The sequence below is a fragment of the Streptomyces sp. B6B3 genome, assembly GCF_039871525.1.
Taxonomy (GTDB): Bacteria; Actinomycetota; Actinomycetes; order Streptomycetales; family Streptomycetaceae; genus Streptomyces.
The window spans coordinates 1-45,870 of sequence record NZ_JBDPLU010000036.1; the positions used below are offsets into that span (position 1 = coordinate 1).

40 protein-coding genes are annotated in these 45,870 nt (G+C 72.7%); 18 read left to right on the forward strand and 22 right to left on the reverse strand.

Annotation, left to right across the window (positions count from 1 at the left end; all coding sequences use genetic code 11):
* The first annotated feature begins 198 nt into the window (after nt 1-198).
* From ABGB06_RS37395 to ABGB06_RS37410, 4 genes are read left to right on the forward strand one after another with little or no spacing between them, the layout of a single operon-like run.
* A complete protein-coding gene (locus ABGB06_RS37395; RefSeq protein WP_347599423.1) occupies nt 199-330 on the forward strand; it encodes a lasso RiPP family leader peptide-containing protein in 132 nt (43 codons plus the stop codon).
* A gap of 5 nt (nt 331-335) precedes the next feature.
* Nucleotides 336-2,195 carry an asparagine synthase-related protein gene (locus ABGB06_RS37400; RefSeq protein WP_347599426.1) on the forward strand — a complete coding sequence of 620 codons (1,860 nt, stop codon included), beginning with the start codon at nt 336-338 and terminating at the stop codon, nt 2,193-2,195.
* Nucleotides 2,192-2,458, forward strand: a complete 267-nt coding sequence (locus tag ABGB06_RS37405) for a lasso peptide biosynthesis PqqD family chaperone (RefSeq protein ID WP_347599429.1) — start codon at nt 2,192-2,194, stop codon at nt 2,456-2,458. Before ABGB06_RS37400 ends, ABGB06_RS37405 begins: the two co-directional genes overlap by 4 nt.
* Nucleotides 2,455-2,907 carry a lasso peptide biosynthesis B2 protein gene (locus tag ABGB06_RS37410; protein WP_347599432.1) on the forward strand — a complete coding sequence of 151 codons (453 nt, stop codon included), beginning with the start codon at nt 2,455-2,457 and terminating at the stop codon, nt 2,905-2,907. The genes ABGB06_RS37405 and ABGB06_RS37410 overlap by 4 nt, the downstream gene beginning before the upstream one ends.
* Before the next feature lie 27 nt (nt 2,908-2,934).
* On the opposite strand, the gene ABGB06_RS37415 is transcribed toward ABGB06_RS37410, so the two are convergent.
* Complete coding sequence (locus ABGB06_RS37415; RefSeq protein ID WP_347599435.1) at nt 2,935-4,206, reverse strand: hypothetical protein; 1,272 nt, start codon at nt 4,204-4,206, stop codon at nt 2,935-2,937.
* Nucleotides 4,207-4,393: 187 nt separating this feature from the next.
* Here ABGB06_RS37415 and ABGB06_RS37420 point away from each other — a divergent pair, with 187 nt between their 5' ends.
* On the forward strand, nt 4,394-5,311 hold the full coding sequence (locus tag ABGB06_RS37420; protein ID WP_347599438.1) for an aminoglycoside phosphotransferase family protein: 918 nt from the start codon (nt 4,394-4,396) through the stop codon (nt 5,309-5,311).
* A 51-nt stretch (nt 5,312-5,362) separates the two neighbouring features.
* On the opposite strand, the gene ABGB06_RS37425 is transcribed toward ABGB06_RS37420, so the two are convergent.
* Nucleotides 5,363-6,262: an aminoglycoside phosphotransferase family protein gene (locus ABGB06_RS37425; RefSeq protein WP_347599441.1), complete on the reverse strand. Its 900-nt coding sequence runs from the start codon at nt 6,260-6,262 to the stop codon at nt 5,363-5,365.
* A 208-nt stretch (nt 6,263-6,470) separates the two neighbouring features.
* Entirely contained in the window at nt 6,471-7,934 is a 1,464-nt protein-coding gene (locus tag ABGB06_RS37430; RefSeq protein ID WP_347599444.1) for a family 43 glycosylhydrolase, read from the reverse strand.
* Nucleotides 7,935-8,198: 264 nt separating this feature from the next.
* Here ABGB06_RS37430 and ABGB06_RS37435 point away from each other — a divergent pair, with 264 nt between their 5' ends.
* Nucleotides 8,199-8,510, forward strand: a complete 312-nt coding sequence (locus ABGB06_RS37435; protein WP_347599446.1) for a hypothetical protein — start codon at nt 8,199-8,201, stop codon at nt 8,508-8,510.
* Nucleotides 8,511-8,551: 41 nt separating this feature from the next.
* On the opposite strand, the gene ABGB06_RS37440 is transcribed toward ABGB06_RS37435, so the two are convergent.
* From ABGB06_RS37440 to ABGB06_RS37470, 7 genes are all read right to left on the reverse strand, one after another.
* Nucleotides 8,552-9,541 (reverse strand): NAD(P)-dependent alcohol dehydrogenase, encoded by a 990-nt coding sequence (locus tag ABGB06_RS37440; protein WP_347599449.1) that lies wholly within the window; start codon nt 9,539-9,541, stop codon nt 8,552-8,554.
* Nucleotides 9,542-9,748: 207 nt separating this feature from the next.
* Entirely contained in the window at nt 9,749-10,450 is a 702-nt protein-coding gene (locus ABGB06_RS37445) for a TetR/AcrR family transcriptional regulator C-terminal domain-containing protein (protein WP_347599452.1), read from the reverse strand.
* A 97-nt stretch (nt 10,451-10,547) separates the two neighbouring features.
* Nucleotides 10,548-11,273: an MFS transporter gene (locus ABGB06_RS37450; protein ID WP_347599455.1), complete on the reverse strand. Its 726-nt coding sequence runs from the start codon at nt 11,271-11,273 to the stop codon at nt 10,548-10,550.
* Nucleotides 11,274-11,376: 103 nt separating this feature from the next.
* The gene (locus tag ABGB06_RS37455) at nt 11,377-12,999 is read right to left on the reverse strand and encodes a VWA domain-containing protein (protein ID WP_347599458.1); all 1,623 of its coding nucleotides are present in this window, start codon (nt 12,997-12,999) and stop codon (nt 11,377-11,379) included.
* Nucleotides 13,000-13,003: 4 nt separating this feature from the next.
* Nucleotides 13,004-14,221: an AAA family ATPase gene (locus ABGB06_RS37460; RefSeq protein ID WP_347599461.1), complete on the reverse strand. Its 1,218-nt coding sequence runs from the start codon at nt 14,219-14,221 to the stop codon at nt 13,004-13,006.
* 63 nt (nt 14,222-14,284) lie between these two features.
* Nucleotides 14,285-15,097, reverse strand: a complete 813-nt coding sequence (locus ABGB06_RS37465; protein ID WP_347599464.1) for an SAM-dependent methyltransferase — start codon at nt 15,095-15,097, stop codon at nt 14,285-14,287.
* Between the two features lie 143 nt (nt 15,098-15,240).
* Nucleotides 15,241-16,227 carry a methyltransferase gene (locus ABGB06_RS37470; RefSeq protein ID WP_347599467.1) on the reverse strand — a complete coding sequence of 329 codons (987 nt, stop codon included), beginning with the start codon at nt 16,225-16,227 and terminating at the stop codon, nt 15,241-15,243.
* Between the two features lie 926 nt (nt 16,228-17,153).
* Here ABGB06_RS37470 and ABGB06_RS37475 point away from each other — a divergent pair.
* Nucleotides 17,154-17,561 carry a VOC family protein gene (locus ABGB06_RS37475; protein ID WP_347599470.1) on the forward strand — a complete coding sequence of 136 codons (408 nt, stop codon included), beginning with the start codon at nt 17,154-17,156 and terminating at the stop codon, nt 17,559-17,561.
* A gap of 60 nt (nt 17,562-17,621) precedes the next feature.
* Here ABGB06_RS37475 and ABGB06_RS37480 read toward each other — a convergent pair whose 3' ends face one another.
* Nucleotides 17,622-18,833 (reverse strand): MFS transporter, encoded by a 1,212-nt coding sequence (locus tag ABGB06_RS37480; RefSeq protein ID WP_347599533.1) that lies wholly within the window; start codon nt 18,831-18,833, stop codon nt 17,622-17,624.
* Between the two features lie 181 nt (nt 18,834-19,014).
* Nucleotides 19,015-19,740 carry a FadR/GntR family transcriptional regulator gene (locus tag ABGB06_RS37485; RefSeq protein ID WP_347599473.1) on the reverse strand — a complete coding sequence of 242 codons (726 nt, stop codon included), beginning with the start codon at nt 19,738-19,740 and terminating at the stop codon, nt 19,015-19,017.
* A gap of 167 nt (nt 19,741-19,907) precedes the next feature.
* On the opposite strand from ABGB06_RS37485, the gene ABGB06_RS37490 reads away from it, so the two are divergent.
* From ABGB06_RS37490 to ABGB06_RS37500, 3 genes are read left to right on the forward strand one after another with little or no spacing between them, the layout of a single operon-like run.
* Nucleotides 19,908-21,263 (forward strand): SLC13 family permease, encoded by a 1,356-nt coding sequence (locus ABGB06_RS37490; RefSeq protein WP_347599476.1) that lies wholly within the window; start codon nt 19,908-19,910, stop codon nt 21,261-21,263.
* Between the two features lie 14 nt (nt 21,264-21,277).
* Nucleotides 21,278-22,759, forward strand: coding sequence for an acyl-CoA synthetase (locus ABGB06_RS37495; RefSeq protein ID WP_347599479.1), 1,482 nt, complete (start codon nt 21,278-21,280; stop codon nt 22,757-22,759).
* On the forward strand, nt 22,752-24,107 hold the full coding sequence (locus ABGB06_RS37500) for a carboxyl transferase domain-containing protein (protein ID WP_347599482.1): 1,356 nt from the start codon (nt 22,752-22,754) through the stop codon (nt 24,105-24,107). The genes ABGB06_RS37495 and ABGB06_RS37500 overlap by 8 nt, the downstream gene beginning before the upstream one ends.
* Before the next feature lie 45 nt (nt 24,108-24,152).
* Here ABGB06_RS37500 and ABGB06_RS37505 read toward each other — a convergent pair whose 3' ends face one another.
* From ABGB06_RS37505 to ABGB06_RS37520, 4 genes are all read right to left on the reverse strand, one after another.
* Complete coding sequence (locus ABGB06_RS37505) at nt 24,153-25,355, reverse strand: DUF4185 domain-containing protein (protein WP_347599485.1); 1,203 nt, start codon at nt 25,353-25,355, stop codon at nt 24,153-24,155.
* A 178-nt stretch (nt 25,356-25,533) separates the two neighbouring features.
* Nucleotides 25,534-26,532, reverse strand: coding sequence for a winged helix-turn-helix domain-containing protein (locus ABGB06_RS37510; protein WP_347599488.1), 999 nt, complete (start codon nt 26,530-26,532; stop codon nt 25,534-25,536).
* 286 nt (nt 26,533-26,818) lie between these two features.
* Complete coding sequence (locus tag ABGB06_RS37515) at nt 26,819-28,042, reverse strand: phospholipase D-like domain-containing protein (protein ID WP_347599491.1); 1,224 nt, start codon at nt 28,040-28,042, stop codon at nt 26,819-26,821.
* 243 nt (nt 28,043-28,285) lie between these two features.
* Nucleotides 28,286-28,708 (reverse strand): helix-turn-helix domain-containing protein, encoded by a 423-nt coding sequence (locus ABGB06_RS37520; RefSeq protein ID WP_347599494.1) that lies wholly within the window; start codon nt 28,706-28,708, stop codon nt 28,286-28,288.
* Nucleotides 28,709-28,795: 87 nt separating this feature from the next.
* Between ABGB06_RS37520 and ABGB06_RS37525 the strand changes: the two genes are divergently transcribed.
* The 3 genes from ABGB06_RS37525 (at nt 28,796) to ABGB06_RS37535 (ending at nt 33,409) form a co-directional block, all read left to right on the forward strand.
* The gene (locus ABGB06_RS37525; protein WP_347599497.1) at nt 28,796-29,632 is read left to right on the forward strand and encodes an NAD(P)H-binding protein; all 837 of its coding nucleotides are present in this window, start codon (nt 28,796-28,798) and stop codon (nt 29,630-29,632) included.
* 109 nt (nt 29,633-29,741) lie between these two features.
* Entirely contained in the window at nt 29,742-31,523 is a 1,782-nt protein-coding gene (locus ABGB06_RS37530; RefSeq protein WP_347599500.1) for an ABC transporter ATP-binding protein, read from the forward strand.
* Entirely contained in the window at nt 31,520-33,409 is a 1,890-nt protein-coding gene (locus ABGB06_RS37535) for an ABC transporter ATP-binding protein (RefSeq protein ID WP_347599503.1), read from the forward strand. The genes ABGB06_RS37530 and ABGB06_RS37535 overlap by 4 nt, the downstream gene beginning before the upstream one ends.
* A 16-nt stretch (nt 33,410-33,425) precedes the next feature.
* Here the strand turns inward: ABGB06_RS37535 and ABGB06_RS37540 are convergent, their stop codons facing one another.
* Together ABGB06_RS37540 and ABGB06_RS37545 are read right to left on the reverse strand one after the other, a co-directional pair.
* Complete coding sequence (locus ABGB06_RS37540; protein WP_347599506.1) at nt 33,426-34,085, reverse strand: response regulator transcription factor; 660 nt, start codon at nt 34,083-34,085, stop codon at nt 33,426-33,428.
* Entirely contained in the window at nt 34,061-35,230 is a 1,170-nt protein-coding gene (locus ABGB06_RS37545) for a histidine kinase (RefSeq protein WP_347599508.1), read from the reverse strand. Before ABGB06_RS37545 ends, ABGB06_RS37540 begins: the two co-directional genes overlap by 25 nt.
* A 111-nt stretch (nt 35,231-35,341) precedes the next feature.
* On the opposite strand from ABGB06_RS37545, the gene ABGB06_RS37550 reads away from it, so the two are divergent.
* Together ABGB06_RS37550 and ABGB06_RS37555 are read left to right on the forward strand one after the other, a co-directional pair.
* Nucleotides 35,342-36,097: an ABC transporter ATP-binding protein gene (locus ABGB06_RS37550; RefSeq protein WP_347599511.1), complete on the forward strand. Its 756-nt coding sequence runs from the start codon at nt 35,342-35,344 to the stop codon at nt 36,095-36,097.
* Entirely contained in the window at nt 36,094-38,469 is a 2,376-nt protein-coding gene (locus ABGB06_RS37555; RefSeq protein ID WP_347599514.1) for an FtsX-like permease family protein, read from the forward strand. Before ABGB06_RS37550 ends, ABGB06_RS37555 begins: the two co-directional genes overlap by 4 nt.
* 34 nt (nt 38,470-38,503) lie before the next feature.
* On the opposite strand, the gene ABGB06_RS37560 is transcribed toward ABGB06_RS37555, so the two are convergent.
* Together ABGB06_RS37560 and ABGB06_RS37565 are read right to left on the reverse strand one after the other, a co-directional pair.
* Nucleotides 38,504-38,662 (reverse strand): hypothetical protein, encoded by a 159-nt coding sequence (locus ABGB06_RS37560; protein WP_347599517.1) that lies wholly within the window; start codon nt 38,660-38,662, stop codon nt 38,504-38,506.
* Nucleotides 38,663-38,906: 244 nt separating this feature from the next.
* Nucleotides 38,907-39,296 (reverse strand): hypothetical protein, encoded by a 390-nt coding sequence (locus tag ABGB06_RS37565; protein WP_347599520.1) that lies wholly within the window; start codon nt 39,294-39,296, stop codon nt 38,907-38,909.
* Nucleotides 39,297-39,583: 287 nt separating this feature from the next.
* Between ABGB06_RS37565 and ABGB06_RS37570 the strand changes: the two genes are divergently transcribed.
* Nucleotides 39,584-41,491, forward strand: coding sequence for a hypothetical protein (locus ABGB06_RS37570; RefSeq protein WP_347599523.1), 1,908 nt, complete (start codon nt 39,584-39,586; stop codon nt 41,489-41,491).
* 274 nt (nt 41,492-41,765) lie between these two features.
* Here the strand turns inward: ABGB06_RS37570 and ABGB06_RS37575 are convergent, their stop codons facing one another.
* A complete protein-coding gene (locus tag ABGB06_RS37575; RefSeq protein WP_347599536.1) occupies nt 41,766-43,442 on the reverse strand; it encodes a glycoside hydrolase family 6 protein in 1,677 nt (558 codons plus the stop codon).
* 980 nt (nt 43,443-44,422) lie between these two features.
* On the opposite strand from ABGB06_RS37575, the gene ABGB06_RS37580 reads away from it, so the two are divergent.
* Both ABGB06_RS37580 and ABGB06_RS37585 read left to right on the forward strand, forming a co-directional pair.
* On the forward strand, nt 44,423-44,695 hold the full coding sequence (locus ABGB06_RS37580; protein ID WP_347599525.1) for a hypothetical protein: 273 nt from the start codon (nt 44,423-44,425) through the stop codon (nt 44,693-44,695).
* A 27-nt stretch (nt 44,696-44,722) separates the two neighbouring features.
* Nucleotides 44,723-45,064, forward strand: a complete 342-nt coding sequence (locus ABGB06_RS37585) for a hypothetical protein (RefSeq protein ID WP_347599527.1) — start codon at nt 44,723-44,725, stop codon at nt 45,062-45,064.
* Nucleotides 45,065-45,221: 157 nt separating this feature from the next.
* On the opposite strand, the gene ABGB06_RS37590 is transcribed toward ABGB06_RS37585, so the two are convergent.
* Nucleotides 45,222-45,870: HAD-IA family hydrolase (locus tag ABGB06_RS37590; RefSeq protein ID WP_347599530.1), on the reverse strand; the 649-nt coding region annotated here is incomplete at its 5' end.

Here is a 45,870-nt window from a genome sequence, read left to right on the forward strand (position 1 = left end):
ACCGGCTGCTCGGCCAGCTCTACCACTGCCTGCAAACCCGGCAGCACTTCGACGAGCATCGCGCATTCACCTCCTTCTCAGCAGTTCCAGCCGTCGCGGCTTGACTTCTTAGGCACGTGAGATGTCTTTCAGGTGATGTTCCGCATGGAGGTGTCGCAGGCGAGCAGCTATCCGTTGAACTCTCGAAGAGGAGATGTCATGGAAGCGGAGAAGGACGTTCCGGAGTACCAGGAGCCGGCCGTGGTCGAGATGGGGCTGTTCGCCGAGGTCACTCGCGGCGGCACGTGGGGCCCCGAGGAGTGGGAGAACGAGATGCTCTTCTGGGGCTGATCCGGATGCCGGGCGAGCCTGGTCTCGACGCGGCGGCGTCGTTCGTCGTCCTGCCGGACCACGCCGCCGCACGGGCCGTGACGGACCGGGTGGGCGCCTCGGCCACCGTGATCGCGAGGTATCCGTCAGGACGGCCCTGGCTGATGGGCCGCCCGGAACCAGACGATGTGGTGGTCGCCGAGGCGGGGCGGACACGGCTCGCGGTCATCGGCCGTTCGGCGTGTGGAGTCGCGGAGCTGGCTCGTTGGGCCGCCGGGATCCGCGACGTCCGGGACGCGGACGGACTGGCACGACGGCTGGTGGGCAGCGCCCATCTCGTCGCCGCGGTTGGGACCCTGGTGCGGGTGCAGGGCACGGTGTCCGGCGTGCGGCGGGTGTTCTGGGCGACGGTGGCGGGCGTTCCGGTCGCCGCGAGCCGCGCGGACGTGCTGGCCGCCTGGTCCGGCGGCGAGGTGGACGTGACCCGGCTCGCCGCCGGGATGCTCTTCCCCTCCCTGCCCCATCCGGTCGGCGACACGTCGCTGTGGCGAGGCGTGACCGCGGTCCCCGGTGACCACTACCTCCTGATGGGCGACCGGGCCCGGACGGTGCCGTGGTGGCGGAGCCCCGAGCCGAGCACCTCCGTCGCGCGGGGCGCCCCGGCCCTGGCCCAGGCCCTGCACGAGGCGGTCCGGGCCCGGGTGGACGCCGCGGCAGACGGTCCGGTCGGCGCCGACCTCTCCGGCGGAATGGACTCCACCTCGCTGTGCTTCGTGGCCGCGAGGACCGGAGCGCGGCTGGTCACCTGCACGGCCACGACGGCGGACGTGGGCAACGACGACCTGCGCTGGGCCGAACAGGCGGCCACCCACCTGCCGGGATCCGAGGGACTTCTGGCCGGGCCAGCGGAGATCGGCGGCCAGTTCGACGGCTTCGAGAGGGCCGAGACCGGCCTGGACGAGCCGTTCCGGGAGGTCCGGGCTCGACAACTGATCACCCGCAAGACGCGGTTGGCCGCGGACCGCGGCGCACGGGTCTACCTGTCGGGGATGGGGGGAGACGAGGTGGCCCGGGTGCCCTCCGGGTACCTCCACGGGCTGGTCCGCCGTCGACCCCGGCAGGCGGTGAGCCATCTGCGGGCGAACCGAGCCCTCTTCCGGTGGACACCGCGGGAAGCCCTGGCCGCGTTGCTCCGCCGCGACACCTGGCGGGACTGGCTGCTCGGGGAGGCCGGCCGGCTGACGGAGACCCCGCCCGCCAGTCCGCTGCCGGGGCAGTGGGGGCACGGCTTCCGGATGCCGCCGTGGGTCACCGCGGAGGCGGCGACCACGGTGCGCGATCTCCTGCGCGGCGCGGCGTCCGACGGCGCTCCGCTCGCCGACGACCGTGGGCAGCACCGCGTCCTGGAGGTCACCCGCGGCACGGGCGCACGCGCGCGGCTCATCCGACAGTTCATCGCTCCGCACGCGGTCTCGATGGAGTACCCCTTCCTGGACGACCGCGTCATCGAGGCGTGTCTCGCCGTGCGGTTGGAGGAACGAGGTGACCCGTGGCGCTACAAACCACTGCTCGTCGAGGCCATGCGCGGCACCGTCCCCGACGCGCTCCTCACCCGGACCACCAAGGGACACGCGGCGACGGACGTGCACGCCGGGATCCGCCGCAACCGCGCGGCGATGCTGGCGCTGTGCGACGACTCGGCGCTCGCCGCGCTCGGCCTCGTCGACGCGGCCGCCCTGCGAACCGCCCTCCTCGGCCCGCTCCCGCCCCGGATCCCGGTCAACGCGCTCAGCGGGACGCTGGCGGCCGAGCTGTGGCTGCGCACCGCCGTCCCGTCCCGAACCCCAGCACACCCCCACACGGCCTCCCCGGGACGAACCCCGTGACGCTCCTCCTGCGCAACGACGTGTCCGTGGCACACACGGACCACGGCACCGTCCTCCTCGACGGCGCCACCGGCCGCTACTGGCAGCTCAACGCCACCGCCAGCGAGATCCTGCGACACCTCGTCGACGGCACCGACCACGACGCCCTGGCCACCCGACTCAGCGGCACCTACCGAATCCCGCGCGAGAAGGCCGCCGAGGACATCGCCGCCCTCATCACCCGACTGCGGACCGCCCGCCTGCTCGCGGAGGACCCCGCATGAGCCAGCCCATCCCCCTCGCCCGCGGCCCCCGCCTCCCGCTTCGCCGACGACTCGCCGCCCTGCTCGCCGTGACCGCGGCACGACTCCTCGCCGGGCGTCCCCCGCGCCGGATCACCGTGATCCTGCGGGCCCTGCGACGCGGATCCACCGCCGCCACCGCCGAACAGGCCGCCGCCGCCCGCGGCGACGTCACCGCGGTCAGCACGCTCTGCGCGGGCGAAGGCTGCCTACAACGCTCCCTGGCCACGGTCCTGTTGTGCCGACTCCACGGCACCTGGCCCGCCTGGTGCACCGGAGTCCGCACCGACCCCTTCACCGCCCACGCCTGGGTGGAAGTCGACGGCCACCCCGTCGGCGAGCCGACCGGCCCCGGCTACTACACCCCCGTCATCGTCGTCCCACCCCTGACGCCTCCGGCCTCCAGGCCCGTGCCAGGTCCGGGAACCTGACACGGGCCTTCCAGGGAACCGCCGCCCTCAGGCGGGGGTCAGGACGAGGCGGTAGGCGCCGAGGTGGTCCTCGTCGTTGACCAGGACGCTGGCGGTGCCGTTGCTGACCGGATAGGTCTGCGTGGAGATCCGGGTCGGTGCGTTGACGACGGTGGTGCGGCCGGAGCCGGGGGTGTACTCCAGGGTGCCGGTCACGGCGGAGCCGAAGTCGTTCAGCCCGGTGACCTGGATCGTGTTGTCGCCCGCCTCGCCGGCGAAGACGACGCTCACCACCCGCTGGTCCGCGTCGTAGGCGGCGACCGCGTCGTTGTACTGGGTCGGGGTGACGCTGACGATGTCGCCGGTCTGCTCGGCGTACCACTGGTACATCCAGTACGAGGCGGTCGGCTGGTTGTTGTGCAGCAGCCCGTTGAGCGTTCCGGCCTCGAACCAGAACGCGCGCTCGGCGTCGCGCACGCCCTCGCGCTCGAACTGGGCGATGTAGTGGTTGACGGTGCTGGGCACGTCGATCTCGTCGGTCGCCGCGTACTCGTTGATCGAGATCGGCAGCGGCCCGATGCCCAACTCCTGCTCCAGCGCGCGGTACGCGCGGATGTTGGAGTCCACGCCCTGCCAGCCGCGCAGTTCGTGCCAGGAGATGACCTCCGGCACCGTGCCCGAGGCCTGCGCCGCGGTGAGGAAGCCCCGCATCATGTCCGCGTTCCAGTAGGAGTAACTGGGACCCATGATCGGGGTGGTGGCGTCACCGGCACGGAGCCGCTGGTAGGTGCGGGCCCAGCCGTCGTTGAAGCTGCCCGCGGAACCGGACCAGGTCCAGTCCGGCTCGTTCCAGATCTCCCAGGCGGTGACGTTGGTGATGTCCGGGCGCGCCCGGAGGTCGGCGATCATCCGGTCGACCCGCCCCAACCAGTCATCCCAGCCGGCCCAGTTGTAGGGGAAACCGCTGAAGGTGTCGGCCATGTCGACCGTGATGTCCGCGCCCGCCTCAATGGCGTTGCCGGCGATGTCGAGGACGTCACCGACGTGCTCGGTCTCCCCGTTGGGGAAGTGGTCGTGGTTGGGCGGCGGCTGGCGCAGGGTGTTGAGCTTCAGCGGCAGCAGCAGGTCCACCGGCGGTCGGTCGGGCAGCGCCAGACCGTAGAGCGTGCCGCTCCCGACCTGACTCACGGGGCGGACGGGCCTGCTCACGTCGACCTGGAGCGTGCTGAGCGCTCTGGCCTGCGGTGCGAGTCCGAGGAACGTCGCGCCAGCGCCTGAGGCGGCGGCGAGGGTGAGGAACGAACGCCTCTGCATCGGCATGGAGACTCCTTGGCGAGGGTGACGGACAGCTCCCAGCCCGCTCGCAACGTAGCAGTGTGACCGGTCACATGGAAGGGTGGCGCCGACGGAAGCGCCGGACGAACCGGCGACGTCGACCACCTCGGCACCCAGCCCGGCGCGAACGGTCCGCGTCGTCGTTCGGCGATCCAGCTTCTAGGCTCCGGGTATGACGACATCGAAAATGCCGACCGACGCGGCGCTGGCCTGGGCCGTGGAGTCCGTCGGCGGCGACGGGACGGTCGTGGCGGTGAGGGGACTGCGGGAGGGCAGCAACCCGTGGCTGCTGCGGATCGACCACGACGGTGGGACGGTCGAGGCGGTGTTGAAGACCGCGCACACCGAGGATCCCGGCGGCCTCGCCACCGAGATCGCCGCACTGCGCCTGGCCGAGGAACGAGGCATACCCGCGCCGCGGATCATCGCGGTCGACGTCGAGGGCGACTCGGCCGGCACCCGGGCGATTCTGGAGACCGTCGTGCCCGGGCGCAGCACCATTCCCGTCGAACCCACCGCCGAGCGCCTGCACGCCCTGGGCGCCGCGGTCGCGGCCCTGTGCGCCGTCCCCGCCCAGCCGTCGCCAGCACTGCCGCTGCGCATCCGGCCGATCTCGGCCAGCGACTTCGCGCGGGCACGGCGGCGGGGAACCGACCACACCACGCCTCTTCTGGACGCCGCGGACCAGGAGATCAGGCGGCTACCCGTGCCGGGGGGCAGGACCGTGTTGGTACACGGCGACATCTGGCAGGGCAACCTGATGTGGGAGGGCGACGCGTTCTCCGGCATGCTCGACTGGGACATGGCGGGCGTCGGCCACCCCGGCGTCGACCTGTGCGCGCTGCGCCTGGACGCGGCGCTGACGTACGGCCGGGACGCGGCCGAGCCGGTGCTGGCCGGATGGGAGCGGGCGACGGGCGAACGAGCCGAGGACCTCGCCTACTGGGACGCGGTGGCCGCGCTGAACCAGCCCGGCGACATGGCCGTGTTCGCGCCGGTCATGCACGACCAGGGCAGGGACGACCTGACCGCCGGGACGCTCAACGAACGCCGCGACGCCTTCCTCCGCGCCGCGCTCGACCGACTCTGAGGACCGGCGGCGCTTCCCCACGGAGATGAGGCGCGCGCCGACCGGCGCCTCCTAACCGACGAGGGCCGCGGTGATCTGACGGGTGGTCTGCGCGGCGATCCGGGGGCTGACGGCGGCGTAGGAGGTGTAGGCGTTCAGCCCGGTGGCCAGGGCCCAACCACGGCCGCGGAGCCAGGCGGCGTCGTCCACCCCGAGCGCGGCACGGAAGGCGGCTCGGGGTCTGGCCGACATCAGGGTGAAGGCGATGGTCAGATCGCAGGCCGGATCGCCCATGCCGAGCCCACCGAAGTCGATGACCGCGCTGAGCCGGCCGCCGCTGGTCAGCAGGTTGCCGGTGTGGAAGTCGCCGTGGAACCAGACCGGGGGACGATCCCAACCGGAGGCACTCAGCGCCGCGTCCCACAGCCTGGTCATCGCCGAGGCGTCGAAGACGCCGCCGAGTTCCGCGATGGCGGCCCGCGTCGCCCGGTCCCTGTCGGCCAGCGGCCGGGCGGCGAGGTCGCCGCCCGGCTCGCCGGACGCGCTGTCCGCCGGTGCGAACCGCTGCAGCGCGGCCAGGAACCCGGCAAGTTCGACCGCCGCCTCGGAGGAGTCGGCCAGCGCCTCCACGGTCGCCACCTCGCCGTCCAACCAACGGGACACCGCCCAGGGCCACGGATAGCCGAAGTCCGGTTCGCCCACGCCCACCGGGACCGGAACGGCCAGGGGCAGGTGCGGGGCCAGCCGGGGCAACCACTCGAACTCCTTGCGCGCCTGCCCGATGGCCCCGGCATGGCGGGGCAGCCGAACGGACAGCTCCTCGCCCAGCCGGTGAATCACATGGTCGGACCCTGCCGGGTCGAACAACTTCAGGGGGAGCCCGGCCCACTGCGGGAACTGCGTGTCGACCAGGCGCCTGACCAGTGCGGCATCGATCACCGGGCGGGTGTCCGCGGTTCTCCCCGTCGCCAAGAGGTGCTCCATCGGTCGGCCCGCTCCGTGCGGCGGGCGATCGAGCCCATCACACTGCGTCGCGGGCTGGCCTGTCGACCGGATTTCACCGACGGCCGCCCAGCCCGTCCCTGGCCCCGCTCGGCGGCGGCTCCGCCGGCCGCGTGCCGGCCGCCCGGTGCGTCCACACGTCGACGGGCCGAGCCGCCGTCCTGCCCGGCGCCGGGTCTCAGTCGGTGTAGACCTCGGCCCGGTCCACGCTCACGAACGCTGCCCCGGAGTCGGCGTTGTGCTCCCCGGTGACCTGGATCCGCAGGGTGTGCTCGCCGGGCGGCAGTTGCGGGCTGAGGTACTGGAGGGTCTCGCCCGTCCGGATCGGACCGTGGAAGTCGACGCGTTGCTCGGGCCCGCCGTCGATGCTGATCGCGGCGATGCCGTTGCCGGTGTCCCGCACGGAGAGTAGCGCGATCCTGGTGCCGGTGAAGCTGAACGTCGCGGTGTTCCCGGCCTGGTCGCTCCAGTGGTCGTCTCCCCAGAAGCACTGGGCCGCGCAGCCCGTGCCCGAGTTCCAGGTGCCCGTGTACGTGACCGTGCCGTCGCCGCTGGACCGGCCGTCGTCGTTGATCCAGTAGTTGCCGGATCCCGGGTCGCCGGAGGGCAGGTCCTGCGTCGCTCCCAGCGCGAGCGGGGTGCCGAGGTTCGGGCTGCCGTCGGCGTTCCAGCCGATCTGCTGGGCGCGGGTCGTGCGGTCGGTGTAGGTGTACTCCGAGGTGGTCTTGGCGTGGTAGATGATCCAGTCCTCGGTCCCGTCGGGGGACTGGAAGAACGTGTGGTGGCCGGGGCCGTAGACGCCCGCGGCGTCGTTGCGCGAGAGGAGGGGGCCGTCGTGCTGGGTCCAGTTGCCCGGCACGAGCGGGTCGGCGTTGTCCGGCAGGGACATCATCCACACCTGGTAGTCGGGCTTGCCGGTGTCGCAGGCCGAGTACGTCATCCAGGTGCGGCCGTTGCGGTACAGGAAGGCGGGTCCCTCGCGGACCTCCGGGCAGCCCCCGGCGGCGTTGAGCGCCACCGCGTCGCCGGAGATCGTGTAGGGGTTGGACAGCGGCGCGATGTTCAGACCGTTGTGCTGGTAGGCGTTCAGGCCGCTGTACGCCAGGTAGAGCCGCCCGTTGTGCTGGAGGATGCCGGGGTCGATGGCGAAGTCGTCCGCGTGGTTCGGCGGGGCCAGCTTGGCCTTGAAGTGGTACGGCCCGGTCGGGTCGTCGCCCTCCGACTCCAGGACGTACAGCCGGTGGTGCTCGTCCACGCCGTCGTCCGCCGTGTAGTACATGTACCACCGGCCGTCGAAGCGGTAGAACTCGGGCGCCCAGATGTGCTGGTTCCGCGAGGGGTCGGAGTCCGTCCAGACGGTGACCGGGTCGGTGGCCAGCAGCGTGCTCAGGGAGGGCGAGCTCCACATCCTGATGCTGTCGCCCTGCGTGGTGGCGAGGTGGTACTCCCCGTTGGCGTAGGTCATGAACGGATCCGGGCCGGGATTCAGCGGATTGCGGAAGGTTCCGGCGGCGGTCGCGGACGCGGTGTCTCCCGCGGTTTCGGGCATCGTGTCTCCGGCGGTGGCCTGCGTACCCCAGACCAGACCGATGAGCAGCGCGCACAGCGCCGTGGCCAGCGGGATGGTGGATCGGGCGCGCATCAGCGGCTCCCTTGGTCTCTTCACGCCTCATGGACGCTGTGACGGGCGTCAGTTGCCGACTCCCCATGGCATCACGCCAGTTACAACGATGTACATACGCGGGACGAAAGTTGGCGCCGCAGGTGTGAGGCCGCCGATGCCCTGCGGCCCCCGTGTCAGGGATGGCAGACTCCTGAGGCGGGCCTGCCGGGAGTTGACGGAACGTCAGGCAGCACGGCACCGCTCGCCGGACAGCGGACCTACGAAAGGGTGCGGGCACAGCGAATGATCGCGCGGATATGGCGTGGATGGGCTCCGACGGCGACGGCCGACGACTACCAGCACCACTACGAGACCGAGGTCGCCGAGCACCTCCAGCGGGTTCCCGGCTTCCGCGGCGCCCGGCTGCTGCGTCACCAGGACGGCGGGGAGGTGATGTTCACCTCCCTCACGTTCTTCACCGCCATGGGCGACGTGCACGCGTTCGCCGGCGCGGACGCCGAGGTGGCCGTCGTCGAGGAGGCGGCCCGCCGCGCGTTGAGCCGATGGGACGAACGCGTCGTCCACCACGAGGTCGCCGTCGACCTCCCCGTGTGACCGGCTGCCCGGACCACCGGCGGGAGACGGGCTGACCCCGTTCACGGCACGGTGACCACGGCCTTGCCGCGGGCATGGCCCTGCTCCACGTGGCGCAGGCCCTCGGCCGCGTCGGCCAGGGGGTAGGTCCGGTCGACTACCGGGGTGACCCTGCCGGCCTCGACGAGCGCGGTGACGGCGAGCAGGTCCTCCTGGGTCGGCCCGGCCGGGGCCGCCGGGTAGATCGGGCGGAGCCGTCGCCGGACGACCGCGTTGACCGCGACCAGTCGCAGCATGGCTCCCACCGCCCCGAAAACATGGCCGGGTGAGCCGCCGCCGTTGGCCACCAGGATCCCCGTCGGGGTGAGCGCCCGGAGCAGTCGGCTCAGCGGGCGGTTGCCCACGTTGTCCAGGACCACGTCGTAGCGCACCCGGCCGTCGGTGAAGTCCTCCCGGGCGTAGTCGACGACGCGCGCGGCGCCCAGCGAGCGCACCAGGTCGGCGTTGCGGGCGCTGCACACCCCGGTGACCTCCGCGTCCAGGGCCGCGGCGATCTGTACCGCGAAGGTGCCCACCCCACCCGCGGCCCCGTTGACCAGCACCCGCTGTCCGGCCCGCACCCGGCCCACGGTCCGGATGCCGCGCAGCGCGGTCACCGCCCCCATCGGCACCGCCGCGGCCTGCTCGAACGTCAGGCGCGCGGGCTTGGGGACCAGCAGTTCCGCGGGGGTGCGCGCGTACTCGGCGAAGGAGCCCGGGCAGAAGCCCAGGACCTCGTCGCCGGGCCGGAGCCCTCGTACCTCGGCGCCGACCGTCTCCACCAGGCCGGCCGCGTCGATCCCGGCCACCCGGGACCTCGGCCGGGTCAGCCCCATGGATCCCATCAGCCGCGCCACGTAGGGATCGCCGCGCATCATGTGCCAGTCATAGGGGTTCAGCGCGGCGGCGCGCACCCGCACCAGCACCTGGTCGGACCCGATTCCGGGCCGATCGATATTCGTCAACTGCAGGACGTCCGGGGGTCCGAACCGCTCCTGAACGATCGCCTTCATCCGTCGCCCATCCCCTCGGTCGGTGACCGGCTCGCTGTGCCCGTCATCACGTCGGCATCGTGGTGTACGCCGTACACCGCCGAGCCTAGGTGTACGGCGTACACCGGTCAAGGGGTGCGGGGGAGCGGAGCGGTGAGAGGGCGTGTCCTGGACGACGGCTTGCCGCGCGGTCCTCGGGCGCCGTCGCCGGGGCCCTCGGCCCGTGGGTCAGGCGGGGGAGTGCAGCCGCTCGAGACCGTCCAGCGTCAGGTCCAGAGCGAACTCGAACTCGAACTGGTCGTCGCAGCCCGAGCCGACGACGGACTCCTGGTCGTGGGCGACCGCCATGGCCAGCTCGGTGAGGTGGGGGTAGCGCGCGGCCATCTCCTCGGGCGGCAGCGCGTCCGGATCCGGCTCACGGTCGGGGCTGTCCTCGAACAGCTCCTGGGAGAAGCCCAGCAGGCGGCTACCCATGACGTGCATCGCGTGGTGGACCAGGTCGATCGAGAACCCCCCGGCCCGGAAGATCCCGATCATCGAGTCCAGGTACTCCAGCACCACGGGCGTCGGGGTGGCCCGCGCCTTGATCCGCGACTCGATGACCTCGGGCGCCCACGGGTGACGCAGCAGCATGCGGCGGGCCGACAGCACCCGCCGGCGAACGGCGGTCTTCCAGTCGGTGTCGCGGGCCGGCGGGTCGATCTCACCGACGAGGGCGTCGATCATGCCGTCCAGCAGCTCGTTCTTGTTGGCCACGTGCTTGTACAGCGCCATGGGCACCACGCCGAGCGCCTGCGCGATCCTGCGCATGCTCAGCGCGTCGACTCCGCCGTCGTCGGCGAGCGCGACGGCGGCGGTCAGCACCCGCTCCCTGCTGAGGGGCGCGCGGGGCTGCGCGACCGCGCCGGCCTGCGTGGCGATCTCCACCATCTCCTCTCGCGGGACAGCCCGAAGCCGGCCCTCGTTCCCCCTCCCGAACCTACAGCCTGCACCCGGCGCACCCCGGCCCCGCGGACCGGTGAGGTACCTAGGCCGTGACCCGGGGGCGACGGTCGACGGCCAGCAGCGCGCCGACGAGAAAGGCGCAGCCGGCGATGACGAGGGCGATCCGCAGGCCGGTCACGAACGGCGTACCGCCGCCGACCCAGGCCCCGAGCAGCGCGATGCCGACCACGCTGCCGGTCTGCCGCGCGGCGTTGATCACCCCGGCCGCCAGTCCGGCCTGCTCCGGCGGCGCGCTCTCGGTCACGGCGGTGGTGGCGGCCGGCATGGTGAACGACATGCCGAACCCGGCCGCGGCCGCCACCCCGGCGATGCCGCCCCACACCCCCACCGCCCGCGCTCGCGCCCGCGGGTCGTCGTAGGCGGCGCGCAGCAGCGCCAGCGAGGCCGGCACGGCCAGCGCCGCGCCGACTCCCTGTACCGCCCGCGTGGCGATCAGCACCGCCGTGTCCGGGGCCAGCCCGCAGGCCATCGAGGCGGCGACGAACACCGCCACCCCGACCTGGAAGACGCGTCGCGCGCCGAACCGGTCGGCGAGCGCGCCGCCGGACAGCAACCCGGCCGCCAGCACCACGAGGTAGCCGTCCACCACCCACCGGCGTCCGCTCACTCCGGCGTCCAGCTCGTCGCGGATCGCGGGCAGGGCGACGTTGACGACCGTGCTGTCCAGGATCACCAGGAAGTACCCCAGACACACCGCCACCAGCGTCGGCGAGGCCACCCGGCCCGTCTCGTCCCGTGCTCCGCTCATCCGGCACAGGCCAGGGCGTGGTCCGGACATTCCCGGCGTGTGCCTCCATCACCGGGCCGACGCCGTCGGCCGGCGCCTCGTGTCACCGGGGGAGGAACCCGGGTCAGACCACGCGGAAGAGGTCGGCGGCGGCGTGGACGTCGGTGAGATCCTCGACGGAGCGGAGGTTGTCGCACAGGGCCTCCAGGACCGAGCCCGCCTCGGCGGCGCGCGGGGCACCGACGGCCACGCCGAAGAGCCGGAAGCCCAACGAGCGCTTGGCGTCGTGCCAGCCGCGCAGCCATTCCTCGGTGACGCCGCACTCGTCGTCGGTGATCAGCACGATGTCGCCGCGGGCACGGGCGGCGTCGTCGAACTCCTCCTCCAGCAGCTCGCCGGCCGCCGTCAGCGGCGCCTGGTAGCTCGTGCCGCCGCCGAGGAAGGTCTCCGCGAAGTCGAGGGTCCGGGCCACGTCAGCGGGCTGGCCGGCCGGGAAGCGGAAGACCCGGACCCGGTCGGCGGAGGAGAACAGGATGCCGACGAAGTCACGCCCGGCATGGCGGGCCTGGTCCAGCAGCGCCAGGGCGCACGCCTTGGCCCACGCCTCCCGGGTGACTCCGCCGGGACCCGCCTCGTACATGGAGTGCGAGGTGTCCACGCACGCGATGATCGCGCCCCGGCCGGTGGCCCGTTCTCCCCGGTTGTCGTAGAGCATCAGCTCGCCGGCGGCGTAGCGCACGGCGAACACCGCACGCAGCTCGGGCAGGCCGAGGTTGACCAGCTCGGCGGGGACGACGCGGGACAGGTCGTTGCCGAGCGTGACGCCGACCAGTTCCCCCGTGGCGTTCTCCACCCTGCGGGCGCGCTCGCCGCTGGCCATCTGCCGGAAGCGACCGATCAGCTCCGCCCACCGTGCGAGGCGGCCGGTGCGCAGCCGCTCGGCGAGCCGGGCGCGCTGGGCGAACGACATCCGCTCCAACTCGCCGGGCCCAACGCCCCAGGCCCGCAGCAGCGCGGCCTCCTCCCGCGCGGCCTCGGCGGCCTTCGCCGCCACGTTCCGCGCCGCGACACGGACGCCGGGGGCCGCCACCGCGAGGGCCCGCGCGGCGGCCCCGCCGACTCGCCGCGCGGCGGCGTCGGCGGCCCGGGCGGCCGCGACCGCCCGCCGCACGGCCTCGGCGGCCGGTGCCGGCACGGCACCGGCCCCGTCCGTGTCGTCGGCGGCCCGCTGGAGCGCCTCGTGCACGGCGGTCGCCGCGCCATCGGCGTCCCGCTGGGCCGCCCTCGCCCGTTCGGCCTGCTCTTGGGTGTCCCGGAAACGCTCCAGCATCGTCCGCAGCGCGGCGGCCTGGGCGAGCACGGCCATGGCGGCGGCGTAGGGGTCGCCGGCCGTCTCCCGGTGCAACTCGGCGAACTCCGCCGACTCCACCAGCGAGCTGATGACCTGGTGGTTGACCAGCCGCGAGGGATCCATCTCCGCGCGTTCGCGCAACCGCGGGTGGACCTGGTAGGCGGCGAGGAACGCGTCGGTCAGGAGGTCGGCCGCGTGGTCGTGGCGCCCGTTCAGCTCCTCGGCCACATCGCGCAGCCCGGCCGACTGCGCGAAGGTGTCGCGCCAGGTGATCCGGTCGAACCGGTCCGCGACCACGGCCGCGGTGTGCCGCTCGGGAGCGGCGGCGGAGAGGCGGCCCAGCCACTCCGCGGCCTCTCCGGCCAGTTCGTCGAGCCCGCCCGCCGTCCCGCCCACGGCCCTATCCCGCCGGCGTTCCGAGCTGGGACTGCACCATGCTCGCGTCCACGCCGAGGGCCTCGGTGAGAACGCGGGCGCGAACCGCGCGCTGCCGGCCAGTCACCCGGTCGATGGCGGCGGTGGAGCGGCCGGCGCCCGCCGCCTCCTCGCGCAGCTTCTCCAGCCGCTTTCCCGCCACGGCGAGCCTGTGATGGGCCTTCTTGATGACCCACTCGCTCAGCGCCTCGCGGGACTGACCGGCCATGGCGTCGAGCTGGGCCTCCAACTCCTCGATGGCGTCGGCCAGGTCGAGCGCCTCCCTGGCGTCGGGGTTGACCAACTGCAGCACCTCGCGCTCGACGGTCGGGCGTTCGGCGGGGGAGTCCCACAGCACGTGCGTCAACACCGACAGGTCGGTCTCGGCGACCGCCGGGCGGCCGTCGAGGTACGCGGACGCCTGGAGCAGGCCGACCGCCTGCCGCCAGCGGCGGTCGGAGGCGACGAGTTCCCTGCGGCGCAGCGCGGCCCGCAGCGTGCACACCGCGTCCACGATCAGGTCGGGGACGTCCACGGCCGGGACGGCCTCGCGCACGGCCTGCCGCAACGCGGCCAGCTCGACGGTGGTCCGGGTCGGCGCCGTCGGGCGTCTGACGGCGGAGCGGACCAGCGCGGCGAAGTTCGAGGGGTCCGCCAGGTACCCGACCTCGATCCGCACCAGCAGCCGGTCGTAGATCGCGGCCGAGTCCTCCTCGCTGGGCAGCTCGTTGCTCGCCGTGATGGCCCCGAGCAGGGGGCACCGGATCGGCTCGCCGCCGTTCTCGGGGTGGTAGATCCGCTCGTTGAGGTACCCCAGGGTCTCGTTCAACGCCGCCGTGGAGCACTTGAAGATCTCGTCGATGAACGCGATATGCGCGGTCGTGGCGCGACCGTCGTAGACCTGGCGGTACTCACCCCGGGCCAGCGCCGCGACGTCGATGGGACCGAACATCCTCGTCGGCGCGGTGAACTTCGACAGGAGGATCTCCCAGTAGGCCGCCCCCTCGATCCGGCCCGTGAGCTCCCGCGCCATCTCGGACTTCGCCGTTCCGGGCGGGCCGAGCACCAACGAGTGCTGCCCCGCCAGCAACGTCACCACCAGCGTCCGCACCACGTCGGCCCGCTCGTAGAAACGGTCCGACAGCTCGTCGCTGATCGCCCGCAGCCTCCTGGCCGTGTCGTCCCGCGCGTCCCCTGCACCCACTGCGACTCCTCGTCTGCGACGCCCTGGTGGCCCGGCGGGCGGCCCCGCCCTCTCGGGTGCCGCTCACCGCCTGAGGCCCGCGCCGGCCCAGGCGGACACCTCCTTGTCCAACTCCGTCAGCGCCGCCTGGTCGGCGGCGCCGGTCGTCCGCCAGCGGTGGGGCGTCTCGATGCCGGGGTCGATCAGATCGAACCCCTCGAAGAACGCCGCCACCTCGTCCCTGCCGCGAACCTGGGTGGCGATGCCGCCGCTCCGGTAGATGTCGACGACCCTGCCGAGCGCCTCGGGGTCGAAGTCGGGGGTGACGTGGGAGATCACCAGAGCCGAGCCCGGCGCGAGCGGTTCGAAGAGGCGCCGCACCAGGCCGTGGGCGTCGAGTTCGTCCGGTACGAAGTGCAGCAGGGCGAACAGCGACAGCGCCACGGGCTGGTGCGGGTCGAGCGTCTGGAAGGCCTCGTCGAGGATCCGGTCGACGTCCGTGGTGACGTCGGCGTGGACGTAGGTGGTCCGGCCCCGCGGGCTGCTGCGCATCAGCGCGTCCGCGTGAGCGAGGACGAGCTCGTCCTTGTCGACGTACACCACGCGCGCCTCGGGCGCCTCGCCCTGCGCCACCTGGTGCAGGTTGGGCTCGGTGGGTATGCCGGTGCCGATGTCGAGGAACTGCCGCACTCCCTCCTCGGTGACCAGATGACGTACCACCCGCCGCAGGAACTCCCGGTTCGCCCGCGCGGCGGCCCGCACGCCCGGCCACCACGTCAGCACCTGGTCGGCGGCCGCTCGGTCCGCGGCGTAGTTGTTCTTACCCCCCAGGTAGTAGTCGTACATCCGGGCGGAGTGAGGCGTGGAGAAGTCCGGGAGGGCGGGTGGGCTGGTCATGACTCTCCTGACCGAGACGGCACGTGCTGCTCAGAGCGCTCGAAAGCTCCCTCACCCTAAACGAGTTGGCGCCTCCGGCGGCTCTCTCCAGCCTCGTCGGGGAGACGCCGGACGGGTGGCGGTGGGCACGAAGCGCCGCGCCGCTACGTGCGGCAGACAACGAGGGTGTCGTACTGCCCGAGGGGCTGGGGGTCGATCGAGGTGAAGCCGACGGCGCTGGCGTGGTCCCGCAGTTCGTCGAGGGAGTAGTTCGAGTTCCCCGTCAGGACCAGCATGGACAGGCTGACCTTCAGGTTCTGGTGCTCGACGTGCGGGGACGCGTGGCCGAGAGCGCGGTCGTAGATCAGCAGCGACCCACCGGGATTGACGCTGCCGGCCAACTTGCGGATCAGCAGACGCCGCTGCTCGGGAGACCAGTCGACGAGGGTATGGCCCATCATGACGATGTCGGCGCTGGGCAGCGGGTCGGCGAAGAAGTCGCCCGCGTGGAAGGTGGCCCGGTCGGCGAGCGCCCATTCGGCGGCGACCTCGTCGAAGAGGGGCGACATGACCGGAAGGTCGAAGACATGGCCTTTCAGGTTGGGGTAGGCGGCGAGGATGCGGGCCATCACGCTGCCCCGGCAGCCGCCCACGTCCAGCAGCGATCGGTGCCCGGCCCAGCCGTCGTAGGCGTCCAGCAGGTGGGGCACCAGAGAGGCCGTCGTGTAGTCCATCTGGTTGGCGAACTGCCGTACCACGTCAAGACCGTTCAGGGCCTCCATGAAGACCCCGCCGTTCGACCTGCCGGTGCGCAGTGACTGGGTGAGCCCGAGCAGAGCCGGGAACACCCGCCGCAGCAGCAGATCGCCGGTGAACCGCGGGGCCCCGCGCACCAGATGCTCCTCGGCGGGGGGTGCGTTGTGGTACCGGTGACCCTCGCGTTCCAGCAGGCCGTTGAGGACGAGAAGGTTCAACCAGTCGGCCACACCGGGGCCCGGCAGATCGAGTGAGCGGCCGATCGCCTCCGCGTCGGCCGGCTCGGAGTGCAGCGTGGTGAAAAGGTCGAGTTCCAGGGCGGTCAGCAGCGCCTGGGCGTCGCAGAGGGAATTCGTGAGGCTGACGATGTCGGATGTCGCGCATTGAGTCGTCACGGTGTGCTCCTGATCGACAGGACATGCAACTGTCCGTTGAAGTGATGAGAAAACGACGGGCGGATGGGGCAACGGATACGGTGTCGGCACCGCGCCGCGGGGTGCGGCGGGTGGAGCGCCTTCGCCTGCTCCCTAACCATGCGCCCGTCACGTAATCGACCGGATCTGCTCTGTCACCCCTTCTGGGGAACGCGTCCACTCGTCTGGGTAACACCCCTTGCCAGCAAGGGAGTTGCTGCCGACGCGCGCCTTGTCGTGGTGCGGAGGACGGGGCATGGCGGAGTTCAGCTCCAGGTCGGCATGGACGGGACGGCATAGCGGGTGCCGGGAACGGGGACGATGTGCTCGCCGCGGGTGAGCGGCCGTGCCAGACCGAGCTGGGAGCGTTCTCGGCCCAGCCGTAGATCTCGGCTGTGTCGAGGAAGGTGGCGCCCGGGTCGTGGGCGCGCTGGATGGCGGCGACGCCCTGCTGCTCGTCCCCGGGGCCGCAGAACGCCGAGATGCCCATCGCGCCGTAGCCGAGGGCGGAGACCTTCCGCCCTCCGCTGCCGAGGGGTCTGTGCCGCACGAGATCCTCCCGTATGAGCAAACCGCACTGTCTGGTGTGACACGACGACGGCCGCCGCCCCCGGCCAGACCGAACGGTTCGGTGACCTGGTGGCGGATCGCCGGCGCCCGCATCGACGCATCGCCAAGGCCGCGAGGACGAGCAGGGAACGCGTCTCCGCCTACTTCAGCAGCAAGGAAGCCCGCCACCGCCCTGTCTCCGCCCAGGCACTCGCCGCGGTCGCCGAAGCCACCCGCATGGACCCCACCGACCCGCCCGGCCGCGCGGACCGCGTCCACGACTACTTGGGCCGCTGTCCCGCCTCCGCCCGCGCCCGACCGCCCGCGCCCGGTGGGGAAGAAGCCCTAGTCTGCTCAGCATGCGCATGCTGCACCTGGGGCTGCGGGTCACCGACCTGGAGCGTTCGCTCGCCTTCTACACCGCGCTCGGGTACGCCGAGCTGGGCGGTGTCCCCGAGACGGAGTTCGGTAGCCTGACCATGCTGAAGTTGCCCGACGACCCGTTCGTCAGCCTCGAACTCGTCCACGACCCCGCGAGACCGGTCGCGGACGTCGGCGCCGTCAACCACCTCGTCGTCCAGGTGGACGACCTCGACGCCACGCTCGCCCAACTCGCCGTCAGAGGCGTCGCGGCCGAGCCCCCGGCGGAGCCGGGGCCGGGGCTCCGGACGGCATGGCTGACCGACCCCGACGGCTACCGGATCGAGCTCGTGCAGTGGCCCCCCGGCCATCCGGCCGGCATGACGGCGGCCGATTTCGCCCAGTAGGGTCTCCGACCCCCGACCGTCACGGCGCGGTTCTTCGGGGTCGCGCACCGACCCGACGTGTCACACGGAGTACTTCCTGAGCTCCTGGCCCGCGACGGCCACGGCCAGCATGGCGACCACCACCAGCAGGCCGCCCGCCGTCACGGCCACCCGCGGGCCGAGCGCCGAGCCCGCGGTGCCGTGCAGCAGGTCGGCCAGCCGCGGCCCGCCGGCCACCACCACCGTGAAAACCCCCTGCATCCGGCCGCGCATCTCGTCGGTCGCCGCCGACTGCAGGATCGCCCCGCGGAACACCATCGACACCATGTCCGCGACGCCCGCGACCGCCAGAAACGCGACCGCCACCCACAGGCTCTCGGCCAGCCCGAACCCGGTTATCGCCAAGCCCCACGCCACCACCGCGCCTATCACCATCAGGCCGTGCCGGCGGACGCGGGAGAACGTTCCGGAGAGCAGCCCGCCCAGCACCGCCCCCGCCGGGATCGCCGCGAACAGCAGCCCCAGCGCGAACCCCTCGCCCCAAGGCGCGAACGTCCCCGCCGCGAGCTGCGGAAACAGCGCCCTCGGCATCCCGAGGACCATCGCGATGATGTCGGCCGCGAACGACAGCAGCAGCACCCGCCGCACCGCGATGTACCGGAACCCGGCCACGATCTGCCCCCAGCCGGCCCGCCGGGCCCCGGCCCCGTTCAACGGCGGCAGCGGCGGCAGCAGGTACACCGCCCACAGGGTCGCGACCAGCGCCACCGCGTCCGCCAGGTACAGCACCGGCAGCCCCACCACCGGGATCAGCGCCCCGGCCAGCAGCGGGCCGACGATCATCCCGGTCTGGGCGACGGTGGAGACCAGCGCGTTGGCCGCGGGGAGCTCGGCGGCGGGCACCAGCCGGGCGACGGACGCGGTGCGGGCGGGGGAGTTCATCCCGAACAGCCCCTGCTGCACCGCCAGCAGCACCATCAGCAGGCCCGCCGACTCCAGCCCGGCGGCCGCCTGGACCCAGAACAGCACCGAGGTCACCGCGATCCCGACGTTGGTGACCAGCATCAGCGTGCGCCGGTCCACGGTGTCCGCGACCGCCCCGCCCCACAGCGCGAAGACGACCAGCGGCACCAGCCCGGCGAAGCTCGCGTAGCCCACCCAGGCCGAGGAGCCGGTGATGTCGTACACCTGCTTCGGCACGGCCACCGCCGTCAACTGGCTGCCGATCGCGGTCACGGTGGTGGACGACCACAGCCGCCGGAACGGGCGGTGCCGCAACGGCGTGGTGTCCATCAGGGACCGCCGCCACCACGGCCCCGACGCCAGCCGCTCCGCGCTGCCCACCGTCGATCTCCTCTCCCGGGACGCACCAGAGGGGGCGCCCGCGGGCACACCCCTCGGTGACTCTACGTCCGACCACCAGGCCGCCCAGTAGGGCCCGGAGGCCCCCGGCGGCAGGGCCCTCGCTACGCGTTCAGGTGGCGTCCTGGTCGTCCGAGGGATCCGGGTTCCACTCCAGGAGTCGGACCTTGGCCACGGTGCGGACGTGGCGGCGCATGGCCGCCGCGGCCTTCCCCGGCTGCTGGGCGTCGATCGCGTCCAGGATGGCCCGGTGCTGGGCCAGCGAACGCCGGGGCCGACCGGGCTGGCGCAGCGACTCGTTGCGGCTCTCGGTGATCTGCTCGGCGATGGAACGCATGAACTCCGCCAGCAGCGCGCTGTGCGCGGCGGCCGTGACGGCGGCGTGGAAGCGGCGGTCGCCCTCGATGCCGTGGCCGCCCGCCCGCACCTCCTCGGCCATGTGGTCCAGCGCCGACCGCAGGGCGGCGAGATCGTCGGGAGTGCGGCGTTCGGCCGCGAGCTCGGCCAGCTTGGTCTCCAGCGCCTCGCGCGCCTCGAGCACGTCCGGGAGCCGCCGCCGGCGCTCCATCAGCGCCTCGACGGGCTCGGCCTCCAGGCTGCCGCGGACCAGGTACGTGCCGCCGCCGTGCCGCACCTCGACCAGCCCTTGGACCTCCAGCACCACGATCGCCTGTTTGACCGAGGCCCGGCTGACCCCGAGGCGCTGCGCCAACTCCCGCTCGGGCGGCAGGCGGTCGCCCGGCCCGAGCCCGGACTCGGCGACATAGGCACGCAGCCGGTCGAGGACCTGCTCGTACAGGCGCGGCCGGGCGGTCATGGGCCGCAGTGCGTCGGACATGCCAAGCAGCCTAACGCGGTCGGCCGCCCCGTGGAGCGGTGGCCGGGTGGCAAAGTGGCTGAGCCAATTTCGTCCAACGCCTTGACGCACGATCCGACCACGCGCAGAGTCTCAGCCACTCGCCAGCCACCCGCCAGCCACTCGGCAGCAGCAGGCAGGAGCCGTGCATGTCCGACGAACTGATATCCGTCCTCGTGCTCGTGGCGGTTTTCGCCATCGCCACCACCCGCTCGATCAACATGGGCGCTCTCGCCTTCGCCGCCGCGTTCGGCGTGGGCGAACTGGTCGCCGACCTGGACGCCGACGGCATCTTCGCGGGCTTCCCCGGCGACCTGTTCGTCGTGCTCGTCGGCGTCACCTACCTTTTCGCCATCGCCCGCGCCAACGGCACCACCGACTGGCTGGTCCACGCCGCGATCCGACTGGTCCGTGGCCGGATCGCGCTCATCCCCTGGGTGATGTTCGCGCTCACCGCCGCGCTCACCGCGATCGGCGCGGTCAGCCCGGCCGCGGTGGCGATCGTCGCCCCCATCGCGCTCAGCTTCGCGACCCAGCACGGCATCAACCCGCTGCTGATGGGCGCGATGGTGGTGCACGGCGCGCAGGGCGGCGGCTTCTCGCCGATCAGCATCTACGGCTCCATCGTCAACGGCATCGTCGAGCGCGAGAACCTGCCGGGCAACGAACTCGCGCTCTTCCTCGCCAGCCTCGTCGTCAACGTCGTCATCGCGGCCGTGCTGTTCGTCGTCCTCGGCGGCCTGAAGCTGTGGCGGGCTGGCGCCGTGGCACCCGCGGAGGACCCAGCCGGGGGAGGGAGCCGACGGGACGCCCAGGAGAAGACCGGCGGGGAGAACCTCCGGAAGGGCGGCGGGAAGAACGGCGGGCAGGGCGGCGGGAAGGGCACGGCGGCCGCTGCCACCCGCCTGGACCCGGCCCGGAGCGCCACGCTCCTCGCGCTTGTCGCCCTCGTCGTCGCGGTCCTCGGCTTCGACCTCGACGCCGGCCTGAGCGCCATCACCCTGGCCGTGGCCCTGAGCGTGCTGTGGCCGGACGACAGCCGCCGCGCCACCGGCCAGATCGCCTGGCCCACCGTGCTGCTCATCTGCGGGATGCTCACGTACGTCGGCGTCCTGGAGGAGATGGGCACCATCGAGTGGGCGGGCGAGGGCGTCAGCGACATCGGCTCGCCGCTGCTCGCCGCCCTGCTGCTCTGCTACATCGGCGGCCTCATCTCCGCGTTCGCCTCCTCCGTCGGCATCATGGGCGCGCTGATCCCGCTCGCCGTGCCGTTCCTCGCCGAGGGCGAGATCGGCGCGGTCGGCATGATCGCCGCGTTCGCCGTCTCCGCCACCGTCGTGGACGTCAGCCCCTTCTCCACCAACGGCGCCCTCGTCCTGGCCGCCGCGCCCGACGTGGACCGGGAGCACTTCTTCCGACAACTGATGATCTACGGCGGCATCGTCGTCGCGGTGGTGCCGGCCGCGGTGTGGCTCGCCCTGGTCGTCGTCCCGGGACTCGGATGACGAGGGGACCCGGCGTGAGCTCTCTCTTCCCGGCATTCGATCGCCCCACGACACACGACCGACGACCCGCGCTGCGCTTCACGGACCGTGAGCCGCTCAGCTACGCCGACCTGACCGCCGCCGCCGGGCGGCTGGCGGCGTCGCTGCGCGGACAGCGGCTGGTCGCGGTGTGGGCCACGCCCACCCCCGAGACCGCCGTCGGAGTGGTGGCCGCGCTGCTGGCCGGCGTTCCCGCCGTGCCGCTCAACCCCAGGTCCGGCGAGCGGGAGGCGGCACACATCGTCTCCGACAGCGCGCCCACGCTGCTCCTGGCCGAGCCCGGGGCCGAACTGCCACCCGCGCCGGCGGCGTTGCCCCGCCGGGACATCACGCTCCGCGCCCCCGGGCCCCCTCCGGAACGGCTCCCGGAACCCGCGCCGGAGTCCCCGGCCCTGGTCGTCTACACCTCGGGCACCACCGGGCCGCCCAAGGGCGCGGTCCTGCCCCGCCGGGCCATCGCGGCCACCGTGGACGCCCTCGCCGACGCCTGGCGGTGGACCGCCGACGACGTGCTCGTCCACGCCCTGCCGCTCTTCCACGTCCACGGCCTGATCCTCGGCGCCCTCGGCCCGCTGCGCCTCGGCGGCGCCGTGCACCACCTGGGCCGCTTCACCGTCGACGGCGTGGCGCGCGGGCTCGGGGAGGGCGGCGGCACGATGCTCTTCGGCGTGCCGACGATGTACCACCGCCTCGCCGAGGCCCTGGGCCCGGACCCCGGCCCCGATCCGGGCGACGACCGGCGGCTGCTCGCGGACGCCCTCGCGGGGGCGCGACTGCTGGTCTCCGGCTCGGCGGCGTTGCCCCTCCACGACCACCGCCGGATCGCCGAGGCGACGGGTCGGGGCGTGATCGAGCGCTACGGCATGACCGAGACCCTGATGATCACCGCCGTCCGCGCCGACGACCGGCCCCGGGCGGGAACCGTCGGCGTGCCGCTGCGCGGCGTCGAGCTACGCCTGGTCGGCGAGGACGGCCGGGAGACCACCCCCGGCGACGTCGGCGAGATCCAGGTGCGCGGGCCGAACCTGTTCACCGGATACCTCGGCCGCCCGGAGGCGACCGAGGCGACGTTCGCCGACGACGGCTGGTTCCGCACCGGAGACATGGCCAACCGCGACCCCGACGGCGCCGTGCGCATCGTCGGCCGCAGGGCCACCGACCTCATCAAGAGCGGCGGATACAAGATCGGCGCGGGCGAGATCGAGAACGCCCTGCTGGAACACCCGGGCGTGCTCGAGGCCGCCGTCACGGGCGAGCCGGACGCGGACCTGGGCGAACGAGTCGTCGCCTGGGTCGTGCCCGCCGACCCGGACCGTCCCCCCGCCCCGCGGGACCTGGCGGGCCACGTCGCGCGGCAACTCGCCCCGCACAAGAGCCCACGCGCCGTCCGCTACCTCGACGCGCTGCCGCGCAACGCCATGGGCAAGGTCGTGAAGCAGGACCTTGCCCATGGCTGAGTCGGCACGCGAGGTCATCGGGCTCGTCGCCGACGACCCCGCCGGCTTCGCCGAACTCCCCACGCCCCACCGCGCCCAGCCGCCCGACGGCCCCCTGGGCTGGCACGGCTACGACGCGGCGCGCGCCCGCGCCGAGGAACGGACCGGCGAGACCGAGTCGGTCGTGGCCGGCATCGCCACCATCGGCGGCGTACGGGCCGTGGTCATCGCCTTCGAGTTCGGCTTCTTCGGTGGCTCCCTCGGCGAACGCACCGGCGACCGGCTCCAGACCGCGCACGAGACGGCCCGCGAACGCCGCCTGCCGGTGGTGTCCCTGACCGCGACGGGCGGCAGCCGAATGCAGGAGGGGATGCGCGCCCTCACCCAGCTCCAGCGCGTCGCCCGGCAGTCCGCCCTGACCCGCGCGGCCGGGCTGCCGCAACTCGCCGTGGTGCGCGACCCGACGACAGGCGGCGGCTGGGCCACGCTGGGCGCGGGCGCGGACGTGATCCTCGCGCTGCCCGGCGCCCAGGTGGGCTTCGCGGGCTCCCGCGTCCGCCCGCCCGGCGCCGACCCGGCGGCGTACACGGCCGAGGCCCAACTCGCCGCCGGGCAGCTGGACGCCGTCGTGCCACACGCCGAACTGCGCACGACACTGGCGCGCTGGCTCACCCTGCTGAACAGGCCACCGACCCGGAGCCCCGAGGGTCCCGGGCGGCCCGAGCCGCCGGAGGCACTGGGCGCCGCGACACCGGCCGCCGGCGGCTGGGAGACGGTCCGGCGGGCGCGTTCGCCGGCGCGGCCGCGCGCCGAAACGTACCTGGACGCCTACTTCGCCTTCCGGCAGCAGATCAGCGGCGACCGCTGCGGCGGCACCGACCCCGGGATGCTGTGCGGCTTCGGGCGACGCGAGGACCGCACCATCGCCTACGCCGCCCAGCGCGGCACCGCGACCCGGCCCGCCGGCTACCGCACCGCCGCCCGGCTGATCCGCCTCGCCGACCGGCTCGCCATCCCCGTGCTGACCCTCGTCGACACCCCCGGCGCCGCCAACGACGCCGAGGCCGAGCGGACCGGAGCGGGCGCGGCCCTGGCCGACCTCTTCGACGCGGTCGCCACCGCCCGCGTGCCGGTCACCACCCTCGTCATCGGCGAGGGCGGCTCCGGCGGGGCCCTGGCCCTGGCCGCCCCCGGCGACACCTGGGTCACGCCGGACAGCTACTTCTCCGTCATCGCACCCGAACAGGCCGCCGCCATCCTCAAACGGACACCCGAGGAGGCGTCGGCCACCGCCGAACAGCTCCGGCTGCGCCCGCCCGACCTCCTCGACCTCGGCTTCGCGCGCGGCGTCAGACCACGCGGCCGGTGACGGATCGACCGCGCCCTCTCTTCCTGGTCCGGCGGGCCGGCACGGTCAGGGCCTGATGCCGTCGTACTGCAGCACCCGGTAGGGCGACTGGCCCACCACGCCGGGCCACTGCGACACGATCAGCGTGAGGGACGTCGCGCTCGCGCTGCCCGGATGGATGTACCCGCCGTAGAGGTTCGGCAACTGCCCGCCGGTGATCTGCCGGACCGGAGCGGTCCAGGGGAGATCCGGCCGAGCCGCAGTGCGGGTGGCGATGCAGTAGCCGGTCACGTCGAAGTAGCTCATGCAGTAGGTGTCGCCGATCCGCTTCACGGAGAACTCGCCGATGTTGTTGCCGGACAGCATGACCGACGGGGGAGCCGCGGTCGTCCACCGCCAGGAGCCGTCGAGGAACGCCCAGTTCTCCTGAGCACCGAAGTTCCCGGCGCGGAACTCCTCCGGCCGGATCCGGAACAACTGGATGGCCCCACCGTCGGCGGTGTTCCGGTGCGAGCCGTTCCAGCGCTTCGAGAAGATGTACAGCCAGCCGTCCGGGTCGATGCCCGCGAACGACCACATCCCGTACAGGGACTGGTTCACCCCCTGGAGGTCGCCGGCCCAGTGGTAGGGGTAGTCCTGCCAGGTCACGCCGTTGTCGTCCGAATAGGCGACGCCGGACATCAGCGAACCGTCGTAGCCGGCGGGCGGTTGCCACACGGCGACGGAGGTGTACTGGAGGTAGGTGCGGCCGCCGAACTCGATGCAGTCGTTCGGGATGCGGCTGACCTCCACGCCGTGCCCGTTGTCCTGGTCGTGCGCGTAGGTGAACAGCTGTCCCGCCCGGCCCCCGGTGGGCATGGCCCAGGTGAACGAAATGGGCGTCGCGCCGGAGGAGTCGAAGTCGTCCTGGTTCAGCATGACGGGGGAGCCGATGTAGTCACCGCTCTGCCCGATTCCCCGCCACGCGTCGCCGAAGACGTAGCCCCACGAGTCGTCGTGCTCCCGGTGGTACGGAATGGCCAGGTCACCCGAGCCCAGTCCCTGCTGGCTCGCCGAGTCGCCGGGCTGCTCGCACAGGGGCGCGCCGCTCTGCATCGGCCGCGCGGCTGTCCGGTCCCCGGATCCCGGCCGCGTCACGCCGCCACCCGTCGGGGTGGCCGCGGCCTGAGCGGCGCCGAGCAGGCCCGCGCCCAGCGCCAGGCCCGTACCACCCTTCAGCACGGAACGGCGGGCGGCCGAGGGCCGGACCGGCCGGGATGAAGTGGACACCGATCAATCTCCCTGCTGTGTGGGGAAGCTCAGGCACACCGAGATCGCTCCCGCGTGCACCCCGCGTGCACGGCCGTGTACGTCAGCAGGCAAGGGTGGTGCCGGCCCGCGGGCGCCGCAATCGGCGAAAGCTCAGGCTTACGACCAGCCGCGGCCCACCCACCCGTCGCACCCCCCGCTACTCCGGACCCGCCCCTCCCGCGGCGCGGATCAGGGCCCGCCCCTCCGCCGTGGCGACGTGGCAGGACCGCCCGGCCCTGCGGACGGTGGTCACCAGGCCCGCCGCGCGGAGCACCTTCACGTGCTGGCTCACGGCGGGGTGGGTGACGTTCAGGCGGCGGGCGACCTCGACGGTGGAACAGCCGGTCAGGGTGGCGTGCAGGATGGCCGCCCGGGTGTGCCCGAGGAGCGCCCCCAGAGGCCCGGAGCCGTTCGCGGCACCGTCGCCGGGCACCCGCCTGGCCCAGCCGGCGGCGTGCTGGATGGGGTAGACGAGAACGGGCGGCAACTCCGCGTCGGCGAGGGTGATCGGCGTCGGCCAGCAGAAGAACGACGGCTGCAGCGTGAGGCCCCGGCCACGCAGGCGCAACTGCTGGTCGACGGGATACGCCACGTCCAGCACGGGCGGCCGCCAACGGAACTGCGGCCCGAGACCGGCGAGCAGCCCCTCCACGCCGCCGTCGAGCAGGCTGAGCAGCCGGACGGCCCGGTCGGCGTCGATGTGGGCGTGGACGCGCTGCCAGAACGGCGCGAGCACCTCCACGTGGTAGGAGTGCACGGCCCGGCCCAGCCGCCGGAGCGTCGCCGCGTCACCCGCCGCCAGGGAACGTGTCCAGCCGGACGGTTGACGCGAGCCGGCGAGCAGCGCCAGATCGCCGCGCAGCCGCGAGCGCGGCGTGCGCATCAGGGTGTCCACCGCAGCGCCCAGCGTGCCGCAGTCGCCGGATGTCGGCGTGAGGAAGTCCGGCGAGTAGCCGTACGAGGGCAACAGGTTGGACAACAGCCGGCCGCTCCCCGGCAGCCGCTCCCGCGCCCACCGGCGCCACTCCCCGAACACCCTGGTGCCGTCACGTCGTTGCAGGGTCTGCACGCTGTTGCTGATCTCCCAGAGGAAGTCGGGCCCCGCGGCCACCCGCACCCGCGCCAGGTCCTCGGACGTGAAGTGCACCCGCAGCAAGCTGGCCCCTCCAGACGTGAAAGTGTGCTGATGCCGACCGCGGCCACCACTGTCGTCGTCTCCACGTCGCCGCCCAACACCAGCGACCGCCGCAAGGCCCTGTCGCGGGCCTCCCGGCGCACTGCCGTGGAGCCGCCCGCGACCGTCATTCTCCTCCCTACCCGTCACGGTCACGTCCCACCAGCCGGACTTCCGAGCGCCGGCGGGGGCACGGAGCGAGGCACGAGGGTCCAGCCGGTCGGCCCGTGGACACGCCTCGAGCAGCCAGGGTCTCAGACCCGGGCGCTCACACCCGCGGCACCGCCCCAACCCGCCACAGCCGCTCGAAGTTGTCCTCGTACGCGTCGACGACCTCGGGGACGGCGACGTCGACCAGCGCCTCGTCGTTCCGGTGCAGCGACGTGGCGTTGAAGTTGTGGCTACCCGTCAGCACGAAGCCGTGCCCCGGGCCGCCGCCCGTCGCGCCCGTGACCACCGTGAACTTGGAGTGGACACGGCCGGCCGCCGTGGAACCGTCCAGCAGGCGCCGCTCGACGCCGGCCTCGTCCAGCACGGCGGAGATCTCCTCCGCCACCGGGCCGTGCACCACCCGCACCCGGCAGCCGTCGGCGGCCAACTCGGCCAGCGACTCGGCGATCTCCCGGCGCTCGGCGTCCCATTCGGACATGCCGATGTCCACCCGAGTGCGGCCGCCCGACCTGCAGCCGACACCCTCCAGGCGCTCCACGACCGGGTCCACGACGGCGCTGGGGAAGAAATGCGCGGTGACCTTGCCGCCCGCCATGCCCGTGGTGACCGTGCGGTAGTAGTCCGGGTTCTGGACCTCGGCCACCAGATCGGCGAAGTACGTGCGGTAGGCGTCGAACAGCCTCCCGTTGCCGGGGAGCACCACGGCGTTGTTCCAGTACGTCGTGGAGTTGACGTCCGTGAGGTTGTTGGACGCCTGCACCACCACGTCCCTGCGGCCCCCCGTCTCGGAGAACAGGTAGAACTTGTTGTGCTGGCCCTTGGTGCCCTGACAGGACGTGGTGTTGCCCTCGGGCGACATGTGCGAGCACACATGCACCCAGGAGCGCGCCGAGCGGTCCTCGCCCAACGCCGCCAGCATGGCCTGCGAGGCCGGGTTGTCGATCTGGTAGCCGTCCATCACCACCCGCACGTTGACCCCGCGCCGGTGCGCGTCCAGCAGCACCTCGACGAAGTCGGCCCCCGCGTCGCCGGAGATCACGAACTGCGCCATCTCGATCGTCGAGCCTGCCGGGGCCCGCTTGATCAGCGAACACAGGTGCTCCACCACCGCGGTCGGGCTGCCCGCGACCGGATCGTTGAACACTGCCCCCGTGGCGACCCGCGCCTCCCCGGCGGCGCGGCACGCGCTGGACGCGGGCTCGTCCAGCGCGGCCGCGGCCGCCGGGGCGAGCGCGAACTGGGCGGAGGCGAGGACGGCCGCGGCGGCCGCGGCGGACAGAGCCGGAGCGGGGAGCCAGGACTTTCGGGATCTCGGGGCCATACCGGTGCCTCCAGGGCGATCGTGCCATTGACGGAGGCAGAACCTACGGACACCCGCTGACCAGCGGCCGAACGGCACGGCGCGGCGAAGTGAACGCCAGACCTCCTGACCGGCTCCCAGACAGCCGCCCCCGACGGCTACCGCATCCCGAGTCGACCATCCGCACCACGGCACGCCGGAGGCGTGTGCCAGGGACGGGCCGGCGGCCGCCGCGACCCGTCTCGTCCTCCAGGGCGGTACCCGTCAGCGGATGTCGTGGTCGGGATGGGCCCGGTCGTACGCGCGGCGTGCCTCGGCGATGGCGGGACGGTGGGCGAGGGACCAGTCGGCGAGCGTCTTGACCAGGTGGGTCAGGCCGGCCCCGGTCTCGGCCAGGCGGTAGTCGACCTGGGCCGGGACGGTCGCGTACACGGTGCGCAGCACGAGGCCGTCGCGTTCGAGCCGGCGCACGGTGAGGGTGAGCATGCGTTGGGAGATGCCCTCGACGGCGCGCTGCAGTTCGCGGAAGCGGCGTGGCCCGCTGGCGAGTTCGACGATCACGAGCACCGACCACTTGTCCCCGATGCGGTCCAGGACGTCGCGGATGCCGCAGTCGGGATGGTCCGCGCGTCCGCAGGGGTCAAGGTCGGCGGGGGTGGTGGTTACCCCGGTGTGCGTGACTGACATCAAACTGCCTTCTTGTGGCCGGTGGGCGTGCGGTCGAGGATCAAGCGTAGTTACCGATGAGAACCACGACGGAAGACTGCGACTGACATGATCCTGGTGACCGGAGCGAGCGGGAACCTCGGCTCGACCACGCTCGCGGCGCTGCGCGCCCGCGGCATAGCCGCCACGGGCGGCAGCCGTACCCCCGGCGGGGGGATGCGGCATCTCGACTTCGACGACCACGCGGGCGTCGACCTCGCCGGTGTGTCGACCCTGGTGCTGGTCTCCGCCGGCTATGCGGAGGACGACCAGGTCGTCGGGCGGCACACGGCGGTCCTGGACGCCGCCGTCCGCGCCGGCGTTGACCACGTCGTCTACACGAGCCTGACCGGCGCCGGCGACCATCTCGGTTTCGCGCTCGCGCACCGTGCGACCGAACGCCTGGTGCGGGCGAGCGGGCTGCCGTGGACGATCCTGCGCAACGGCCTCTACGCCGAACTCTTCGGCGGTCTGCTGATGTGGGCCGACAACGGTGTGGAGTCCCCGTTCGGCGACGGCGCCCTGGCCGCGGTCTCCCGGCAGGACCTCGCCGAGGCCGCGGCGATCGTCGCGGCAGACCCGGTACGGCACAGCGGACGCGTCCACGACCTCGTCGGCACGCCGATCACGGCGGGGCAGGTGGCCCATCGCCTCGGGGTGCCGCACCGCACCATCGGCCTGGGGGAGTACCGGCGCAGGCTTCTCGACGAGACGCCGGGACTCCTGCCGTTCCAGCCGCCCATGCTCGCCTCGATCGCCACCGGCATCCGGCACGGCTTCCTGGACGACACCACCCCCGACCTCGCGGAGCTCCTCGGCCGCCCGGCCCACGACCCGCTGGCCACGGCCGTCGCAGCCGCCTCCGCCACGAAACCGCGGCCGTCTCGGAAGCGCGCGGCCCGGTGACCGGCGCCGCGGAAAAACGGGTGCCCGCCGTAACGGGCGTCGCTAGCCTCCTCTGCTGACGCCTGCTCTGGTGGTGGAATTGCTCCCTGACACTCTCCGACGCTCCACCGTGCGTTCGCTGGTGCGGCTGTGGCCGTACGTGAGGCCGGTGCGGGGTCGAGTGTTCCCGGGGGCGCTGCTGGCGATCGTCGCTTCGTGTCTCGCTCTGGTGATGCCGCTGGTGCTGAAGTGGATGGTCGACGGTCCGGTCAGCGACGGTCATGCGGCGGGGGTGTGGCTGGGCGGGGGAGTCCTCCTGCTGCTGGGCGTCGTCGAGGCGGGCATCTTCGGCGTGCGGCGTTGGCTGACGGCGCGACCACTGGCCGCCGTGGAGGCATCGATGCGTGCGTCGCTCCACGACCACATGCTGCGCCTGCCCGTCGCGTTCCACGACCGCTGGCCGTCGGGCCAGCTCGTGTCGCGGGGCACCGCGGACCTCAGGTCCGTGCAGGGGTTCCTGGCGGTGGCGCTGCCGTTCCTGGTGGTCAACGGCGTGACGCTGCTGGTCGGCTACGGGCTCCTGCTGGCCCAGCACTGGACGCTCGGCCTGGTACTGCTGGCCCCCGTGGTGCCGCTGCTGGCGCTGTGTTCCTTTCTCGAGACGCGGTTCGCGCTCGCGGCGCGCCAGGTGCGGGAGCAGACCGGCGACCTGACGACGATGGCGGGGGAGTCGGTGCTGGGCGTCCGCGTCGTCAAGAGCTTCGGCCATCACCGCGGCCTGACCCGGGCCTTCCGGCAGCGGGCGCTCCGGACGCGCGACACGGAACTGGCCAAGGCGCGCCTGCTGGCGGCCCTGTCCGCACTGGTCGCGGTGCTGCCGGACGCGTCGTTCGGGACCGTGCTGGTGCTGGGCGCGGTGGAGGTGGCGGACGGCGATCTGTCGGCCGGGACGCTCCTGGCCTTCCTCGCCATCGCGATGGAGTTGCGTCCCGCGGTGGTATCGACCGGATCGCTGCTGGCGATGAGCAGCGACGCGGCGACCGCCGCCGACCGCTACTTCGAGGTGATGGACGAGCCCACCCCCGCCGACGACGCCCGGGCACATCACCTCCCGGCTCCAAGAGAGGCAGCCACGAGGGTCGGGCACGAGGCGGCCGCGGCCGACCTGGTCTTCGAGGGCGTGGAGTTCCGCTACCCGGACGCCCCGCCGGGCGAGCCGGCCGTGCTGCGGGGCGTCAGCCTGCGGATCGCGCCCGGCGAGACCGTGGCCCTGGTGGGCTCCACCGGCAGCGGCAAGAGCACCCTGGTCGCCCTGGTGCCCCGGCTGCACGAGCCGACCGGCGGCCGGATCCTGCTCGACGGCGTGGACGTCACGGCACTGACGCGCGCCCAGTTGCGGGCTCAGGTCTCCGTCGCCTTCGAGGAGCCCACGCTCTTCTCCACGACGGTCGCCGAGAACGTCCTGCTGGGAGCCGAGCACGCCGACGAAGCGGATCTCGCCACGGCCCTGGGCATCGCCCAGGCCGACGGCTTCGTCCAGGCGCTCCCGGACGGTGCGCTGACCCACGTCGGCGAGCAGGGCATGAGCCTGTCCGGCGGCCAGCGCCAGCGGTTGGCGCTGGCTCGCGCCATCGTCGGCCGGCCCCGCCTGCTCATCCTGGACGATCCGCTCTCCGCCCTGGACATTCACACGGAATCGCTCGTCGAGGCGGCGCTGCGACGGGTCCTGGCCACCACCACGGCCCTGGTCGTCGCGCACCGGCCATCCACCGTGCTGCTCGCCGACCGGGTCGCCCTGCTGTCCGGCGGCCGGATCACCGCCGTCGGAACCCACGACGATCTCCTCCGCACCTGCACCGAGTACGCCTCCCTCATGAGCGCGTTCGCGGCCGACGGGCACGGTGCGCGATGAACCGAACGAGCGCCGGCCAGCCACACGCCGACCACAACGGCGACCCCCACAGGACGGACTCGCTCCCCGCCCCCAGACGAGCCGCCCGGTCGCTGCTCGCGTCCCTGCTCCGCCCCCACGTGCGCCGCCTCTGGCTGGCCGGCGCCCTCGTGCTGCTGCAGCGCGGCACGGCGCTGACGGGCCCGCTGCTGGTGGCCTACACGATCGACCGGGCGGCGCCGGCCTGGCGAACGGGCGACCGCGGGCCGATGACCGCCGTCGCGATCGGCTACCTGCTGTGCGTGGTGGCCTCCGGTGCCCTGCAGTACGCCTTCGTCACGCTCTCCGCCCGCATCGGCCAGGACGTGCTGCTCGACCTCCGCGTCCGCGTCTTCGGGCACGCGCAGAGACTGAGCCTGGACTTCCACGAGCGCTACGCCTCGGGCCGCCTCACCTCCCGGCTCACCACCGACGTCGAGGCACTGCGCGGCCTGCTCGACGAAGGGCTGGCAGCGATCGTCACCGCCGCCCTGTCCACCGCCTACATCACGGCGGCACTGCTGTACCTCGACTGGCCGCTGGGCCTGGCCGCGGTACTCGTCATGGGACCGCTCGCCTGGACCATGCGCTCCTTCCGACGCCGTTCGACGCGCGTCTACCGGAGGCGGTCGAGCGCGATGGCGCTCGTCCTCGCGAGACTCGCCGAAACCCTGGGAGGCATCCGCACGGTCCAGGCGTTCCGGCGAGAGCGGTCCGAAGGCGCCGCGTTCGCCGTCCTCAACGGGGAACACCAGCGGAGGAACGGCGACGCCGCCCTGGAAATGGCGCGCTACGTCACCTCGTCGCGGCTGGTCGCCAACGTCGCCGTCGCCGCCCTGGTGATGTGGGGTGCCTCCCGGGTCGTCTCCGGCGGACTGGAGCTGGGCGTGTTCGCCGCGGCCGTCCTCTACCTGCGGCAGCTCTACGACAACCCCCTCAGGCTCGGCGGAGTCGCCGACGCCTACCAGTCGGCGGCCGCCTCCCTGGAGAAGATCGCCGGCCTGCTCGCCCAGCGGCCCACCGTGCCCGAACCGCCCGCCCCCAGGCCCCTCCCGCCGCTCGCCGCGGAAACCCTCAGCCGCTCGGTGACCTTCGAGGACGTGACCTTCGCCTACCCCGCCGGAGGAGCAGCGCTGTCCGGCGTCGACCTCCACATACCCGCCGGTCAGACCGTCGCCGTGGTCGGACCCACCGGCGCCGGCAAGTCCACGCTGGCCAAACTGCTGGCCCGCTTCTACGACCCCACGGCCGGCCGCGTCCTCGTCGACGGCACGGACCTGCGCCACCTGTCCACACCGGAGCTGCGCCGCACCGTGACCATGGTGCCGCAGGACGCGTTCCTCTTCTCCGGATCGGTCGCCGAGAACATCGCGATCGGCCGGCCCGACGCGGACACCGAGGCCATCGCCCGCGCGGCGCGGACCATCGGGGCACACGACATCATCGCGGCGCTGCCGGACGGCTACGACACCGACGTCCGGGCGCGCGGCACCCGGCTCTCGGCGGGCCAGCGGCAGCTCATCGCCCTGGCCCGCGCCCTGCTCGCCGAACCCGCCATCGTGATCCTCGACGAGGCGACGTCCTCCCTCGACATCCCCACCGAACGAGCCGTGCACCACGCGATGCGCACCGTGCTGCGGGGGCGAACGGCGCTGCTCATCGCCCACCGCCTCTCGACCGTCCATCTGGCGGACCGGGTGCTGGTGATGGACGACGGACACCTGGTGGAAGACGGCCCGCCCGACGAACTCCTCACCCGGCAGGGCCGATTCACCAGCCCGCACAGGACGTGGTGGACCAGACACCTCACGACGCCACCCGACGGCCCCGAAACCGAAACACCAGGCGGACCCGACCGCCACGGATAGATCGAACCGTCTCCCCTCAGGCCCGCAGATAGGCGAGCACGGCCAGGACGCGGCGGTGGTCGTCGGGGGCCGCCGGGGGGAGGTCGAGCTTCAGCAGAATGCTCGCGATGTGCTTGGCGACGGCGGCCTCCGTGACGACCAGCCGGCGGGCGATGGCGGCGTTGGAGCGGCCCTCGGCCATGAACGCGAGGACCTCGCGCTCCCGAGGGGTCAGGCGCTCCAGGGGATCGCGGCGCCGGGCCAGGAGCTGGCGTACGACCTCGGGGTCGACGACGGTGGCGCCGGCGGCGACCCGCGCGACGGCGTCGGTGAACTCCTCGACCTGACCGACGCGCTCCTTGAGGAGATAACCCATGCCCGCGCTCTCGTCTCGTTCCAGGAGAAGCTCCTCGGCGAAGGTCTGCTCCACGTACTGGCTGAGCACGAGGACGGCCAGGCCGGGCTGTTCGGCCCGGAGCCGGCGCGCCGCCCGCAGGCCCTCGTCCGTGTGCCCCGGCGGCATGCGGACGTCGGCGACGACCAAATCAGGACGGTGTTCCCGGGCGGCGGCGAGAAGCGACGGGCCGTCGCCGACGGCGGCGAGCACCCGGTGGCCGAAACGCTCCAGGAGGTGTACGAGGCCCTCACGCAGGAGGACGGCGTCCTCGGCGATCACGATGCGGACGGGTCGTTGCACGGGATGTCGGCTCTCAGGAGAGTGCGTCCGCCGGGCGGGCTGGACAGCAACATTCTGCCGTCCGCGGCGGCGATCCGGTCGGCGAGCCCGGTGAGGCCGGTGCCGAGCGCGGGGTCGGCGCCACCGCTGCCGTCGTCCTCGACGTCGAGTCGGAGTACCTCGCCGTGCAGGCGGGCGGTGATACGGCAGCGGTCGGCACCACTGTGCCTGCCGATGTTGGTGAGGGCCTCGGCGGCCACGAAGTAGGCCGTCTCCTCGACGAGGGGCGGCAGCCGGCCGGGCACGTCGAGGTCCAGGTCCACCGGGACCGTGGAACGGCCCGCGATGTCCCGCACCGCGGCGGACAGCCCACGCTCGGTGAGGATCTGCGGGTGCACGCCGCGGATCAACTCGCGCAGCTCGACGAGAGCCTCACCGGCGAGGGCGTGCGCCTCCCGGACCTCCTTCGCCGCCGCGCTGTCCGGCGGCAGGTCGAGCGTGGCGAGGCCCAGCTTCATGTGGAGCGCGACGAGACGCTGCTGGGCCCCGTCGTGAAGATCCCGTTCGATCCGGCGCCGTTCCGTGTCGAAGGCGTCGACCAGCCGAGCCCGCGAGCGCGCGACTTCCCGCAGCTCCCGGTCCCGGGGTTCCAGGACGGCGCGGGCGATGGTGCCCCGGGCGCCCGCCCAGGCGCCGATCGGATACGGCGCTATCGGCAGGAGCAGCGCCCCCGCGAACGGGCCGGCGACCGTCTGCCACTCGTCGGCGGTGGGCTGAAGGGGAGCGAGGAGCAGAAACCCGGGGATGCCCAGCGAGACGAGGACCACGGCGAGGTCCACCCACCCGACGGCCAGAACGGAGACGGCGCCGTAGCCGATCGCCCTCCGGCCGCGCGACGGCTCCGCCGGGGCACGGTCGACCAGGGCGAGCCGCCGACATTCGAAGCGGCCGGTGACGCCGATGGCGAAGGCCACGAGGACGAGAGCGCACAGCACCCCGGTGACGAGACCGAACGGGGCCGCGAGCAGCCCGCCGACACCGAGGTAGACGGCAACCGCGAACAGGCCCCCGGACAGGAGGTAGACCACCGCGCGCCAGGGCCACGCGGTGCGGAGGTAGCCCAGCGGACTGCGAGCGAGGGCCTCCAGGACGGTGCGGGGTTTCACGCCGCCGACCGTAGCCGCACCACGGTTCGGCGGCAGTAGTGCCAGGTGGAGTATTCGCTCTCGCCCTGGAGCCAATGCGCCCGGCGGGCCGGCTGCCGTTGCCTTGACGGCATGACCACGCAACGAACGAACCCCGCGGCAGCGCCCGTCGAGCTGCGCTCGGTGACCAGGCACTACGGGGACGGCGGGCAGACCGTCGCCGCCCTCGCCGGTGTGACGACCGCATTCCGGGCGGGAACCATGACCGCCGTCATGGGACCCTCCGGCTCCGGCAAGTCAACGCTGCTGCACTGCGCGGCGGGCATCGACCGACCGACGGCCGGGGAGGTGCTGATCGGCGGCACCGGACTGGGCGGACTGGACGAGGACGCGTTGACGCTGCTGCGGCGCGAGCGGGTGGGGTTCGTCTTCCAGGCCTTCAACCTCGTGTCGGCACTGACCGCCGCGCAGAACGTCGAACTGCCGCTGCGGCTGGCCCGCCGCCGCCCGGCGGCGGGCGAGGTGGCGGCGGCGCTGGCGGAGGTCGGGCTCGCGGACCGCGCCGACCACCGGCCGAACGAGCTGTCGGGCGGGCAGCAGCAGCGGGTCGCGATCGCCCGGGCGATGATCTCGCGGCCCGCCGTCCTCTTCGCGGACGAGCCGACCGGCGCGCTGGACGCCCGAACGTCGCGCACGGTGCTGCGGCTGCTGCGGGACCTGGTGGACCGACGCGGTCAGACGGTGGTGATGGTGACCCACGACCCGGCGGCCGCGGCGTACGCGGACCGGGTGATGCTGCTCGCCGACGGGCGGATCGCGGACGAACTGCCGGGCGGCGGCGCCGAGGCGATCGCGGGGCGGATGGCCGCGCTGGAGGTGCGGGCGTGATCGGCGTGGCGACGGTGCGGGAGCGTTGGGCGTCCTTCCTGGGTTCCTTCGTGGCCGTGGCGGTGGGTGTGGCGGTGGTGACGATCAGCGCGCTGGTCCTGCTGTCGGGCGGAACAGGAGTGCCGGAGCGGCTGGCGGGGGCGCCGGTGCTGGTGCAGAGCCCGGCCGGCGAACAGATCGCAGGCGAGTTCACGGAGAACCCCCCCTGGGCGCCCGAGCGGGCCGAAGCGTTGCGGCGGGAGCTGGCTGGCCTGCCCGGGGTCGAGGCGGCGGTGGCCGACCGGTCGTTCTACGCGCAGGCCGTGGGAAGCGAACAGGAGAAGGGGGAGCGCCAGGGGCACGGCTGGTCCAGCGCGGCGCTGGCGTCCTACGGCCTGAGCGCCGGGACACCACCGGTCGCCGACGACGACATCGCCGTCGACCGGGCGCTCGGCCTCGCACCGGGCGAGCCGGTCACGATCCTCACCGCTCACGGGCCTGAACGGTTCACCGTGACGGGGACCCTGGACGGGCCCGGGTACCACGTCACCGATCGGCGGGCCGCGGAGCTGGCCGGCGGAGTCCGGGTCATCGGCCTGGTCCTCGAACCGGATGCCGACCCCGCCGAGGTCGCGGCCGCGGCCGAACCCGTCGTCCGCGACGACGGCCGGGTCCTCGTCGGCGCCGCACGCGACGCCCTCACGCCGAAGCAGGACGAAATGATCCGGTGGATCGGCAACCAGGTGCTCACCGCGATGGCGCTGCTCTCCGCCTTCGTCACCGTCCTCATCGTGTCCTCGACCTTCGCCTTCACCGTCGCCCAGCGGCGCCGGGAGCTGGGTCTGCTGCGCACGATCGGCGCGACGCCGCGACAGCTACGGCGGATCACGAAGGGGGAGGCGCTGGCCGTCGGCGCCGCCGGCGCGGCGTCCGGTGCCGCACTCGGAACGCTGCTGGCGCCCGCGATGGCCGGGATCCTGGTCGAGGCCGGCTTCCAGCCGGTGGGCTTCGAACTCCGGATACGGCCATGGATCCCGGCCGTGGCCTTCGCCGTGGGCCCACTGGTCGCGCTGGCCGGCGCCTGGTCGGCGTCCCGCCGCGCATCGCGCGTTTCGCCGCTCGAGGCCATGCGCGAGGCTGTGGTGGAGGAGCGGACGATGACGCGGCCGCGATGGCTCGCCGGGCTGACGGCCACGGCCGCGGGCCTGGCCTGTGCGGCGGGCACCGCCGTGGCGGGGACCGACGCCATGGTGCTCCTTGGCCTCGGCACCGCCATGGGCCTGACCGCCGGCCTCACCCTCCTCATCCCGGCACTGCTCGGACCCGTGACCCGAGCGCTGACCCGCCCCCTGGCGCGGCGCCCCGGGGCCACGGGCATACTCGTCCGCGAGGGCATGCTCACCGCCGTCCGCCGGACGTCCGCCACCGTCGCACCGGTACTGGCCACCGTCGCCTTCACCGTGCTGATCACCAGCGCCGTGCAGACGACCGCGAACGCCGACACCGCGAAACAGGCCGCGAGCGTACGGGCCGAGGCGGCGATCGCGCCCCAGGACACCCCCGGTCTGTCCGCCGCCGCGGTCGCCGGGCTCGCGGACACCGCGTTGCTGTCGACAACCGTCTACGCCGGCGACGGCAGGGCGGCCCTTTCGGGGGCAGGGGTGTCCGCCGGCTTCGCGGAGCTCTACGGCGAGCCCTCGCCCCGCGACGACACCGCGATCGTCACGGCCGCCGCGGCCGCCGCCCACGGCTGGCAGGAAGGCCGGACCGCCACCCTGACCCTCGAGGACGGCCGCACGGAACGGTTGCGCGTGACTGCCGTGGTGGCGGACTCCATGCCCTACCAGGTCTTCCTCACCAGCGACCTGGTGCGCGCCCACGACCCCTCGGCGCTGGCGGACGTCGCCTACCGCACCGGCGGCGCCCCGGCACCGCCCACCGCCGAACTCGGCGCGCGCGAGGTCTCGGTGGCCGCGTACGCGGGCTCGGCCGACGCCCAGGAGGACCGGCTGGTCTGGACCTTCACTCTGATCCTCGTCGCCATGACCGCGGGGTACACCGCGATCGCCGTCGCCTCCACCCTGCTGGCGGCCACCGCCGACCGGGCCCGCGACCTCCGCACCCTGCGCCTGTCCGGCGCGACGCCCCGCCAGGTGCTCCGGGCCATCGCCGTCGAGACATGCTGCGTCATCGCCCTCGGCGCGGCTCTGGGACTGGCCGTGGCCACACCGGCCCTGTTCGGCATCGTCCACGGGTTGCGCGCGAACCTCGGCGTGCCCGTCGAACTGTCGGTCGACTGGCCCTGGGCGTCGGGCGCGGCAGGCGCCTGCCTGCTGCTGGGACTGGCCGCCAGCGTCCTCCCGGCCCGCGCGGCCCTGCGCCGGACCGACTGACCAGGACCCGCGCCCGCCGCCGGGTGGAAACCGACTACCCGCGGCCTGGCCCGGAAGGGTGGGGCAGGGCCGCGGCGTAGTCGGCCGCGGTCTCCGTCTCGCCGGCCATGCTCCGCCGCACCACGCTGTCGTCGATGCGGCCACCTGCGGCCCGCTTCCGGACCAGCTCGTGCGGCCACAGGCGCACCTTCACGGCATCCGCGCGACCGTGTGGTGCGACTCCGCGCTCGGTGTCGGGACGGAACAACCGTCGTGCTCCGCGCGCCGCAGCTCACGCCCTGCCGGGCCGACGTGCGCATCGGATTGGCTGGGACAGCCCGCCACGTCCGCCGCGAAGTGATGCCCGGGGGTGAGCCCACCGTCCTCGCCGGGCGAGCACGGCGGCCGCCGGTGTTCCCTACCGGCGGCACGTTGTCGCCCGAGAGGTCCGGCCGGGGTCAGGGGAGGCCGGGACGGCTCTCCAGCAGCAGGTGCAGCTCCCGTTCCTGGTCGCCCGAGGCCGAGCCCAGGTCGTGCACGGTGAACAGGGAGTCCAACGTCGCGCGCAGCCGTTCGATGGCCCAGTAGCCGCCTTGCGCGTCGGCCTCGACCGAGGACGAGAGCCGGGCAGGCGGAGCGGAAGGCGGGACTTCCCGCGCGTGCGAGACCTCGAACGTGCCGAGCCACACCATGGGCCGGGTCTCATGCAACTGCTGCGGTACGTCGTCGGGGGAGCGGTCGGACTCGAAGCACGCGCCCAGCACCTCGAACACGATCCGGGCGTCCTCCTTGCTGCATCCGCTGAGCTGGACGGAGACGGGTTCCTCGTGCAGCTGTTCACGGTCCATTGTGATCGCTCCTCTCGTGGCAGCACGCGGTATCACGGGTTGCCCACAGACCCGGACCCCAACCTTGAGAAGACCCCAGGGAACCGCAGCGCTGGCGCGGCGGCAGCAGCAGATCCTGCTTCCCTAGCCGACTGATCACCCGAGGTGACGGTTCGATGACCGGGGTGGGTCGGAATAGTTCCTGGGTGCTCGACACGTCTGTTCGGTGAGGCGGCCGCCGGGCCGTCCCATCGAAGGGAGCGCACGTGGCACTACGAGGAACGCGAGCGAGGCGAAGGCGGCGTGGGATGGTCGGCGTCGCGGTCTGCGCGACGGTGACGGCGGTGACGGCGCTGACGGCGCTGACGGCCTGGGGTCCGGCCTGGGGTCCGGCCGGGGCTCAGGCCGTCCCGAGCGAGCCCGACGCGGCGGGCGCGGCGTCGGTGGCGCGGCAGGTCACCCTGCCGACGGGTGAGCGTGTGGTGGTGGACGAGGGGGGCGGGGTCGCTGGTGTGATCAGCGATGCGGGTTCCGGCACGGACCGCGCCGGTGGCCAGGGGGTGGGTGTCGGCGGGTACGACACGCTCACCCGTGACGGGGAGACCGAGGTCATTCCCCAGTCGGCCTGGGGCGGTATCGAGGACGGGACGCTGGATCCGGGGGCGTTCAACGTCACCAGTCCGGGCCATGACCTGTCGTCTTCTGTCGGGCGGGACGCTGCGGCGGAGACGGCGACGGTGACCGTCGCGCCCACCGACCGCGCGGGCGAGGCGACCGCGTCCTGGTACGCCAGGGTCATGGATCTGGAGACGTGGGAGCGCACCTACGTGGAACCCACGGGCCCGGACGACGTCACGGTCGACATCGAGCTTCCCGTCGGGGAGTACGCGGTGTACGCCCTGGTCGACCGTCTGGAGGGCGGTGAGACCGTGGGGTACGACTGGTTGCTGATGCCGCACGTGTCGGTCACCGGGGACACCACGCTGGACCTTCCGGCCGCCGCCACGAAGGAGATGGACCTCACCTTCGAGGACGAGCCCGTCGGGTGGCCGCAGATGACGATGGCTTGGGAGATGCTGCCGCCGGGCGCCGACACGGGGTTCGGCGCCTCGTTGAGTACGCCCGGCCAACTGCCGGGCGGGGTTGGCACCGCGCAGCTCGGCGAGCCCTCCGAAGCGTACGAGCTCAGCGGGGAGGTCTACAGGACCGTGGACGACGGCGAGCGCGAGTTCCACGCCGCCGACTCCCGGTCGGAGGGGTTCTACACCGGCCTGACCCTGCACACCGACTGGCAGGACATGGCCAGGATCACCGTCGAGGCGGGGAAGACCCTCAAGGGCGACAGGGGCTTCCTGCTCACCACGCCGTCCGTCAACTTCTCCGTCTGGAGCGAGGACGCGCTGTTGCCGCTGACCAGCGAGGTGTACGTCCGGGCGGACGACATCCTCTGGGAGCACAGCTTCAATGCCAGCAACGATGCCCACGGGGCGTACACCACGGGCGAGATACGCCACCGTCCGGGCGAGGAGCGCCACGAGACGTTCAACACCGGCGTCTTCGGACCGGTGATCTCCACCGCGGATGACGGCCTGTTCCGGTCGGGGAACACCCTCCACGGCGCGGTCAACCTGCTCGCCGACGGCGCCGGGCACCGCACCTGGGACCCTACCGGCGAGGGCGACGCGCTCTACGACGGCGCCGTCACCACGCTCTACCGCGACGGCCAGGAGTACGCCACGGCCGAAGGACCCATCGACCACGTGGAGTTCGAGGTGCCGGCCGAGGAGGCGGAGTACCGGCTGGTCACCTCGATCGCCCGGGACACCACGGTCTCCACGGTGAGCACCGAGGTGGTCGCCGAGTACACCTTCGCCTCCGCCGCCGGCCCGGAGGACGGGCCGGTGCCTGTGCCGGCGTACGCCGTCAGGTTCGCGCCCGAGCTGGCAGTGGACAACACCTCGCCCGCCGGCGAGAGCGTCGAGGTCCCGGTCACCGTCCAGGGCTCGCCCGCCGGCGCGGACCCCGCGTCGCTGGACGTCACCGTCTCCACCTCCCTCGACGGCGGCGCGACGTGGACGGAAACGCCCGTCCGCGACGGGCAGATCACCGTCGACAACCCGTCGGCCGGAGGCAGCGTCTCGTTCCGGGCCGAGGTCGCAGACCAGGACGGCAACACCCTGACCCAGACCATCATCGACGCCTACCGCACCCGCTGACCCTGCCCCCTTGACCGAGGACACTGACCCCAGCGTGGAGGATGCCGCGGTGCGGTTGTGGCTGGCCGTGGCCTGCTCGGGGTCCCACTGCTGGATGTCGAAGAGCCTGTCAGGTCCTCGGGCCGCCTGCTCGCCGCATACCGTCCGGACGTGCCAGTGAGCGTACCGGCGCCTGCTGATGACAGTCCCGTAGGAAAGTAAGGAAAGTGCTGTCCCGTTCCGGAGCCCTCACAGCTCCGGAACGGGACGGGGTCAGGGCGACGGAATCAGCCGGTTACAGGGGAGGATAGGCGTTGTCCAGCAGCTCCTGGAACTGTGCGGAGAACCAGTGACCGGCAAGCGGGGCGTTGGGCAGCGCCCCGGACATGTTGTAGTTGTTGCGCGGGTTGCCCTCGTAGGTCGGGTCGCACATCCGGTCGAAGCCCTTGCCCTCGGGGTTCTCGATGTACTGGCTGGCCCCGTCGGACTCCCCCGGAGGCTTGATCCACGCGTAGGCGTCGATCCCGGAGACGGGAGCGGCGGTCGGGCGTTCGCCGAGGCCGGCGCCGGACTGGTTGCACCAGTTGCCGGCCTGGAAGCGGCCGTCGAGGCGGCTGCCTTCGACGTACGCGTTGACGTCGGTCTGCGGGCCCGGGCCGGTGGGCCGGTCGGGGCCGCCCCAGCCGTTGCGAGAGGTGTCGATCAGCATCCCGATGCCCGAGTCGAAGCCCTGGCTGATCAGCTCCTGGCGGAAGCCGAGCGCGAAGGACTGGTTGTCGACGTAGCGGTTCCAGTCCACCCAGTCGGACTGGCGGACCGAGGTGCCGTTGATGGAGTCGTTGATGGTGTAGTACGGCTCGGTAGTCGGGCCGTAGTTGGCCGTGTTGACGATGAAGCCGTGCACGTCGTCCACGGACGCCCCGTTGGTGGTCGCGGCCTGGTGGAACAGCTGCGCCGAGGCGGTGAGGTTGTCGTCCCAGCCGATCCAGCCGTAGTGGCCGGCGTCCACGTAGTTGTAGACGGTGCCGATCGCGCCGAACTGCGACAGCGCGTAGGAGACGCCCTCGACGTAGTTGCCGTTGGCCTTCATCTCGTCGCATTCGGGCGTGAACGTCTCGCGCGGGCTGACGTTGGTGACGAGGTTCGGCAGCGAGTCGATCTCGATGATGTTGACGATCCGCAGGTTCGGATGGGCAGCCGAGTACTCCTGCAGGATGTCCGCGATCGGATCGATGAACTCGTTCTTGTACCGGTCGATCTCGTCCGGGCCGAGCTGGCCGTTGGAGGCGAGGGCGGCGCAGTCACGGCCGGGCAGGTTGTAGGTGACCATCTGGAAGACGAAGGGCTGGCCGTTCGCCTGCTCCACGGCGTTGTCCAGGTGGTCCGCCAGACCGGTGCTGTTGCCGGCCGAGCCGCCCGTGATCGCGCCGATCGAGTCCAGCCACACGGCGGTCGGCTCGTCGGCGATCGCCGAACCGCCGGGCTCGGCGGCGGCCTTGGCGGACCAGTCGGGGTTCACGTAGACGCCGGCGCCGACGTACGGGTTGTCCACGCGATCGCCGGGCGGGTCACCCGGATCGCCGGGGCCGCCGCCCTCGTCGCCGCAGACCGTGCCGTTGACGGAGAAGCTGGTCGGGGCGGCGTTGGTGCCGGAGTAGCTGAAGTTGGCGCCGGTGGAGGCCGACCGGCCGGCGGGGATGTTCGCGTTCCAGCCGTTGCCCTGGACGGTGACGTTCCTGCCGGACTGCGACCACACGCCGTTCCAGCCCGAGCCGGACAGGCGCTGGTTGCCGGTGTAGGAATAGGTGAGGGTCCATCCGTCGAGGGCGGTGGTGCCCTCGTTGGAGATGGAGACGTTGGCCGTGAAGCCGGAGCCCCAGTCGTTGGTGGTGTAGTCCACCGAACAGGCGACGGCGGCGGCGTTGGCCGTGCCCTGGAGCATCCCGCCGGTCCCCAGCGCCGAGACGGCCATGGTTCCGGCAGCCAGCAGCGCCAGGCGCCCGCGTGCGGGGCGCCCACGTCTGTGTCCGCGTGTGCGGCTCATGGAGTTGCCAGTCCTTTCGGGAAGATCGTCGAGCCCGCCGCCCTCGCGGTGAGGCGGTGCCGTGGCGACCGAGCACGGCGTTCCGCTGGGCGGACGAACTCTTGGAAGCGCTCCCACTGACTGGAAGGAAGGTAGCGCCTAGTCTCCACATCCGCCAGACATATGTTCAAGAACTGTGAAGATGTGATGACCGACCTTCCCAGATATCCCTGCGTTGATACTTAATCAGCATGAACTCACGCCAAAAGTCTTGACATGTGCGCGACTTAGACACATATTGGGAGCGCTCCCACTGACTGTTCTCCGGTGACCACCAACCTCACGCGGTCCACATACCTTCCTCACCCGGGGCGAACTCCCGGGGCGTGACCGCTCCCGGACTTCACTCCGCTCGCGTCCGCGCGACGTTGGTGTTCGCCGTATCGCACGTCCCTTCGCATGGATCACGGCGCAGAGAGCGTGTCGTCGTGGACTACCGCATGATCTGCCGCCGTCGGCTCACCGGCGCGTTGATCTGCCCAGGCTCCGGTGAGATCGCGAACCTGCCCTCGTCCGGCCAGGATCGGGCGGGGCGGGCCGAGGGAGACGGCGCCGGCGCCATTGATGATGCCCCGTCACCAGGCGGGCAGCGTGCCCGCTCGGCCGCCTCCGCCAGGACGACCAGTACTGCGACATCCCAGAAAACCGCAGCACCCACCCCTGGGCGGAGGCCACTGCGTCGCCTGTCGCCGCGAGCTGAACCCCTACTACGGGCCGCCCAGCCGCTTCGTGCGCCTCCTACGCCGCTCCTGACAACCAGCGGCCCCTGTCGGGGTCGCCGCCGTCAGTCAGTTGACTTCAACCAGCGTTGAAGTTCTACGATCCGGATCGACTGGCGGGGAGCCGTCCACGGGACTTGGGAGCGGGTAATGATCGTCACCATCGCCAGGGTTGCCGACCCCGATCGGTTCCTGGAGGTCTTCGAGACCATCGGCGCGCAGAAGCGGCGGGAGCACGGCTGCCGGGGCGCCCGGGTCTATTTCGATCCCGACGACGAGCACCGGGTGTGGTCGGTCTTCGACTGGGACGCGAAGGACTACGACGGGTTCCTCACGGACCCGGAGATCCCGGCCATCGCACGAGAACTCGGGATCCAGGCGCCGCCCGTGCATGCCGTCGCCGCGACCGAGCTCGACGCCTGACCCGTCTGCAGGAAGAGGAGTTTCGACATGGCGGTCACGCCTTCGCGGGCCCAGAGGTTCAGCTCGGTGATCGGTGACGACGCCGTCCGTTTCGGCGACCGGATCCTCATGGCGCCCGCTCTGGGCAGAGAGGCGGGCGGATCGATGAGCGCCTATACATCGTTCCTCTACGCGGGGGCGCGTGCCGACCTGCCGGCCCCCTGGGCGGAGGTCTGGGTGGTGCTCAGCGGAGCGCTGCGAGTGGGCGCCGAGAGCGACGCCGTGACGGTGCGCGCAGGCGATTTCGTGCACGTTCCGGAGCAGGCGCCCGGGGTCGTCGAGGCCCTTGAGGACACCACCATGGTCTGCGTGTCGGTGCCCGCTCACTGACGAAAGTGGCGGTCACCGGAGTTCGCCGGGCGCTGAGCACGCGTGACTCGGGAAGGGAGCCCGCTGCGGGAACAGCGCAGCCCAGTGGGGGCGCTTCAGCGGAAGCGTTCCGCACGGCCTGTCCGATGATGAGCACTCTCCCACCGGCGGCCCGTTCTCAGTGCGAAGCGGGCTGCTGCTCCTGTCCGGGAGTGGGGGCGCATCGGCTCCCGACCGCCGGCACCGCGTCGGCTGGACGCCGTCCGACCGCCGGCGGCAGGTCGAGGAGCCGGGTGAGGTGGGGTAGGTAGTTGGTGGCGGGGTCGGCGTGGACGGTGGTGAGGCCCAGCGCCGCGGCCGGGAGGAGGTTGACCGCCTGGTCGTCGACGAACACGCACTCCGGGCCGGCCAGGCCCATGCGATCCAGCGCCAGCTGGTAGATCGCCGGGTCCGGTTTGGCGATCCCGACGCGTTCGGAGATCACGGTGACGTCGAACAGGTCCCACACCCCGATATGGGCGTAGGGGTCGTAGGGATCCAGGCCGAAGCTGTTGGAGAGCATTCCAACGACCAGGCCCGCTTCCCGAGCGGCCTTGGCCAGCGCGATGACGTCCTGCGCCGGTTGGACGTCTGCCCAGGCCCGGCCCATGAGGTTCTCGGCCTCGGTCAGACCGAGCGTCTGGGCGGTGCGGAGGTTCCACTCCGCTTGGGAGAGGCGCCCGGACTCCAGGGCCAGGTAGAGCTCCCGGCCGGCCGGGTCCACCGTCAGCGCGGGGCGCCGCCCGGCCCCGGCCCGGCCCCGGTCTCGGTGCCAGGTCCGCCCGCGT

Bases quoted from the DNA above. Each gene is read 5' to 3' on its own strand.
- ABGB06_RS37395 (WP_347599423.1), top strand. From the start codon at position 199: ATGGAAGCGGAGAAGGACGTTCCGGAGTACCAGGAGCCGGCCGTGGTC.
- ABGB06_RS37400 (WP_347599426.1), top strand. From the start codon at position 336: ATGCCGGGCGAGCCTGGTCTCGACGCGGCGGCGTCGTTCGTCGTCCTG.
- ABGB06_RS37410 (WP_347599432.1), top strand. From the start codon at position 2,455: ATGAGCCAGCCCATCCCCCTCGCCCGCGGCCCCCGCCTCCCGCTTCGC.
- ABGB06_RS37415 (WP_347599435.1), bottom strand. From the start codon at position 4,206: ATGCCGATGCAGAGGCGTTCGTTCCTCACCCTCGCCGCCGCCTCAGGC.
- ABGB06_RS37420 (WP_347599438.1), top strand. From the start codon at position 4,394: ATGACGACATCGAAAATGCCGACCGACGCGGCGCTGGCCTGGGCCGTG.
- ABGB06_RS37430 (WP_347599444.1), bottom strand. From the start codon at position 7,934: ATGCGCGCCCGATCCACCATCCCGCTGGCCACGGCGCTGTGCGCGCTG.
- ABGB06_RS37435 (WP_347599446.1), top strand. From the start codon at position 8,199: ATGATCGCGCGGATATGGCGTGGATGGGCTCCGACGGCGACGGCCGAC.
- ABGB06_RS37440 (WP_347599449.1), bottom strand. From the start codon at position 9,541: ATGAAGGCGATCGTTCAGGAGCGGTTCGGACCCCCGGACGTCCTGCAG.
- ABGB06_RS37445 (WP_347599452.1), bottom strand. From the start codon at position 10,450: ATGGTGGAGATCGCCACGCAGGCCGGCGCGGTCGCGCAGCCCCGCGCG.
- ABGB06_RS37450 (WP_347599455.1), bottom strand. From the start codon at position 11,273: ATGAGCGGAGCACGGGACGAGACGGGCCGGGTGGCCTCGCCGACGCTG.
- ABGB06_RS37465 (WP_347599464.1), bottom strand. From the start codon at position 15,097: ATGACCAGCCCACCCGCCCTCCCGGACTTCTCCACGCCTCACTCCGCC.
- ABGB06_RS37475 (WP_347599470.1), top strand. From the start codon at position 17,154: ATGCGCATGCTGCACCTGGGGCTGCGGGTCACCGACCTGGAGCGTTCG.
- ABGB06_RS37480 (WP_347599533.1), bottom strand. From the start codon at position 18,833: ATGGACACCACGCCGTTGCGGCACCGCCCGTTCCGGCGGCTGTGGTCG.
- ABGB06_RS37485 (WP_347599473.1), bottom strand. From the start codon at position 19,740: ATGTCCGACGCACTGCGGCCCATGACCGCCCGGCCGCGCCTGTACGAG.
- ABGB06_RS37490 (WP_347599476.1), top strand. From the start codon at position 19,908: ATGTCCGACGAACTGATATCCGTCCTCGTGCTCGTGGCGGTTTTCGCC.
- ABGB06_RS37500 (WP_347599482.1), top strand. From the start codon at position 22,752: ATGGCTGAGTCGGCACGCGAGGTCATCGGGCTCGTCGCCGACGACCCC.
- ABGB06_RS37515 (WP_347599491.1), bottom strand. From the start codon at position 28,042: ATGGCCCCGAGATCCCGAAAGTCCTGGCTCCCCGCTCCGGCTCTGTCC.
- ABGB06_RS37520 (WP_347599494.1), bottom strand. From the start codon at position 28,708: ATGTCAGTCACGCACACCGGGGTAACCACCACCCCCGCCGACCTTGAC.
- ABGB06_RS37525 (WP_347599497.1), top strand. From the start codon at position 28,796: ATGATCCTGGTGACCGGAGCGAGCGGGAACCTCGGCTCGACCACGCTC.
- ABGB06_RS37535 (WP_347599503.1), top strand. From the start codon at position 31,520: ATGAACCGAACGAGCGCCGGCCAGCCACACGCCGACCACAACGGCGAC.
- ABGB06_RS37550 (WP_347599511.1), top strand. From the start codon at position 35,342: ATGACCACGCAACGAACGAACCCCGCGGCAGCGCCCGTCGAGCTGCGC.
- ABGB06_RS37565 (WP_347599520.1), bottom strand. From the start codon at position 39,296: ATGGACCGTGAACAGCTGCACGAGGAACCCGTCTCCGTCCAGCTCAGC.
- ABGB06_RS37570 (WP_347599523.1), top strand. From the start codon at position 39,584: ATGGTCGGCGTCGCGGTCTGCGCGACGGTGACGGCGGTGACGGCGCTG.
- ABGB06_RS37575 (WP_347599536.1), bottom strand. From the start codon at position 43,442: ATGGCCGTCTCGGCGCTGGGGACCGGCGGGATGCTCCAGGGCACGGCC.
- ABGB06_RS37580 (WP_347599525.1), top strand. From the start codon at position 44,423: ATGATCGTCACCATCGCCAGGGTTGCCGACCCCGATCGGTTCCTGGAG.
- ABGB06_RS37585 (WP_347599527.1), top strand. From the start codon at position 44,723: ATGGCGGTCACGCCTTCGCGGGCCCAGAGGTTCAGCTCGGTGATCGGT.